This window comes from Saccharothrix mutabilis subsp. mutabilis (assembly GCF_039521145.1).
GTDB classification, from domain to species: domain Bacteria; phylum Actinomycetota; class Actinomycetes; order Mycobacteriales; family Pseudonocardiaceae; genus Actinosynnema; species Actinosynnema mutabilis.
In genome coordinates, this window is sequence record NZ_BAAABU010000002.1 from 328,389 (window position 1) to 384,267 (window position 55,879).

The window sequence follows — 55,879 nt, forward strand, 5'->3', positions numbered from 1 at the left end:
GAGGCTCAGCGGCGCAGGCTCAGCGGCGCAGGCTCAGCGGCGCAGGCTCAGCGGCGCAGGCTCAGCGGCGCAGGCTCAGCGGCGCAGGCTCAGCGGCGCAGGCTCAGCGGCGCGGGGTGGGCGGCGCGGGCTCAGCGGCGCAGGCTCGGCGGCGCGGGCTGGTCAGGCGGCCGTCGCCCGGAAGCACGTCGCGATGTGGTCGTCGACCATGCCCGTCGCCTGCATCAGCGCGTAGCACGTGGTCGGCCCCAGGAAGACGAACCCGCGCCGCTTCAGCTCCTTCGCCATGGCCTTCGACTCCGGGGTCACCGCCGGCACGTCGGCCATGGTCGCCGGCCGCACGTGGTCCTCCGGCGCGAAGGACCACAGCAGCTCGTCCAACCCGCCGTCCAGGTCCGACACCAACCGGGCGTTGTGGATCGCCGCGGTGATCTTCGCCCGGTTCCGGACGATGCCCGCGTCCGCCATCAGGCGATCGAAGTCCTCCTGGCCGTACTCCGCCACCACCGACGGCTCGAAGCCCGCGAAGGCCCGGCGGAAGTTCTCGCGCTTGCGCAGGATCGTGATCCACGCCAGCCCCGACTGGAAGGACTCCAGGCACATCCGCTCGAACAGGGCCACGTCCCCGTGCAGCTCGACGCCCCACTCGGTGTCGTGGTACTCGATGTAGTCCGGTGTGCTGACGCCCCACGGGCATCGGTTCATCTGCGGTACTCCCGGGCGAACGAAGCGAACCTGTGCAGTGACCAGCGCACGCCCGGCGCGAACGCCAGCGCCAGCGCCCACGGCACGTCCTCCGACCACACGAACTCGCTGCCCGCCCCGCGCTCGACCACCCGGAACTCGGCGGTCCCGCGGACCAGGCGGCCGGTGTGCTCGACGGCGCAGCGGTGGGGCGGCTCCCAGGCCGTGATGCGCATGGTGTCGGTGAAGCCGACCCCGCCCACGCCGGTGAACGCGGACAGCGACGACCCGGCGCTGCGCCCGTCACCGCCGACCACGCGGACCCGGGTGAGCAGCATCCACTCCCCCTGCCGCGCCCAGTCGGTCACGGCCGCCCACGTCGTCTCGGCGGGCGCGTCCACCCGGACGCTCAGCTCAAGCCGGGTCACGTTCGACCTCCCGGGCGGCCTCCAGCTCGGCCACGCGCGCGCGCAGGCGGTCGACCTCGGTGGCCAGCCGTTCGACGGCCCAGTCGACCTCGGTCATCTTGTAGCCCCGGAAGACCTGCTGGAACTGGAGACCCCGGACGTCGTCGGCCGTGACGTCCTCGGCGGGCAGCCGCGTGGGCGACGCGCCGGGCGGCAGCGGCGCCAACTCCTCGCCGCGGCCGAAGACGAGCGAGGCGAGCAGGAACACCACCGCCGCCACGAGGACCATGACGAGGAGGTAGATGAGCGCGCTGGTCACGCGACGATCGTGACACACACCCACGACAGTTCGCCGTGAACGCCGGAGAACCGCCGGCTCACGCCGCCAGCGCGAGGCACCGGCGGGCCATCGCGCCCAGCCGCACGCACATCGCCAGCGACACCAGCGACCCCGCCACCACCGGCGGGGAGAAGAGCAGGACACCCGGGCTCAGCACCGCCGTCCCCACCAGGATCGCCACGTACCCGGCCACCACGGCGACCACCCCGCCCGCCGCGCACAGCCCCGCCCACCTGGCCAGCCGCGACGACCCGACCCCGCGCAGCGTCAACCGCCGCCCCACCAGCAACGCGCCCAGCGCCGCCCCGGCGACGACCCACGCCGTCGAGTCGTTGACCGCGGCCAGCAGCACGTACCAGCCGGGCACCGGGGTGCCCTCGCCGAAGTACAGCCCGAACCACAGGGCCCGGTTCAGCTCCCACATCAGGTGGGCCAACGGGGGCAGCAGCAGGAGCGTCCGCAGGGTGCGCGCGCCGTGGGCCAGGGCGAGCAGGCTCTGGTAGTCGCGGGCGACCACCGGCAGCGGGCCGAAGTCCGCGACCGCTCGCGCGCGGGCCTCCCGGTCGGGCAACCCTGCGGCCGACAGCGCCTCGGCCGCGTCCTCCAGGCCGTCGCGCGCCTCGGTGAGCAGGTCCGCGACCGCCCGCCGCGGTCCGCGCAGCCGACGGCCGAGCGCGGTCACGTAGTCGTCGATCACGTCCACGTCAGGCCGCCGAGAAGACCAGGCACCGGCGGGCCAGCACGGCCAGCCGCGCCATGACCGCGTACATCGCCACGGTCGCGAGGGCCACCGGTGGGGAGAGCCCCAGCAGCCGCGACACGTCCACGCTCGCCGTGGCGGCGATGATGGTCAGGCTGCCCAGCAGCGGCGCGGCGACCGCGGCCACGGCGACCCCGCCCGCCAGCCGGGCCAGCGTCGTCGTGCCCACCCCGCGCCGGGCCAGCACCCGGCCCGCGACCAGGGCCAACAGGACCGCGCCCGCCACGACCCACGCCACCGTGTCGTTGGCCCGTGCCACGACCAGGTACCAGCCGGGCAGCGGGACGTCGCCGTCCGGCCACCCGCCCATCCAGAACCGCCGGTTCAGCTCCCACAGCACGTGCACCAGCGGCACCACCACGAGCACCGTCCGCAGGGTCCGCGCGCTGTGCGCCAACGCCAGCAGGCCCTGGTAGTCGCGGGCGATCACCGGCAGCGGGCCGAAGTCGGCCACCGCCCTGCGCTGCGCCGCCGCCGGGTCCAGGCCGCCGTCGGCGAGGGCCGCGGCGGCGTCGTCCAGGCTGTCGCGGGCCTCGGCGAGCAGGTCCGCCTTGAGCGGGCCGGGGCCGCGCAGCCGCCGGTCCAACGCCGTCACGTACTCGTCGATCACGCCTGCTCCGGCCACGGCCCGCCCCCCAGCACTCCCTCGATCGCGGCGGTGAACTCCCGCCACGCCGTCCGCTCGGCCGCCAGCGCCCGCTGACCGGCCTTGGTCAGCCGGTACGTGCGCCGCTGCCGTCCCCCCACGGTGCTCCACTCGCTGCTCACCAGGCCGGCCGTCTCCAGCCGGCGCAGCGCCGGGTAGACGGTGCCGGTGGGCAGGTCGAGCGCCCCGCCGCTGCGGAGCTGCAACGCCTCGATGATCGCGTAACCGTGCAGCTGCCTGCCGTCGAGCGTGGCCAGCAACAGCGCGTCGAGGTGGCCGCGCAGCGCGTCGGGCTTCATAGGTAGGCACTCTACGGGTCGTGGACCGGGGAGACATCGGGGACAACCCTGATTCACATGTTGTCTGCCTACATATACCGTCCCTACCCATGGACACACTCGGGCTGGCCCGGCTGCAGTTCGCCGTGACCACCTCCTTCCACTTCCTGTTCGTGCTCCTCACGCTCGGGCTGGTCACGCTGGTCGCCGTCATGCAGACGCGGGCGACGCTGTCCGCCAACCCCGTGCACGCGCGGATGACCCGGTTCTGGGGCCGGCTCTACGTCGTCAACTACGCGCTGGGCATCGCGACGGGCATCGTCATGGAGTTCCAGTTCGGCCTGAACTGGTCGGGCCTGTCGCACTACGCGGGCGACGTGTTCGGCGCGCCGCTGGCCGTCGAGACGCTGGTGGCGTTCTTCCTGGAGTCCACGTTCCTCGGCCTGTGGATCTTCGGCTGGGACCGGCTGAACAAGTGGGTGCACCTGGCCCTGATCTGGCTGGTCACCCTCACCGCCTACGCGTCCGCCCTGTGGATCATGACGGCGAACGCGTTCCTCCAGCACCCGGTCGGCCACGAGGAGCGCGACGGCGTCCTGCGCCTGGTCGACTTCTCCGCGCTGTTGAGCAACCCGCTGTTCGGCACGGCCGTCACGCACGTCGTGTTCGCCGCGCTGACCGCCGGCGGCGTGTTCGTGGTGGGCGTGAGCGCGTTCCACTTCATCCGGCGCACGACCGAGGTCGAGTTCTTCCGGCGGTCGCTGCGACTGGGCGTGGTCGTCACCGCCCTGGCGACGCCGGCGGTCGTCGGCGTGGGCTTCGCGCAGTTCCCGATCCTCGGGGAGCACCAGCCGGACAAGACCGAGGCGGCGGGCGCGGCGGGTGGCGCGGGGCTCGGGTTCATGATCCAGATCGGGTTCCTGCTGCTGCTCGCGAGCTGGATCACCGTGCCGCTGCTGTTCCGCGACTGGGTCGTGAAGCTGAGGTTCCCGCTGTACCTGATGGTCGTCGGCATCCCGCTGCCGTTCATCGCGGCCATCGGCGGCTGGCTGTACCGCGAGCTGGGCCGCCAGCCGTGGCTGGTCTACGGGCTGCTGCGCACCGAGGACGCGGTGTCGCACGCGACCCGGGACGGGATGTTGTTCTCCTTCATCGCTTTCACCGCCGTGTTCGCCGTGCTCGCGGTCGCGGACTGGGTGCTCATCGCCCGCCTGGCCAAGCGCGGCCCGGTCGAGGCGAGCGTCCCGGTCTCCCCGCTGGTCCCGGCTCTGTAGAGGGGGTTCTCGATCGTGGAGGGTGTGTGGGTGGCCCTGCTCGGGCTGCTGACGGCGGGTTACTTCGCGCTGGCCGGCTTCGACTACGGCGTCGGGCTGCTGTACCGGTTCGTCGGGCGCGACGAGCCGGAGCGGGCGCGGGCGCTGCGCGCGATGACGCCGTTCTTCCTGGGCAACGAGGTGTGGCTGGTCGCGGCGGTGGGCGTGCTGTTCGGCGCGTTCCCCCGGCTGGAGGGCGAACTGCTGTCCGGGCACCGGGTGCCGTTCGTGACCGTGCTGGTGGGTCTGGTGCTGTTCACGGCGGCCGTGCAGCTGCGGATCGGGCCGTTCTGGGACGTGTTCGTGGTGGTCGGCGCGCTGGTCGTCGCGGTCGGCTGGGGCGTGCTGCTGGGTGACGTCCTGGGCGGGCCGCCGGTGCTGTGGGCGTTCGGCCTGGTGTCGGTGTTCCTGTTGCACGGCGCGGTGTTCCTGGCCTGGCGGCTCGACGACCGGGCGCGGGTGCTCGTGGTGGCGCGGGTGTTGTTCGCGCCGGTGGCCTTGTTCGTGGTGGCGGCGGTGCTGTTGCGCGGTCCGGTGGCGGCTCCCGCGGTCGGCTTGGCCGGTGCGGTCGTGGTGCTGGCGGCCTTGGCCGGGGCGTGGTTCGCGTTGCGCGCGCGGGCTTTCCGGATGGCGTTCGCGGGCACGGCGGTGGTGTGCGCGGCGCCGGCGCTCGCGGTGTTCGGCGCGCGGGGCGTGGTGACGCCCGGGGTGATGTCGCACACGCCGACGTTGCAGGCGTTGGGCTGGGTGGCGGCGGTCGTGCTGCCGCTGGTGCTGGTGTTCCAGTGGGCGACGTGGAGACTGTCCCGTGCGGCACGCTGACCGGCGGTACGTCGTCGCGCTGGCCCTGCTGGGGGTCGTGACGGCGGGCCTGGTGCTCGCGCAGGCCGAGGCGTTGGCCACCGTGCTCGCCGGTGGCGGCGGGCTGTCGGTGCTGGTCGCGGTCGTGGCCGCGCGGGGTGTCTTCGGGTGGCTCGGGCGCGTTGTGGCACAACGGGAAGCGGCCTCGGTGAAGGCGGCTCTGCGCAAGCGGGTGCTGCGCCACGGGACGGGTTCGACCGGGGCCGTCACCACGCTGGTGGTCAAGGGCCTGGACGCCATCGAGCCGTACCTGGCCGGGTACCTGCCGCAGCTCGTGGTGTCGGTGACGGTGCCGGTGGCGGTGCTGGTCCGGCTGTCGTTCGCCGACTGGACCGCCGCCCTGACGATCGCCGTGACGCTGCCGCTGGTGCCGGTGTTCGCCGCGCTGGTCGGCATGCACACGCGGGAGCGCACGCGGCGGCAGTGGGAGGGCCTGGCGGAGGTCGGCGGGCACTTCCTGGACGTCGTGCGCGGGCTGGGGACGCTGCGGCTGTTCGGCCGGGCCGCCGCGCAGGCCGGGACGGTGCGGGCGATGGCCGGCGCGCACGCCTCCGCCACCATGCGGACGTTGCGCGTGGCGTTCCTGTCGGCGCTGGTGCTGGAGTTGGTGGCGACGCTGTCGGTGGCGCTGGTGGCGGTGCCGGTCGGGCTGCGGCTGCTGCACGGCGGGGTGACCCTGCACGTGGCGCTGTTGGTGCTGCTCCTCGCGCCGGAGGCGTACCTGCCGCTGCGGGCGGCGGGCGCGCAGTTCCACGCGAGCGCCGAGGGGTTGGCCGTGCTGGAGCAGGCGTTCGCCGCCAGGCCGCGGGCGGAGGTCGTGGGGCGGCGTCCGCCGGACCTGCGGATCGCGACCATCGAGTGCGACCGGGTGTCGGTGCGCTACCCGGGCCGCGACGGGCTCGCCCTGGACGGGGTGTCGCTGACGCTGTCGCCCGGTGAACGGGTGGCGCTGGTCGGGCCGAGCGGGGTGGGCAAGAGCAGCCTGCTGGCGGTGCTGCTGGGCGAGGTCGAGCCGTGCGCGGGCCGGGTGCTGGTGGACGGCGTGGACCTGCGGGACCTGGACCGGGCCGCGTGGCTGCGGCAACTGGCCTGGGTGCCGCAACGGCCGACGCTGTTCCCCGGCACGGTCGGGGAGAACATCGCGCTGGGCGCCGAGGGGGCCGACGTGGTGACGGCCGCGCGGGCGGTCGGGCTGGGGGATCTCGTGGCGGCACGGCACCCGCTCTCGGCCGGCGAGCGGCAACGGGTGGCGCTGGCGCGGGCGCTGGTGCGGGACTCGGCGCGCGTGCTGCTGCTGGACGAGCCGACCTCGCGGCTGGACGGCCGGACCGAGGACACCGTGCTGCGGGTGGCGCGGGACTTCTCGCGCGGGCGCACGACCCTGGTCGTCGCCCACCGCCCGGCCCTGCTCGACGAGGTGGACCGGGTGGTGGAACTGCGATGAGGCTGCTGGTGGCGGTCGTCGTCGGGGTGGCGGCGGAACTCGCCGGGATCGGACTCGTGACGACCGCCGTGTGGCTGGTCGTGCGGGCCGCCGAGCAACCGCCGATGTCCGCGCTGGCGGTGGCCATCGTCGCCGTGCGGACGCTGGCCGTGGCCCGCGGCGGCCTGCGCTACGCCGAGCGGTTGGCCGGGCACGAGGCCGTGCTGAAGGCCATGGTCGAGGTCCGGGGGCGGGTGTACGAGTCGCTGCTGCGCCGGCCGTTGCGCGGCGGGGACGCCCTGACCCGGCTGGTGTCCGATGTGGACGCTCTTCAGGACGCGGTGTTGCGGTGCCTGCTGCCGGCCTGCGTGGCCGCGCTCGTCGGCGTGGCGGCGGTCGCGGTGGTGCCCCGACTGGCTCTCGGCGTGGTCGTGGTCGGGCTGGTCCTCCCCCTGGCGGCCTTCGCCTTGGCGGACCGGCACTCGCGGGCGTTGGCTCCCCTGCGGGCCGAGCTGGCGGAGCGGACCGTGACGCTGCGGGAGGGCGCGGCCGAGCTGAGGGCGTTCGGGGCGCTGGACCGCGAACTCCGGCGGGCCGACGCGGTCGTGGACGACCTGGCCGGGCGCGAGCGCCGCGGGACGTTCCCGGCGGCGGCGCTGGCCGGAGTGGCGGTGGCGGCGCAGTTCGGGTTCGCGGTCCTGCTGCTGGTCCAGGGCTCGCCCGCGCACGTCGTGCTCGGGGCGGTCGCCGTGCTGGAGGTGATGGTGCCGCTGACCAACGCCGCCCAGAAGTGGGCGGAGGTCCGCGGTTCGGTGTCCCGGGTGCGGGAAGTGCTCGCCGCGCGGTCCGAGCACACACCGGCTGAGCCGATCATCGATGTCACGCCCTACCACCGCATCGGCGTCGTGGGGCCCAGTGGCGCGGGCAAGAGCACGCTCCTGCGGGCGATCGCCGAGAAGCACGGGGCGAAGGGCGTGCTGGACGACGCCCACGTGTTCGAGCGCACGGTCCGGGAGAACGTCCTGTTCGCCAAGCCGGACGCCACCCGGGCCGAACTGGACCGGGTGGCCCGCGTCGCCGACCTGGACGTCGACTGGGACGCCGCGGCGAAGCTGTCCGGCGGCCAGCGCCAACGCCTGTTCCTGGCCCGCGCCCTGCTGGCCGACCCGGACGTCCTGCTGCTGGACGAGCCCGTGGAAGGCCTGACCGTCGAGCACGGCGACCGGGTCCTGCGGCAAGTGCTCGACGCCGCCCGCGGCAAGGTCGTCCTCGTGACGCACCGACTGGCCCCGCTGCGGGACTTCGACCACATCGTCGTCATCGAGGACGGCCGGGTCACCCAACGCGGCACCCACGCCGAACTGGTCGCGACCGAGGGCTACTACCGCGACCGGTGGAGCACCGAGCGCATCGGCGGCCGGTCGGCCATCAGCACGTCCACCGGCTTGGACAGCCACTCGTCGGCGACCGGCACGAACGTGGTCAACGTGTTCGACGCGACCGGCACGCCCAGCCGGCGCAGCACGGTCCCCACCACCTGACTCGACATCGGCCCCAGCTCGTCCAGCGGCCGGTTGCGGTGCCGGCGGACACCCAGGTTGACCTGGGCGATCCCGTCGGCGCCGTACCGGTCGAAGGCGTCGAGCAGCAACCCGACCTCGACCCCGTACCCGGCGGCGAACGGCACGGACTCCAGGAACTCCCGCGTGCCCGCGTACTCACCGCCCAGCGGCTGCACGACCCCGGCCAACTCCGGCCGCAACGCGTTGAGCAACGGCCGCGCGGCCAGCTCGGTGACCCGCCCGCCGCCGGTGCCGCCCCGCCCCAGCGGACGCCGGTAGAAGCCCTTCACCAGGTGCACGTCCCGGGTCAGCAACGGCCCGAGCAGCGCCGGCACGTACCCCGGGTCGGGGTCCACCAGGTCGGAGTCGAGGAACACCACGAGGTCGCCGGAGGTCGCCGCGAGCGACCGCCACAGCACCTCGCCCTTGCCCGGCCACGGCGGCACGTCCGGCAGCACGTCGGTCCGCCGCACCACCCGCGCCCCGGCCGACGCCGCCACCTCGACCGTCCGGTCGACGGACCCGGAGTCCACGACGACCAGCTCGTCCACCAACCCACCGACCAACGGGCGCACAGCGGCGACGACCGCCCCCACGGTGGCTTCCTCGTCCAACGCGGGCAGCACGACGCTGACCGTGCGGGACCCCTTGCGCCGCAGCAGCTCCACTGCACTCCACTGTGGACGCTGCCAGGTGTTGTCGATCACGCCAACGCCCGCAGCACCCTCGCCGGCGGACGCGTCCCCGCGATGCCCGCCACCATCTCCACCACGTGCCGCGTCCGCTTCACCTGGTGCGCGCGGAACACCTTCGCCCCGAGCCACGCGGCCACGGAGGTCGCGGCCAACGTCCCGTCCACCCGGTCGGCGACGGAGGCGTCCAGCGTCTCGCCCACGAAGTCCTTGTTCGACAGGGCCATCAGCACCGGCCACCCGGTGCCGACCAGCTCGTCGAGCCGCCGCAGCAGCTCCAGCCCGTGCCAGGTGTTCTTGCCGAAGTCGTGGGTGGGGTCGATCAGCACCCCCTCGCGGGGCACCCCGACCGCCACCATCCGCTCGGCCCGCGCCACGAGTTCCCCGGCGACGGCGGCGACCACGTCCTCGTACCGGACGCGGTGGGGATCGGTGCGCGGCGGCAGCCCGCCGGTGTGCGAGCAGACGATGCCCGCGCCGAACTCGGCGGCGACCTCGGCCAGGAGCGGGTCGGCCCCGGCCCAGGTGTCGTTGATCAGGTCGGCCCCTTCCCGGCACACCGCGCGCCCCACCTCGTGTCGCCAGGTGTCGACGCTGATCACCAGGTCGGGGTGCCGCTCGCGGACGGCCGCGACGAACGGCACGACCCGGCGGACCTCCTCGTCGGTGTCGACGTGCTCGCCCTTGGACCCCGCCTTGACCCCGCCGATGTCGACGATGTCGGCCCCGTCGGCCACGGCCCGGTCGACGGCCCGCATGGCGGCGTCGTCGGAGAAGGTCGCCCCCTGGTCGTAGAAGGAATCGCGCGTCCGGTTGACGATCGCCATCACCAGCGCGCGGTCCTGGGGCACGTCACGCGATCCGAACCGGAGCATGCCGGCCATCGTGCCACCAGCTCGGACGACCAGCTTTCCGCAGGTCAACCGGGTGAACTGCGTCACACACCATTGCTACTGGTCAGTACCACCCCGTTTACTCGCCGGTAACACCCTGCGTGATCCAGGTCACGGTCAAGGAGGACCACGTGCGCCGGACACTCATCCTGCTGCTAGTCGCGATAACAGGTCTGGTCCTGGCGCCACCCGCCCAGGCCGCCCCGGGCTTCGCCGTGCGCTACGAGACCATCCCCGGCCAGGGCGGCACGCCGCTCAAGGCGTTCGTGGTCGAACCGACCGGGCGCGGCAGCGGGCCGTTCCCCCTGCTCGTCCTCCCCTCCAGCTGGGGGGTCAACAACATCGAGTACGTCGGCGCCGCCGCCAAGCTCGCCTACGAGTCCGGTTACACCGTGATCAGCTACACCAGCCGCGGGTTCTGGGACTCCGCCGGCGAGATCGACGTCGCCGGTCCCGACACGATCGCCGACGTCAGCCGGGTGATCGACTGGGGTGTGGCGAACGCCGGCGGTGACGCGGCCAAGGTCGGCGTCGGGGGCATCTCCTACGGCGCGGGGCAGTCGCTGCTGGCCGCCGCCGCGGACCCCCGGATCAAGGCCGTCGCCGCGTTGAGCACGTGGACCGACCTGGCCCGGTCGCTCTACCCGAACGAGACGGTGAGCAAGCAGGCCGTCGAACTGCTGCTCGCGGCGGGCCACCTCACCGGGCGACCCGGTCCCGTCCTGCGCGAGGCGGAGGCCGCCTACCGGGAGGACCGGTTCGAGGACGTCCTGCCCATCTCGCCCCCGCGCTCGCCCGCGTCCAAGGTGTCCGCCATCAAGGCCGCCGTGCTGATCGGCAACGCCTGGAACGACGGCCTCTTCCCGCCCGGCCAGGTCACCGACTTCTTCGCGCAGCTCTCCGGTCCCAAGCGGCTGATGCTGTCCCCGGGCGACCACGCGACGGCCGAGCTGTTCGGCGCGGCCGGGTTGCCCAACGAGATCTGGGCGTCCGTGGGCCGCTGGTTCGACCACCACCTCAAGGGGCTCGACAACGGCATCAACCGCGAGGGCGCGGTCCAGGTCAAGCCGAACAACGGGGGCGCGTGGCGGTCCTACCCGTCGTGGGCGGCGGCCACCGCCAAGACGTCCACGATCGCCCTGTCCTCGGACTGGAACACCACCGGCTGGCCCACCATCGCCGAGTCCGGCACGGTCATCGTCAGCGGCGCGTTGCAGGGCTTCCTCAACATCCCGACCGGCGTCTCCATCCCGCTGGTCGACCGGATCGCGTCCGGCGTCTGGCACGGACCGGTCCACTGGGGCGGCACGACGGTCAGCGGCACGCCCCGCGCCCACCTCACCGTCACCACCAGCGCCGAGACGACGTCGCTGTTCGCCTACCTGTACGAGGTCAACGCCCTCGGCCTGGGCGCGCTGGTCACGCACAAGCCGGTGACGCTGCGCGGCGCGGGCACCCGCACGCTGGACCTCGACCTCGAACCGACGGTCTGGGACGTGGCCCCGGGCAACCGGCTGGTGCTGGTCGTGGACTCCGTGGACGCCCGCTACGGCAGCGAGAGCAGGCTCGGCGGGTCGGTCAGCTTCGGATCGGACTCCTGGCTGAAGGTCCCGCAATCCTGACAGCAGGTGGCAGGTACTCCTGCCAGCATGGTCCGCATGGAATCGAAGTTCACCATCACCCGCTGGGACGAGACGACCGTCGACGAGACCGCGCCGAAGATCGGCCGGGTCGCCGTGGACAAGCGCTACAGCGGACCGATGGAGGGCACCAGCACCGCCGAGCTGACCACGTGCCAACCCGCTGAGGACCGGGCCGGGTACGTGGGCACCGAGAGGTTCACCGGCGTGCTGGAAGGGCGGACGGGGTCGTTCGTCTTCCAGCACGGCGGGGTCGTCGGGGCCGCCGGCGCCGACCGCTTCGGGCACGTCGTGCCCGGGTCCGGCACCGGCGAGCTGGCGGGCATCACCGGCACCGTGCGGATGGCGCACGAGCTGATCGAACTGGACTACCGCTTTGAGTGACCGGGCGCGGGTCCTCGCCTACCGGGTCGCGGCCCATCAGTTCGACCGCGGCACGACCGACCCGGCCGCGTTGCGGGTCTTCGACCTGGGCGTCCAGGACTCGGAGCGGTCGGCGCTGCCCGCGCTCGCGGCCCGGCTGCCCGAGGTGCCGGACCTGAGCGCGTTCACCCTGACGTGGTCGGTCCGGGGCGCGCCGCACTGGCACCGGCCGAAGGCCCTGCCCGCGCTGGCCGCCGCGCTGTGGCCGTTGAGCGACGCCGACGCCCTGGCCCGGATGAACCGGCCGAAGGTGGCAGCGCCGCTGGACGTCTTCCGGTCGGTGGTGGAGGCGTTGAAGTCGGTGGTGGACGGGCCGATGACCAAAGGCGAGGCCTCCACCCGCCTGACACCGCTGGTCCCGCCCGGGGTGACCGGGTGGTGCCGGGGCTGCGGGGCGACCCACGTGCACGACCCGGTCTTCCGCGTCGCCGTGCTGCCCGCCGGGCTCCGGTTCGACCCCACCGCGAAGACCGTGACGTTCGTGCCGATCAAGGGCCGGCGCATCCCGCAGCGCACCAACGGTTTCGAGGTGCTGGCGCACGACTACCTCGCCCTGCACGGCCCCGCCGGACCGTCCGAGGTCGCCGCCTACTTCGGCGCGCCGGTGAAGGACGTGAAGGCGGTGTGGCCGGAGGACCTGGTCGAGGTGGCGCGCGGGAGGTTCCTGCCGGCGGACCGGGTGAGCGCGTTCGAGAACCCGCCCGAACCCGATGTCGCCCGCCTCCTGCCGCCGCTCGACCCGTACCTGGGCGCGCGCGACCGGGACCTGCTCGTGCCGGACAAGGCGCACCAGAAGGAGGTCTGGCGCATCCTCGGCCGGCCGGGCGCGATCATGGTGGACGGCGAGATCCTCGGCACCTGGCGCGCGAAGACGTCCGGCAAGCGGCTGGACGTGACGCTGTCGCCGTTCGCGCCGCTCGACCTCGGACGGTTCGAGGAGGAGGCTCGGCGGCTGGCTCTCGCCAGGGGCTTGGACAGCGCCCGGCTCAAGTAGCGCTGGGCCGCGTCGCGGCGATCAGGCGCCGCAGGCGTCGAGGGCGGCCGTCACGTCGTCGGTCACCACCAGCGAGTCCAGCGCGAAGCGGGACACGAAACCGCGCGAGTGCAGGTCCGCCAGCCACTCCAGCAGGCCCCGGTAGTGGCCGTCCACGTCCAGCAGCACCACGGGTTTGCCGTGCATGGCGAGCACCCGCGAGGTCCACACCTCGAACAGCTCCTCGCACGTGCCGATCCCACCGGGCAGCGCCAGGAACGCGTCCCCGTGCGCCTCCATCAGCGCCTTGCGGTCGCGCATGGTGTCCACCAGGAGCAGGTCGTCGGCCTCGCGGTCCGCCCACTCCCGGTCCACCAGCGCCCGCGGGATCACGCCGGTCGTGCGGGCGCCGCCGGCGCGGGCGGCGTCGGCCAGCGCGCCCATCATGGACGTCCGGCCGCCGCCCCAGGTCAGCGACCAGCCGCGCGCGGCGATCTGCCTGCCCACCTCCGCCGCGAGGTCCAGGTAGCTCCGCGGAACCGTCCGCAACGACCCGCAGTAGACGGTGACAGCGGTCAATGCGCCTCGCCCCACGCCTTGTGCGCATCCTGGACCACGCGGACGGCGTCGTCGATGTCGTCGGTGACGTGCAGCAGCGCGAGGTCCTTCTCGCCGATCTTCCCGCCGCCCAGCACCGAGCGCTCCACCCAGTCGTACAGGCCCTGCCAGTAGTCGCTGCCGAACAGCACCACCGGGAACTTGGTGACCTTCTTGGTCTGCACCAGGGTCAGCGCCTCGAACAGCTCGTCCAGCGTGCCGAACCCGCCGGGCAGGCAGATGAACGCCTGGGAGTACTTGATGAACATGGTCTTGCGGACGAAGAAGTAGCGGAAGTTCACCCCCAGGTCCACCCACGGGTTCAGGCCCTGCTCGAACGGCAGCTCGATGCCCAGCCCGATGGAGAACCCGCCCGCCTCCGAGCAGCCCCGGTTGACCGCCTCCATCGCGCCCGGACCGCCGCCGGTGATCACGGCGAACCCGGCGTCGGCGAGCGCGCCGCCCAGCTTGCGGCCGGTCTCGTACTCCGGGTGGTCGCGGCCGGTGCGGGCGGAGCCGAACACGGTGACCGCGCTGGGCACCTCGGCCAGCGCGCCGAAGCCCTCGACGAACTCGGCCTGGATGCGCAGCACGCGCCACGGGTCGGTGTGCACCCAGTCGCTCGGGCCGCGCGAGTCCAGCAACCGCTGGTCGGTGGTGGTCAGCTCCTCACGACGCCCGCGGCGCAGGACGACCGGTCCGCGCTGCTTCTCCTTGGGGTGCTCGTCGACGCCGTTGTGCTCACTCATTGGCGCGAGTGTAGTGCGGGTCTCACCCCCGGCTCAGGAACCGCCACAACACTTCGCGGCACCGCCGGACGTCGTTCACCGGCACGTGTTCCTGCTGGGTGTGGGCGAGCAGCGGGTCGCCGGGGCCGAAGTTGACCGCCGGGACGCCGAGCGCGGCGAAGCGCGCCACGTCGGTCCAGCCGAGCTTGGCCACCGGGGTGCCGCCGGCGGCCCGCACCAGCTCCTGCGCGGCCTCGGTGTGCAGGCCGGGCAGCGCGCCGGCGGAGAAGTCGGTGACCACGACCTCGTAGCCGGCGAACACCTCGCGCAGGTGCTGCTCGGCCTGCTCGGGCGAGCGGTCCGGGGCGAACCGGTGGTTGACGGTGAGCACGGCGGCGTCCGGCACGACGTTGCCCGCGACCCCGCCCTCGACCTTGACGGCCTGGAGGCCTTCGCGGTAGACGCAGCCGTCGATGTCGACGTGGCGCGGCTCGTAGGTCTCCAGCCGGCGCAGGGCGTCCCCGATCGCGTGAATGGCGTTGACGCCCATCCAGCCGCGCGCGGTGTGGGCCCGGACGCCCTTGGCGCGCACCTCGATGCGCATGGTGCCCTGGCAGCCGGCCTCGATGATCGCGTTCGACGGCTCGCACACGATGGCGAGGTCCGCCTTGAGCCACTCGGGCAGCTCGCGCTCGATGCGGTTGAGGCCGTTGCGCACCGCCTCGACCTCTTCGCAGTCGTAGAACACGAAGGTCAGGTCGTGGACGGGGTCCTCGATCGTGGCGGCCAGGCTGAGCATGACCGCGTCGCCGCCCTTCATGTCGCACGTGCCGAGGCCGTGCAGGAGGTCGCCGTCCAGCCGCGAGGGCAGGTTGTCGTTCACGGGGACGGTGTCCAGGTGGCCGGCCAGCACGACCCGCTTCGGCCGGCCCAGGTTCGTGCGGGCCAGGACGCAGTTGCCCAGGCGGACGACCTCCAGCGCGGTCTGCGCGCGCAGGGACCGTTCGACCAGGTCGGCCAGCTCCGCTTCGTCCCCGGACACGCTGGGCACGTCCACCAGCGCGGCGGTCAGCTCGACGGGATCGGCAGCGAGGTTCAAGGTGTCGGCCACGCTTCGGCACGTTACCGCGTGCCGGTTGCCCACTTCGGGTGGCGTTGCCCGGACCGATTACCGTTGACGCCCGTGAGCACCGAGAACCCGACCGGCGCGTACGGCGTCGGACTCGCCACCGTCACCCCTTCCGGCGCCGTGCTGGACACGTGGTTCCCGTCGCCGTCGCTGGGCGCGCCCGACGTCGCGGGCACGCACCGCCTGTCGGCCGCCGAGGTCGCCGAAGCGCTGGGCGAGGCCGCCGCGAAGCAGCTCGGCGTGGACGCCGAACGCGATGTCGAGGTCGTCGGCGTGCGGGTGGGGATCGGCTCGCTGGCCGACGCGCCGGCCGACACCTACGACGTCTACCTGCGCCTGCACCTGCTGTCCACGCGCCTGGTCCAGCCGCACGGCGCGAACCTCGACGGCGTGTTCGGCCTGCTCAACAACGTCGTGTGGACCAACCACGGCCCGTGCGCGGTGGACGGGTTCGAGGAGACCCGCCTGCGGCTGCGCACGCGCGGCCCGGTCACCGTCTACGGCGTCGACAAGTTCCCCCGGATGGTGGACTACGTCGTGCCGACCGGCGTGCGGATCGCCGACGCCGACCGCGTCCGCCTGGGCGCGCACCTCGCGGCGGGCACGACCGTCATGCACGAGGGCTTCGTGAACTTCAACGCGGGCACGCTGGGCGCGTCGATGGTCGAGGGCCGGATCTCCGCGGGCGTCGTCGTGGGCGACGGCTCGGACGTCGGCGGCGGCGCGTCGGTGATGGGCACGCTGTCCGGCGGCGGCAAGGAGGTCATCTCCATCGGCGAGCGGTGCCTGATCGGCGCGAACGGCGGCGTCGGCATCTCGCTGGGCGACGACTGCGTGGTGGAGGCGGGCCTGTACGTCACGGCCGGCACGAAGATCACCGGCCCGGACGGCACGGTCGTGAAGGGCGCGGCCCTGTCCGGCACGCCGAACCTGCTGTTCATCCGCGACTCGACGACCGGCGTGGTCAAGGTCCTGCCGCGCAAGGGCACCGGCATCGAGCTGAACGCGGCCCTGCACTCCAACGACTGACCCCCCGGGGGGCCGCGGCGCCTTCGCCCGCGGCCCCCGGCCGGTCTTTTTCGCCGGCCGTGGTGCCGGTGCTCAGCTTCCGCCGCCGGCCGCGGCCTCCTCGATCCCGGCCGCGTGCCGCTGCGCCAACGCCTGGTAGATGGCCGCGTTGTGGTCCACCCACATCTTCGGCGCGCCCTCCAGCGGCACCTGCCGCTTGGCCGGCACGCCCATCGCCACCACCTCGGGCGGCACGACGCTGCCGGGCCCGACCATCGCCCCGGCGGCGATCAACGCCCGCTCCCCGATGACCGCGCCGTCCTGCACGGTGGCCCCGTTGCCGATCAACGCGCCCGCGCCGACCGTGCAGTCGTGCACGACGCACAGGTGCCCGATGGTCGCGCCCTTGCCGACCTCGACGCCCCGCTGGACGTGGATGACGGTGTTGTCCTGCACGTTCGCGCCCTCGCGGATGACCACCGGGCCGAAGTCGGCGCGGATGACGACGCCGTACCAGACGGACGCGCCCGCCTCGACGGTCACGTCCCCGATCAGGGTGGCGGTCGGCGCGATCCACGCGCTCGGGTGCACGACGGGCGTCTTGCCTTCAAACGAGTAGATCGGCATACCCAACAGTAATCTCCGCCGGGCACGCCGACCTCAGCCCGCCAGGCGCTCGGCCGCCCGCGCGACCCGCTCGTCGGTCGCCGTCAGGGCGATCCGCACGTGCCGGTCGCCGGTCGGGCCGTAGAACGTGCCCGGTGCGGCCAGGATGCCGCGTTCGGCGAGCCAGCCCACGGTGTCCCACGCGTCCTCGTCGCGCGTGGACCACAGGTACAGCCCAGCCTCCGAGTGGTCGACGGAGAAGCCCGCCGACTTCAACGCGGGCAGCAGGACCTCGCGGCGGGCGCGGTAGCGCTCCCGCTGCGCGGCCACGTGCGCGTCGTCGTCCAGCGCCGCCGTCATGGCCGCCTGCACCGGCCGGGGCACGATCATCCCCGCGTGCTTGCGGACCTCCAGCAGCGCCGCGACCAGGGCCGGGTCGCCGGTGACGAACCCCGCCCGGTAACCCGCGAGGCTCGACGTCTTGGACAGCGAGTGCACCGCGAGCAGCCCGTCCAGCGCGCCGCCGTTGACCTCGGGCCGCAGCACGGAGACCGGTTCGGCCTCCCACGGCAGCGCCAGGTAGCACTCGTCCGACGCGACCACGGCGCCGACGTCCCGGGCGTCCCGGACCGCTTGGGCGAGCGTGGCGGCGTCCTGGACGCGGCCGGTCGGGTTGGACGGCGAGTTCAGCCACACCAGGCGGGTGCCCTCGGGCGGCGGTTCGCCGTCGGCCAGGCGGACCGGGGTCGCGCCCGCGAGCTTCGCGCCCACCTCGTAGGTCGGGTACGCCAGGGCCGGGATGGCCACGACGTCACCCGGCCCGAGGCCGAGCAGCGTCGGCAGCCAGGCCACCAGCTCCTTCGACCCGATGGTGGGCAGCACGTCCTCCGGGTCCAGCCCGGTCACGCCGTGCCGGCGCGCGAGCGCGCCGACGACCGACCCGCGCAGCTCCGGCGTGCCGTGCGTGGTCGGGTAACCGGGCTGGTCGGCGACGCTCGCCAGGGCCCGCTGGATCAGGTCCGGGACCTCGTCCACGGGGGTCCCGATGGACAGGTCGACCACGCCGCCGGGGTGCGCGCGCGCCTTGGCGGCGTGGTCGGCCAGGGAGTCCCAGGGGAAGTCCGGGAGCCGCTTGGTCACTCGTGCGACGCCTGCGGCGGGAGAGCCTTCACGAACGCGGGGTCGGCGCTGACCTTGCCCACCTTCGAGGCGCCGCCCGGGGAGCCGAGCTCGTCGAAGAAGTCCACGTTCGCCTTGGTGTACTCCTTCCACTCGTCCGGGACGTCGTCCTCGTAGTAGATGGCCTCAACCGGGCACACCGGCTCGCAAGCACCACAGTCGACGCACTCATCCGGGTGGATGTAGAGCATCCGGTCGCCTTCGTAGATGCAGTCGACGGGGCACTCTTCGATGCACGCCTTGTCGAGCACGTCCACGCACGGCTGGGCGATCACATAGGTCACTGCGCTCTCCTGCTCTTGTTCTGGTCCACACCGCGCAAGCCGGAGAGTACGCGGCGGATCCGATTGTCCAACGGTCAGGCTTGCCTTATCGACACCGTGCTTCAGCTCACAGAACACCGTTTACCAGCAGAAGGGACGATGCGTGCATGGATTCGGTCACCGAGTTGGAGCAGCGGTGCGCGGACGCGTGGCCGGCGCTCGTCGACGAACCCCTGGGCCAGTGGCGCCTGCGCGCGGCCGACGGCTTCACCGGGCGGGCCAACAGCGCCCTGACCACAGGCGACCCGGGCGTTCCGGTGCCCGCGGCGCTGGAGCGGGTGATCACCTTCGCGGCGGCGCACGCGATCAAGCCGGCGGCCCACGTGGTGGTGGGTTCGGCTTCGGAGTCGGCCGTGGCGGGGGCGGGCTGGCGGGTCGACCATGATCACCCGGGTGGCGCATCGTCGTACGTGCTGACGGGTGCGCTGAGCGAGTTCGCCTGTCCGAAGTCCGAAGGAGTGGCCGTTCTCCCCTTGCCTTCTCCCGAATGGTGGAACCTGACGGCCCAGGACAACCCGACGGCGGCCCAGCGGCATGTACTGGGTAGCGGGCACGTGGTCGGGTTCGGCGAGGTTCGGCGGGAGGGGGTGGTGGTCGCGGCGGTGCGCGGGGCGGTGGTGGGCGACCTGCTGCACATCGCGCGGCTGGCGGTGGTGGAGTCGGCCCGGCGGACGGGTGCGGCGCGGGCGTTGATGGGCGCGCTGGCGGCTTGGGGGCTGGAGCGCGGGGCGACGCGGTGTGCGTTGCAGGTGGCGGAGCACAACGAGCCGGCGTTGCGGCTGTACGCGTCGCTGGGCTGCGTCGAGCACCACCAGTACCGGTACTGGGTGCCGGCGTAGAGCAGCGCTACCCAGCGCTGCCCGCCCGGCGTTGCTACCCACCGCGCGCCTCGCCGCCTGCCGCTGCCGAGGCCGCCCGCGGCTGCCCGCCAGCCCGCGCCCGCCAGCCGCACGACAACCCGCTGCCCGCCCGCTGCCCGCCGGCCCGCTAGCCGCCCGCCGTGGCGAACCACTCGTAGGCGGCCCGCTGCACCCGCTTCAAGGCCGACCGCTCGCCGAAGTAGTCGCCCACCACCCCGACCACCGGCAGCATCCCCAGCGCCTGGTGGTAGAACCGCCCCTGCGGTCGCTTGTCCAGCTCGTCCTCCAAGGCCCACAGCACCTTGGCGAGCTTCCACACCGTCCGCCCGATCCCCCGCAACCCGGACCGCTGCCCCAGCTCCGACGTCAGCTCCGCCGTCTCCCGGTCCTCCGCCGAGGCGTCCACCACCCGCCCGTCGACCGTCCGCTGGAACAACACGAACGCCAGCAGCCGCACCCGGTTCTCGACCGACCCGAACCCGTGCTCACCCGCCAGCGCCGACAGCACCAACCCCTGCCCCGCCGCGCCCAACGCCGACTGGATCGGCAACCGGTCCGCCAGCGCGCCGCCCACCCCGGGCAGCGCCGCCAGCAGCGACACCAGCCGCCCCACCCGGTTCAGCCACCACGCGTCCCGCTCGGCGACCCCCATCGCCGTCCACGCCGCCGTCCCGGGCGCCTTCACCTTCGCGAGCTGGTCCCACAACCGGTCCACCGCCCGGCGGTCCGCGTCGCGTTCCAACGACCGGTCGCGCAGGGCCGACAGCTGGGCCGTGCGCAGCGTGTCCAGCAGCGGCCCGGTCGCGCGGACGAACGGGCGCAGGGCCCGCACCACGTCCCGGTCACTGATCGCCGGCACGGGCCTGCCTCCCCATGAACGCCCCCACCGCCACCGCGCTGGGCAGCATCCCGCCCGCGAACAGCAGCAGCGTCCGCCAGTCGTTCACCAGCATCGCGTCCCCGCCCGGCCCGAACACGCCGAGCACCAGCAACGTCACCAGCCACACCAGCAGCGGCGCGGCGGCGGCCAGCGGGCGGCGCGCGTAGGACGCCGCCCCCATCACCAGCAGCGGGGTCGTGATGATCGCGACGAGGACCGCGACGGGGAACGGGTAGTCGGCGACCTTGGGCAGCAACGTCCCGTCCAGGCGCAGCGGCAGGAAGAACAGCTCCAGCACCGCCAGCACGAACGCCTGGACGACGAACGCCGCGATCGCCAACCGGTCCCTCAATCCAGGCCTCCGAACAGGTCCGCCTCCGCACCGGAAGCGGAGCCGCGCGCCAGCACGTAGTACTCGGCCTGCACCACGGGCTGCGCGATGCCGTTGGACAGCGCGTACGCCGACCCGTCGGACAGCACGCTGACCTGCGTGGAGTGTGCGCGCAACGCCCGCATCTTCGCCACCAGGTGGTCCGAGACGTCGACCACCGTCGTGATGGCCGCGTCGTCCACCACCGGCAGCTCGCCGTCCGACGGCAGCCGCCACGGCAGGTCCGGCAGCTCCGCGAGCGCCCGCACGCCCGCCGCGGTCGCGTCGCGCGAGGTCACCGCGTAGAACACGCGTTCGACCTCGGAGGACTCGCTCGTCGCGGCCAGGGTGATGTCGTGCGCGCGAATGTGGTCGGGGTGGCCGTAGCCGCCGTTCTCGTCGTAGGTCACGACGACCTGCGGCTTGACCGAGGCGATGATCGCGGCCAGTTCGGCGGCCTGCTCGTCCACCGACCCCCGGATGAACGCACGGGGGTGGTCGTTGGCGGCGACGCCCGCCATGCCGGAGTCGCGCCAGCGGCCGATGCCGCCCAGGAACCGGTGGTCGGTCACGCCGAGCGCGGCGCACGCGGATCTCAGTTCGGCCACCCGGTAGCCGCCGAGCTGGTCGGCCGCGTCGGCGGCCAGTTCGCGCAGTGCGGGCGGGATGATCTCGCCCTCCTCGCCGAGGGTGCAGGTGACCACGGTGACGTGCACGCCGTTCGCCGCGTAGCGGGCGATGGTGCCGCCCGTCCACAGGCTCTCGTCGTCGGGGTGTGCGTGTACCAGCAGCAACCGTGGTGGAGCAGTCAGCGTCACCGGATCAGCGTAGAGACAGCGTCGGGGCCGCCGGAAACCGGCGGCCCCGACGAATCGGTCAGACCGAGAGGACGGGCTTGACCTCGGCGAAGTGGCAGGCCGAGAGGGTGCCCTCGGGTCCGCCGCGCCGCTCCAGCTTCGGCTCCTCCGTGGCGCAGATGTCCTGCGCCTTCCAGCACCGGGTGCGGAACCGGCAGCCCGACGGCGGGTTCACCGGCGACGGCACGTCACCGGTGAGCACGATCCGCTGCCGCCGGCGCTCCAGCTTCGGGTCCGGCACCGGCACCGCGGACAGCAGGGCCTGCGTGTACGGGTGCATCGGCCGGGCGTAGATCTCCTCGCGGTCACCGAGTTCGATGATCTTGCCGAGGTACATCACGGCGACCCGGTCGGAGATGTGCCGGACGACCGACAGGTCGTGCGCCACGAACAGGTACGCGAGGCCCAGCCGCTCCTGGAGCTCCTCCAGCAGGTTCACCACGCCGGCCTGGACGGACACGTCCAGCGCCGACACCGGCTCGTCCAGCACGATGAGCTTCGGGTTCAGCGCCAGCGCGCGGGCGATGCCGATGCGCTGCCGCTGGCCGCCGGAGAACTCGTGGGCGTACCGGTTGCGGTGCTCCGGGTTGAGGCCGACCAGCTCCATCAGCTCGTTGACCCGGCGCTGGATGTTCCCGCCGCCCTCGATGCCGTGGATCTTGAACGGCTCGGAGATCAGCTCGTTGATCTGCCAGCGCGGGTTGAGCGAGGCGTACGGGTCCTGGAACACGATCTGCATGTCCCGGCGGACGCCGCGCAGCGCCTTGCCGCCGAGCTTAGTCAGCTCGCGGCCCTCGAACTTCACCGAGCCGGACGTCGGCTTGTGCAGCTGGAGGATGGCGCGGCCGGTCGTGGACTTGCCGCAGCCCGACTCGCCGACCAGGCCGAGCGTCTCGCCCGGGTACAGGTCGAAGGTCACGCCGGACACGGCCTGCACCTGCCCGACCGTGCGCGGGATGATGCCGCCGCCGCGCACCGGGAAGGACTTGACCAGGTCCTTGACCTCCAGCAGCGGGGCCTGGCCGGACCCGCCGCCCGACCGGGCGCCGCCGGCCTGGGGGTTCACGTCAGTCGAAGTGGTCATGACGTGGGCTTCTCCTCTTCCTGCAACCGCGCCTCCACGTCGCCGAGGTCCTCGGCGACGGGGATGTCCGGGTTGGCCATCGTGAGCGCGGCGGGGTTCTCGACCACGCCGATCTCCTCGTGCGCGAACAGCCGCTGCGGGTTGTCGATGGTGGCCAGGTGCGCGGAGCGGTGGCACCGCGCGAAGTGGCCGGTCCGGTCGGTCTCCAGCAGCTGCGGTTCGGTCTCGCGGCACTCGTCGATGGCCAGCGGGCACCGCGGGGAGAACGAGCAGCCCTGCGGCAGGTTCATCAGCGAGGGCGGCGCGCCCTTGATCGGGGTGAGCCGCTTGCCCAGCAGCTGCGGGTTCGGGATGGACCCGAGCAGACCGACCGTGTAGGGCATGCGCTGGGCCTCGAACACCTCGTCCACGGTGCCCTGCTCGACGACCGTGCCGCCGTACATGACCTGGACGCGGTCGACCATGCCGGCCACGACGCCCAGGTCGTGGGTGATGATCATGATGCCCGCGCTCGTCTCGTCCCGGATGCGCAGCAGCGTGTCCAGGATCTGCGCCTGCACGGTCACGTCCAGCGCCGTGGTCGGCTCGTCCGCGATGATCACGTCCGGGTCGTTGATGATCGACATGGCGATCATCGCGCGCTGCCGCATGCCGCCGGAGAACTCGTGCGGGTACTGCGACGCGCGCCGGTCCGGCTGCGGGATGCCGACCAGTTCCAGCGCCTCGACGGCCTTGGCCCACGCGGCCTTCTTCGACACGTCGTGGTGCGCCAGGTACGCCTCGGCCAGCTGCCACCCCACGGTGTAGACGGGGTTCAGCGACGTCATCGGGTCCTGGAAGATCATCGCGACGCCGTTGCCGCGCACGGGCTGCATCTGCTTGTAGTTCAGCCCGACGAGTTCCTTGCCCTTGAACTTGATGGAGCCGCCGATGTGCGCGGTCTTGGGCAGCAGGCCCATGATCGCCATCGAGGACACCGACTTGCCGGAGCCGGACTCGCCGACGATGCCCAGCACCTCGCCCGCGCCGAGCGAGAAGGACACGTCGCGCACCGCGTGCACGGTGCCGTCGTCGGTCGGGAAGTCCACCGACAGGTTCTCGACCTTGAGCAGCTTGTCGCCGCCCGCGCCCTGGGTCACGGACTCGGGTTCGTTCATCACGTCCAACTCACTCATGCCTTCACCCTCTTCTGGCGCGGGTCGAAGGCGTCCCGGAGACCGTCACCGATGAAGTTGACCGCCAGGGAGATCAGCACGATGAACACGAACGGCGTGAAGAACAGCCACGGGTGCAGCGTCAGCTCGTTCTTGTTCAGGCTGATCATCAGGCCCAGCGACGTGTCCGGCGTCTGCACGCCCAGGCCGATGAACGACAGCGCGGCCTCCAGCAGCACCGCCTGCGCGATGGCCAGCGTCGCGTTGACGATGATCACGTCGATCGTGTTGGGCAGGATGTGCCGGAACACGATCCGGAAGGTGGACGCGCCCAGCGCGCGGGCCGCCTCCACGAATTCCTTCTCGCGCAGCGACAGCACCATGCCGCGGATGACGCGGGCGATCGACAGCCACATGATCAGGCCCAGGTACAGGGCCACGATCAGCCAGTTGCTGCCGCCACCGCCGGCCACCGACACCACGAAGCTGTTGCGCACCAGCACGGCCGCGATGACCAGGCTGGGGATCACCAGGATCAGGTCGATGAACCGGCTGATCACCGCGTCCACCCAGCCGCGCATGTAGCCGGCGAGGGCGCCGAGGACGACGCCGATGATGGTGGACAGCACCGCGACGAAGATCGCGATCTGGAGCGAGAACTGCGTGCCTCGGATGATCAGCGCGACCATGTCGCCGCCGAGGCGGTCGGTGCCGAACGGGTGGTCGGCGCTGGGCGGCAGGTACCGGCGGAAGCTCAGGTCCGTGTAGGAGTACTTCCAGATCGCGCCGCCGAGGAACGCGAACAGCACCAGGATCGTGAACATGATGAGGCCGAACAGGGCCGCCTTGTGCCGGGCGAAGCGCCGCAGGATGACCTGCCACTGCTTCTTGGCGGCGGTGCTGTCGAACTGGCTCGCCTCGCCGGAGGTCGGCGCGGCAGGCGTCGCCACGGGGGAACCGATCTCAGTCAAGGCGAATCCTCGGGTCCAGGACCGCGTACAGCACGTCCGCGATCAGGTTGAACACGATGATGAACACGGCCGTCACCATCATGAAGCCGAGCACCTGGTACGGCTCCAGGTTCTCGATCGCCTCGATCAGGAACTTGCCCATGCCGGACCAGCCGAACACCGTTTCGGTGATCACCGCGCCACCGAAGTTGGCGCCGATGTTGAGCGACGAGACGGTGATGATGGGGATGAGGGCGTTGCGGAACGCGTGCTTGAAGATCGCCCGTCCCTGCGAAATGCCCTTCGCCTGCGCCGTGCGCACGTAGTCCGCGTTCAACGTCTCCAGCATCGACGCGCGCTGGAACCGGCTGTAGAGGGCGAACTGGATTACCACCAGGCAGATGGTGGGCAGGACGTAAGCGCCGGTGTACTGGAAGACCTGTGTGCCGAAACTGCCGCTGAAACCCTCGCCCGGCGGGCCCGCGGTGATGATCCACCGGTCCGCGCCGAGGGATTCCAACCAGTTGTTGAGCTGGATGCCGCCCGCCTTGAGCACGAGCGCCACGCAGAACAACGGCATCGAGAACATGGCGAACGATATTCCGGTCGCTATGTAATCGAAGATCGAGTACTGTCTCACCGCACCGATGACGCCCACCGCGATGCCCAGCACGAGCGCGATGATCTCGGCGCCGAGGATCAGGCGGAGGGTGACGCCGAAGGCGTCCAGGACGTCTTCCTTGACGTCCTTGCCGGCGTTGCCGGGGACGACCGACTCGCCCCAGTCGCCGGTGACGAAGTTGCCCGCCCAGTCGACGTAGCGCTCGAAGAACGGCTTGTTGTAACCCGTCCGCTCGTAGGCGGCGGTGATTTCCGCCTCGGTCCGGGGCTTCGCCAGCTTCCACTCACCCAGGGGATCGCCCATGGCGTTCACGAGTCCGAAGCAGAGGAACGAAGCGACGATCAACAGCGGAATTGAGATCAACAACCGCCGGATTATGTAACGGAACATGACAAGTCTCTAGTCTCCCTAGGCGCCCCCCGCCGCAAGCGGGCCAGCCTACCGGACGCGGACGCCGTCCGGGGGGCCGGTGCTTGTGGCACCGGCCCCCCGGTCGGATGAATCAGTTAGCGCGACCCGGGCTTTTCACGGCCCGGTTCTCCACTACTTCTTGATCTGCCAGGCGTAGAGGTTCCAGGTGACGCCACCACCGACACCGATGTAGGAGATCGGGCCGATGTCCGCCGACGAGGCGGCGAAGTCGGACAGCTGGAACAGCGGCACGCTGTGCAGGTCGTCACGCATCTGCTTGTCGATGTCGTTCATCAGCTGAATGCGCTTCTGGTAGTCCAGCTCCTTGTTGGCAGCCGTCCACTTCTCGGTCACCGCGGCCGAGTCGTAGTTGTTGTAGTTGCCGGAGCCGCCCTTGGCCTTCTGGGCGTAGTTGCCGTACGCGCCGGCCTTCAGCGGCTGGCCGACCCACGCGAACAGCGCCGCGTCGAACTCGGACGCCGGGAGGCGCTTGTCGTTGAAGTCGGCGGCCTGGTCGTCCACGACCTCGATGCCGGCCTGGCGGCACTTGTCCTGCAGGATGCGGACGGTGTCGGCACGGCGCTGGACGATCTTGTGGCCCAGCTTGAAGGAGGCGCGGAACTCGCCCTTGGTGTAGATGCCGTCGCCGCCCTGCTTCCAGCCGGCGTCCTCAAGGGTCTTCTTGGCCGCGGCCACGTCACCCTTGCCGACATCGCCGTAGTGGTCCTCGTAGCCGACCTCGTTCGGCATGAACGTCAGCGAGCCCAGCGGCTTGGCGTTGGGGTCGACGTCCTTGACCAGCTTCTCGACCAGGTCCTCGCGGTCGAAGCACTGGGCGATCGCCAGGCGGAGCTCCTTGTTCTGCTTGAACAGGGGGCGCTCCATGTTGAAGTCGACGTGCTCGAAGGTCTGGCCACCGGCCGCGAAGACCTTGAACGCGCTGTCGCCACGCAGCTGCTGCGCCACCGCGGCGTCGGCCTGCGGCGCGATCACCACGACTTCCTTGTTCTGCAGCTGCTGGGCGGCCGACTGGGCGTCGGTGTTCGTCTTCAGGATGACCTTGGACGCCGCCGGCTTCTCGCCCCACCACTTCGGGTTGCGCTCCAGGACCGTCTGGTCCTTGAGGTCCGAGGAGGTGATCATGTACGGGCCACCCGACAGGGCGACGGCGGGGTCGAAGCCCAGCCAGCCCTTGGTGTAGAACTCGGCGACCTTCTTGACGGTGTCGTCGTTCTGGTCCGGCGTCACCTTGGTGATGTCGGCCACACCGGTCTTCTGCTCCAGCACGTGGGCCGGGAGCAGGCTGTCGCTACCCGGCTGCGAGAACAGGCCGCGGTAGTCGGCGAACGGCGCCGAGAACGTCGTCTTGATCGTCTTGTCGCTGTCCGAGCACTCCAGCTTGGAGATGTCCTTGTAGCCGGTGTCGGACGAGTCGAAGATCGAGGCTTCCTTGCCGTCCTCGCCCTTGACCTTCGCCTTGCTGGTGGCCGCGAGCCACTTCAGGTGGAAGTCGTCGCAGTCGATCGGCTGGCCGTCGGACCAGACCGCCGCCTTGTTGACCTTCCACTCGATGACCTGCGGGTCGCTCGACGTGACCTTGATGGACTCCATCAGGTCGCCGTCGATCTTGATCACGACCTTGCCATCGGCGGACAGGTCGGTGATGTACGGCGAGGGCTGCACGTTGGACAGCGCGATGGTGCTGGAGAAGTTGTTCGTCGCGCCGATGTTGTTGTTGTAGTTGTGGAAGCCCTCTTCCACGGCGACCGCGATCTCGCCGATGTCGTCCACCTTGGGACGCTTGAACAGCTCGTCCTGACCGCCGATCTTGCCCGGGTCGGCGTTCTGCTGGCCACCACCGTCGCCTTCACCGGCACCGCCGCCGCCACACGCACTCAGCACGAGTGCGGCGCCGGTCAACAGCGCAAGCGCCGAGACAGCCTTTGATCTCCTCATCGACACGTGCCCTCCTAGCACTGGGTTGGAGCGACCGTTTGAGCCGAACTCCACCCATAACCGTGATGTGCCAAACGCGCCCCGAACCGACACACCGTTGCAGCACGATAAGAAGCCGCCGCAAGCACGGTCACGACCCCAAGGCCGATCGTGACCAAAGGGTGACACGCTGGTAGCAGCACGCTACTCCGTCGTTACCGGGCGGGAGCGTTCGTTAACCGGACGACGGGAATACTGTCAATATCGACCGCCGCCCGCATCTTGAGCTTAGGTCAGCCTTCTGCCAATGAGAAGAGTTAACGGTCAACGACCTTCGCGCCGCCAGGTCGGAGCACCGCTCAGGGGCCCGGCGAAGGGCGCCCCCGCGGTGACGTTCTGAGCCTCCGGCAAGACCACCAACAGGTCCGCTACCTGGAACAACGGCATCGAGACGGCCTGCTGCCAGAGCACCGGCTCGACCTTGGCGAGGGTGTCGGACAGCAGCGCCCGCCCGGTCAGCGCCTCGTCGATCGCGCCCTGCACCGCCTGGTCGCAGAAACCCGACAGATTCCCCGGAATGGGTGTACCGCCTTCGCCTGAAGAGGTGCGGCAGCCGAATGCGGAAGCGAGTGCGGCGGACGAATCACCGGTGTCCACGCGGGGCACGACGGCAATGTCCACGACCTCCGCGCCGGAAGTGGCGGTGCCCGACAGATCACGGCCGAACAACTGATTCGGCGGCGTTGTCAGGACGCGTCCGGCGATTCCGGACAATGACAGTTGACGCTGAACGCGGCTCGCGATGGTCACATACGGCTCGATACCCGCAGGTGCGGCGATGGTGAGCGTCAGTTGTTTGCCGTCACGCACCCACTGGCCGTTCTGGTTGGCGTAGCCCGCCTCGGTCAGCAGCTGCGCGGGCGGTGTGGCCACCGACTGGACGGTCGGTTGGTAGCCGGGCTTGCTCGGCGGCAGCACCTGGGCGTCGGCGCGCAGCTTCGCGCTCGGGCCGTTGCGGCTGCCGAGGGCGATCAGCTCGTCCCGGTTCAGCAGGCCGAACACCGCCTGCCGGACGCGGACGTCGGCCATCTGCGGCGCGGCCGGGCGGGCCAGCACCTCCACCACCTCCGGGCGCGGCACCACGGCGGTGGTCAGCGGCTTGCCGGCGGCGAGGTCCTCGACGTCCTTGACGGCGATCGCGTCGGCGCGGATGAGCGCGGCCTGGTCGTCGCCGGTCTTGAGGGCCTCCACGATGTCGTGGTGGGCGGCGCGTCGCAGGACGACCCGGTCGAGGGCGGTCGGCTGCTCCCAGTACCGGTCGTTGCGCTCCAGGATGATCTCGCCGCGCGGCTGGTCCAGCGTGCGCACGGCGAACGGGCCGGCGGTGGCCGGGAAGCTGTCGCTCAGCGCCGCCTGCCAGCCGCCGGGGGCGTCCTTGAGCAGGTGGGCGGGCAGCAGGTTGGCGAACAGGCTGCGCCACCCCGGGTAGGGCTGCTCGAACACCACCTCCACGACCTTGCCGCCCTCGCGGGAGGCGATGTCGGAGATGAGCCGGTAGCCCGCGGGGTTGACCACGCCGGGCTCCTCCCGCATCCGCTGCCACAGGAACACGAAGTCCTCGGCGGCGATCGGCGCGCTGTCCGACCAGGAGGCGTCGCGGCGGATCGTGTAGGTCACCGTGTACGGCTCGGCCTTCGTGACCTCGGCTGACAACAACAGCGAGCGGTCCAGGCGGGGTGTGCCGTCGGCGTCGGTGCGGAAGGTGCTGGGCAGCAGCAGCGAGGCCAGCGCGGTGGTGACCGTGGACTGGCCGGCGAGGGTGTGCGGGTTGTAGCCGCCCCTGACGTCGTCCACGCCGACGACGACCTCGTTGACCTTCTCCTTGGGGACCACGGTCATGCCGGGCGTGGACGGGACGAGCGGCGGCGGAGGCGTCACGGTGCACGCGGACAGCACGAACAACGCGACCACGGCGACGGCCGCGCGCACGCGGGTCCCCCCAGACCTACTCATGGGTTCGAGGGTACTGGGGCGGCTTGGGCACACGTTCGAGGTCCGGCGGTTACACCTTATTAATAGGGTGCGCTGCGCAGGTGAGCGGTCACGGAACGCGAGACGCCCCCGGAGCGGGGCTCCGAGGGCGTCCGTCAACTGGGGTTCCTACCCGCGCAGCTTCAGGCGGTTGCGCTCGCGGCCACGCAGGTTCGCGTCCAGGATGATCTTGCGGACGCGGACGACCTCCGGCGCGACCTCCACGCACTCGTCGGCGGCGCAGAACTCCAGCGCCTCCTCCAGGCTGAGCTTGCGCGGCCGGGCCAGGGTCTCCATCACGTCGGCCGTCGAGGACCGCATGTTGGTCAGCTTCTTCTCGCGGCACACGTTCACGTCGAGGTCCTCGGCGCGCGGGTTCTCGCCCACGACCATGCCCTCGTACGCGTCCGCGCCCGGCTCCACGAAGAACGTGCCGCGGTCGGCGAGCTGGATCATCGCGTACGCGGTGATCGCGCCCGAGCGGTCGGCGACCAGGGAGCCGTTGTGGCGGGTCCGGATCTCGCCGGCCCACGGGCCGTAGCCCTCGGACACGGCGTTGGCGATGCCGGTGCCGCGGGTCTCGGTGAGGAACTCGGTGCGGAAGCCGATCAGGCCGCGCGAGGGCACGACGTAGTCCAGCTTGATGCGGCCGGTGCCGTGGCCGGCCATGTTCTCCATCCGGCCCTTGCGGTTGGCCAGCAGCTGGGTGACCGCGCCGAGGTGCTCCTCGGGGGCGTCGATGGTCAGCCGCTCGTAGGGCTCGTGCACCTTGCCGTCGACGGTCTTGGTGACCACCTGCGGCTTGCCGACGGTCAGCTCGAAGCCCTCGCGGCGCATCTGCTCGACCAGGATGGCCAGCGCCAGCTCGCCGCGGCCCTGCACCTCCCAGGTGTCGGGGCGCTCGGTCGGCAGGACGCGGACCGACACGTTGCCGACCAGCTCCTGGTCCAGGCGGGCCTTGAGCAGGCGGGCGGTGAGCTTGGTGCCGCCGTTGCGGCCGGCCAGCGGCGAGGTGTTGACGCCGATGGTCATCGAGATGGCGGGCTCGTCCACGGTGATCCGGGGCAGCGGCTCCGGGTTCTCCGCGTCGGCCAGGGTGTCGCCGATGGTGATCTCCGGGATGCCCGCGATGGCGACCAGGTCACCCGCGCGCGCCTCCTCGGCCGGGACGCGCTCCAGCGCCTCGGTGATCAGCAGCTCGGTGATCTTCACCTTCTGCACCGAGCCGTCCTCGCGGCACCACGCGACCGTCTCGCCCTTGCGGATGCGGCCGGCGGCGATGCGGCACAGCGCGATGCGACCGAGGAAGGTGGACGCGTCGAGGTTGGTGACCAGCGCGCGCAGCGGGGCGTCGGCGTCGCCGGTGGGCGCGGGGATGTGGTTGAGCAGCACCTCGAACAGCGAGTCGAGGTTCTCCTCGTCGGGCAGGCCGCCGTCGGCGGGCTGGGTCAGCGAGGCGCGGCCGGCGCGGGCGGAGGCGTAGACGACCGGCAGGTCCAGCACGGAGTCGTCCGCGCCGACCTCGGTGGCCAGGTCCAGCAGCAGGTCGTGGGCCTCTTCGACGACCTCGGAGATCCGGGCGTCGGGGCGGTCCACCTTGTTGACCACGAGGATCACCGGCAGGCCGGCGGCCAGCGTCTTGCGCAGCACGAACCGGGTCTGCGGCAGCGGGCCCTCGGAGGCGTCCACCAGCAGCACCACGCCGTCGACCATGGACAGGCCGCGCTCGACCTCGCCGCCGAAGTCGGCGTGGCCGGGGGTGTCCACGACGTTGATGGTGACCACGCCGTCGGGCGTGTGCCGGCGCACCGCCGTGTTCTTGGCGAGGATCGTGATGCCCTTCTCGCGCTCCAGCTCGCCGGAGTCCATGACCCGGTCGACGAGTTCGGCTCGTTCGGAGAAGGCGCCGGACTGGCGGAGCATGGCGTCGACCAGGGTGGTCTTGCCGTGGTCAACGTGCGCGACGATCGCGACGTTGCGCAGGTCGTTGCGGACCAGCGTTTCCTTGATCGACGCGGTGGCCGTGGGCACGCGGAACTCCTAGAGCTGTCTCATCGAGGATGGGCAGGCGCCATGACATGGGATACGCGCGCAGCCTCCGGACAGCCTACCGGGCGATCGCCATTACCACACACGCGCGCAGGGTGAAGTGAGCCTCACCTACTCTGGGGACACCCCGATGAGTGCGAGGCAACGCGTGGGCAAGACCAAGGTGAAGAAGAAGTGCTGCCGGTCCACCCCGCGCTGCAAGAGGTGCCCCGTCACGGTGATGCTCAAGGAGCGCAAGAAGGCTGTCAAGAAGGCGGAGAAGAAGACCGCCAAGGCCGCGAAGGCCGCCAAGAAGGCCGCGAAGAAGGCCGCGTGAGGTCCGGCCGCCCGGCGCGCCCGGGTGGCACGGGGTGGTGCGCCGTCAGCTCAGGACGGCTTCGTTGAGCCCGGCCAGCTCCGGAGCGGTCCGGGTGGCCTGGAACTCGATCACCTGGTAGCGGGCCAGCTTCTGCACCGCGAACGGGTCCGTCGCGAGCAGCGCGTCCAGCTTGCCGCGCGGCATCGGGCGGGTGATGATCACGCCGCCCGTGCGGGGCACCTGGCGGCCGGAGGCCAGGAACAGACCGGCGTCGTACTGCTTCTTGAGCCAGTCCACGTGCTCCGGCAAGGCGTAGTCGACTTCGTCCAGCGGCTTGATGTACTCCAGCACCACGATGTACATGCCAAAAAATGTAGACCCACATGTGGTGCCGCACACGCGCTAAGATCCGGCTATGCGCACTCTTTACACGTTCTGGTGGCCCGCCACACGGCGGCCCTAGCACTGTGCGTTGACCCACAGGCCGCCCGTCGAGGGCGGCCTTCGCTGTGTCCGGGGCCACTCGCCCCTCGGCGGGCTCTCCGTTCGAGAGGAACCCCGCGATGATCAGGCTGTCCGGCATCACCCCGTCCGGTCCCGTCCAGTTGGGCAACTACCTGGGCGCGATCCGGCGGTGGGCCGCCGAGGGCACCGAGCGCGACGTGTACTTCATCGGCGACCTGCACGCGATGACCACGTCCCACAACCCGTCCCGGCTGCGGGCCCTGACCAGGGAGCAGGTCGCGGTCCTCATCGCGGCCGGCGTGGACCCGAGGTCGGTGGCGGTGCAGTCGGACCTGGTGCGCGAGCTGGGCGCGTTGACCTGGTTGCTGGAGTGCACCTGCACGTACGGGGAGGCGGCGCGGATGATCCAGTTCAAGGAGAAGTCCGCGGGGCGGGCGTCGGTGCGGCTGAGCCTGCTGACCTACCCGGTGCTGATGGCGGCGGACATCCTGTTGCAGGGCGCGCGGGAGGTCCCGGTCGGCGATGACCAGGCACAACACGTGGAACTGGCGCGGGTGCTGGCGAGGCGGTTCAACGGCACGTACGGCGAGGTCTTCGTCATGCCGCACGGTGTCGTGCCCACGGCGGCGGCACGCGTGCGCGACCTGGCCGACCCGTCCCGCAAGATGGCCAAGTCGTCCCCGGACTCGGCCGGCACCGTGTTCGTCCTGGACCCGCCGGACCTGGTCCGCCGCAAGATCCGCCGCGCGGTGACCGACGAGCTGGGCGCCGTGCGGTACGCGCCCGACACCCAGCCGGGCGTGACGAACCTGCTGGAGATCCTGGGCGCGTGCACCGCGAAGGACCCGCGGGACCTGGCGGATTCGCTGTCGGGCTACGCCGAGCTGAAGGAGGCGACGGCGGACGCGGTGGTGGAGGAGCTGCGCGGGGTGCGTGAACGCACGCAGGCGTTGCTGGACGACCCGGCCGAGCTGGACCGCGTCCGGGCGCACGGGGCGCAACGCTCCCGGGAACGCTCCACCCACCGGTTGGAAGCGGCCCTGCGCGTGTCCGGCCTGGGCTGAAGAACCGCCTCAGGCGAGCAGGTCGTGCAGGGCCGGGACCAGGACGCGGTCCGCGGGCAGCCAGTCCAGCGCGTCCAGCTCGGCCGGCCCCACCCACCGCACGTCCCGGTGGTCGTGCGCGGCCGGTTCGCCGGTCACCAGGTCGGCCCGGTAGATCCGCAGCAGCAGGTCCCGCCGCAGCGGCACGTCCGGGCCGACCTGGTCGCCCGCCACCACGGTCACGCCCAGCTCCTCGGCGCACTCACGCACCACGGCGTCCCGGTCGGACTCCCCGGCCTCGACCCGCCCACCCGGCAGCTCCCACTTCCCGGCCGCCTCCGCCGGGTAGGACCGTTGCTGCGCCAACAACAACCCGTCCCGCACGATCGCCGCACCCACGACCACCCGCGCGTTGAGCAACTCACGGCTGCGCGACGCCACGGCCGCCGCCCGCGCCTCCAGCACCCGCAGCGCCAACCCGCGCCCCACGATCACGTCGGCGAAGCGCCCCAGCGGCCCACCCGGGCTGGTCCACTCGACCGAGTCGACCACCATGGTCCCGCCGCCGGTGTGCAGCAGGTCGGTGAGCAGCACGAACCGCGGCAGCGGCCCGCCGACCAGCTCCGCCGACACGCCGGTCGTGTCCGCCCGCGTCACCAGCAACGTCCCGTCCACCGGACCGACCGACCCGGACAGCTCCAGGCCCACGTGCAGCACCGGCCCGCCGCTGATCCGCCCGCCCAGCCCGCGGATCGACCGGGCGAGCAGCCGCGCGTCCAGCAGCGCCGCCGCCACGGTCCGCAGCGGGGCGTCCACCAGCGTCGTCGCGCGCAGCTCGGGCACACCCCGATCCTGCCATCACCGGTACTCCGGCCAGCGCACCTCCAGCCGCGCACCGCCCTCGGGCGACTCGCCGGCCCGGACCGTCCCGCGCCGCCGCGTCACCAGGTGCGCCACCAGCGCGAGGCCCAGCCCGAACCCGCCGGTCGCCCGGCCGCGGTCCGACTCGACCCGGTAGAACCGGTCGAACACCTTCTCCCGGTGCTCGGGCGGGATGCCGTGGCCGTCGTCGTCCACCAGCAGCCGCACCTCGCGCGCCGCCGGCAGCACCGAGATCCGGATGAACGACCGCGCGTACCGGGTCGCGTTGCGCAGCAGGTTGTCCAGCACGAGTTCGACCTCGGTGCGCGCGGCGGAGATCAGGCACGCGCTCATCGGGGCGTGGATGGACACCAGCAGCTCGTCCTCGGGCCGCCGCTCCACCGCGTACTGGGCCTGGAGGACCAGGTCCACCGGTTCGGCGCGGGGCAGCTCGCCGGTGTCGGCGCGGGCCAGCAGCAGGAGCGCGTCGACCAGGTTGGACAGCCGTTCGGACTCCTCCACCACCGACTCCAGCACCTCGATGGAGAAGTCCGGGTCGGGGTGCGCGACCGCCACCTCCGCCTGGGCGCGCACCGACGTCACCGGCGAGCGCAGCTCGTGCGCGGCGTCGCCGGTGAACCGGCGCAGCCGCTCGGTCGCCTCGTCGCGCCGGGCCAGCAGGGCGTTCAACGCCTCCGCCAACGCCTGCAGCTCGTCGCGCGCCGCCGGCACCGGCAGCCGCTGGCCGCGCGGCAGCTGCCCCGCCGCCACCCGCATCCGCTCGACCGGCCGCAACGACGACCGCACGGCCAGCCAGGTCGCTATCCCGACCAGCCCGGCGACCAGCACGGCGGCGGCGGCCAGCCACTTCGTGCCCAGCTCGTTGGCCTCGCGGTAGCCGACCAGGGTGTCCCCGGCGACGTGCAGCTGGGGTGTGCCGTCGGCGGCGAACACGACCCGCCCGATCCAGCGGTGCGCGGTGTCGCCCTCGATGCGCAGCACCTTCTCCCCCGACCGGAGCTGCCGGATGTCCCGCGGCGTCAGGTCGGGCTTGGCCAGGCCGTCCAGCGGGTTGCCGGCGGTGTCCAGCACGCGCGTGGCGGACGACCGCTCCAACTGGTTGTCCACGGCGCTGACCTGCACCATGCCGATCAGGCTCGGCGCGAGCAGGGTCAGCGCGAGCAGCCCGAGCAGCGCCACACCGGTGGCCACGACGGTGATGCGGAAGCGCAGCGTCCGCCGCAGCCACCAGCGGCGCGGGCTCACCTGCGCCGGGCGGCGGCCGAGTCCAGCGCCGCGTCCAGGTCGGGGGTGGAGGCCAGGTACCCGTGCCCGCGCACGGTCCGCACGACCTCGCCGGCGCCCATGGCGTCGAGCTTGCGCCGCAGGTACCCGACGTAGACCTCGACCGCGTTGCGGGTGGCCGCCTGCTCGTCGCCCCACACGGTGCGCAGGAGTTCGTCCTTGGTCACGACGGACCCGGCGCGGCTGGCCAGCACGTCCAGCACGGCGTACTCCCGAGGCGACAGGTTGACCGGCTCCCCGGCCCAGCTCACCTCGCGCACCGCCCGGTCCACGACGAGTTCGCCGAGCTTGAGCTTGCGCCGGGCGAGGTCGGCCCGGTTGCGCCGCAGCAGCGCCCGCACCTGGGCGACCAGCACGACGAAGCTGAACGGTTTGACGAGGTACCCGTCGGCGCCGAGGTCTAGCCCGTCGGCCTGGTCGACCTCGCCGTCCTTGGCCGACACCATGAGCACGGGCGTCCGCACCCCTTCGGCGCGCATGCGCTGGAGCACCCGGTAACCGCTGAGGCCGGGCAGCATGATGTCCAGCAGCACCACGTCGAAGGCGCCTGTCAGCGCGACGCGCAGGGCGTTGGGCCCGTCGGCGGCGGTGACCACCTCCATGCCCTCAGCGGACAGCCCGCGCTCCAACGCGCGCCGAACCCCGACTTCGTCGTCAACAACCAGCACCCGTGGCCTCACGCCCACAGGATGCCTCTTGCGGCCCTGGAACGCCCCGACTTCCTCAGTCCACTCTCAGCCACGGCGCTCTCCCGCTCCCGCGCGGCTCCAACTCCAGCCCCTGCCCGCGGCCCCGCCCGCGACTCCCGGCCCGCAGCTCCCAGCCCCGCCGCACCCGGCCCGCAGTTCCAGCTCGTGGCTCGTGACGTGGCCGGATTCGTCCCCGGAGGAGGACAATCGCGGTCGGGCCGCCCAGCGGCTCGCTGAGTGCGTTCTCAGGGTTCCGGTGGCTCTCAGCGCCATCTCAGGCCGACCCGAGGAGGGTCTGGGGTGTCGGCCGGCAACCGGTTGGCCGACGCCCTTGGAGGAGGGGACACATGAACCGGAGAAGGGTGACCGTGGTCGCCGCGGCGGTCGGCGTGGTCGCCGGGGTCGCGGGCCTGGGGGTGCTCGCCATGCCCGCCGGTGCGGGGCCGGCGCCGGAGCTGCCCGCGGTGGAGGCCGAGGCGTTGGTGGAGTCGGTGCTGTCCGCCAAGCCCGCCGCGTTCGGCGGTGCCGTGTCGGTGAGCAACGACCTCGGCGTTCCCGGCATCAGCGGCCTGCCGCAGCTGTCCGACGGGGACTCCGAGCTGCGGGTCTGGACCGATGGCGCGGGGCGCGTCCGGGTCCAGCTGCCGGCGGCGGACAGCGAGCGCACGTTCGTCGACGACGGGCAGACCGGCTGGCTGTGGGACTCCGCCGACCAGCAGGTGACCAAGCTGGCCCACGGCGAGCTGGAGGAGCCCCGGCTCCAGCTCGACCCGAACGCGCCGCAGGTGCCCGCCGACCCGGTGGCCGTGGCGCGCGAGGCCGTGGCCAAGATCAAGGAGTTCAGCGACGTGAGCGTGGACGGCACGGCGCGCGTCGCCGACCGGCCCGCCTACGAGCTGGTGCTCACACCGAAGCCGACCGAGCGGACCGTGCTGCGCGAGGTGCGCGTGGCGGTCGACTCCGAGCTGCGCATCCCGCTGCGGTTCGAGGTGCTGACCAACGGCACCGCCGCGCCGGCCGTCCAGATCGGGTTCTCCGAGCTGAACGTCGGCCCGCAGGACGCCGCGCTGTTCAGCTTCACACCGCCGCCGGGCGCGAAGGTGTCCGAGCCGGAGCTGCGCGGGCCGACCGCCGAGGAGAAGGCGCTCGCCGAGGGCGCGTTCGCCGAGGCGAACCCGCAGATCGTCGGCGAGGGCTGGGACCAGGTCCTGGTCGCGCGCATGCCGGCCGACGCGCTGAAGAACCTGGCGCAGAAGCAGGGCGAGGGCCGGGAGTGGGAGCACGAGGGCCGGCCCGGTCAGGACGTGGACGTCGAGGGCCTGCTCAAGCAGCTCGGCAAGCAGGTCAGCGGTCCGTGGGGGTCGGGCACGCTGATCACCACCCGGGTCGGCGCGGCGCTGATCGCCGACGACGGCCGCGTGGCCGCGGGTGCGGTGCCGGAGCAGGTGCTGGTCGAGGCGATCGGCCAGGTGAAGTGAGCACCTCGACCAGCGCACGGGTGGAGTCGGCCCAGGCCGGCTCCACCCCGGTCCTCGCCGCCCGCACGCGGGGACTGCGCAAGGTGTACGGGCACACCGTCGCGGTGGACCGGGTGGACCTCGACGTGCCGGAGGGGGCGGTGCTCGGGATGCTCGGCCCGAACGGGTCGGGCAAGACCACCACGATCCGCATGCTGCTCGGGCTCGTGCGGCCGACCGAGGGGGAGGTCGAGCTGCTGGGGAAGGCGCTGCCCGACGGCGCGGCGCTGGCGTTGCCGCACGTGGGTGCGCTGGTCGAGGGTCCCGGGTTCCACCCGTTCCTGTCGGGGCGGGAGAACCTGCGGCGGGTGGCGGCCTTCGAGCCGCTGCTCGCCACCGGCTCCACCAAGCAGGCGGTGGAGGACGCGCTGGAACGGGTCGGCCTGGCCGCCGCCGCGCACCGCCGCTACCGGGGGTACTCGCTGGGCATGAAGCAGCGGCTCGGCCTCGCGGCGGCGCTGCTGGTGGAGCGCCGGATGATCGTGCTGGACGAGCCGACCAACGGCCTGGACCCGGCGGGCACGCGCGAGGTCCGCAACGTCATCGCCGACCTGCACATGGCCGGCACGACGGTCGTGGTGTCGTCGCACCTGCTCAGCGAGATCGAGGCCACCTGCACGCACGTCGCCGTGCTGCACCGGGGCACGGTCGTCGCCCAGGGCGGGCTCGGCGACCTGCTCCAGGCGGAGAACAGCTCGCTGCTGGTCGTCACACCGGAGTTCAACCAGGCGCTCAACGTGCTGCGCGACGCCCGGATCTCCGCCCGGCCCACCACGGAGGGCGTGCGGGTCGAGCTGATCGGCACCACCCCGCCCGCGGTGATCGAGGCGCTGGTCGCGGCCGGCATCCCGATCTACGAGGCCCGCCGGCAGCGCACCGGCCTGGAGGAGCTGTTCGCGCGGCTCACCGAGGCCCAGGAGTCCGACGAGGGTCTGTCGGCGGTAGACACCATCGAGGAGGGGGCGGCATGAGCGCGCCACTGGTCGCGGCCCGCGCCCCGCTGGGCCGGCAACTGCGCTCGGAACTGCGCTGGATCATCCGCCGGCCGCGCACGGTCATCGGCCTGTTCGGGCTGTGCCTGGTGCCGGTCCTGGCCGGCATCGGCCTGTGGTTCGCGGTGGACGACGGCGACGCCTCCGGCGGTCCCGGCCTGGCCGCGATCATCGGCGGCAACGGCCTGGTGCTGCCGGTGTTCACGCTGTTCCTGGCACTGCCGCTGCTGCTGCCGCTGGTCGGGGCGATCTGGGCGGCCGACGGCCTGGCGGGCGAGGCGCAGCACGGCACGCTGCGCGGCCTGCTGATCGCGCCGGTCGGCCGGATGCGGCTGCTGGCCGTGAAGTCCTTCGGCGTGGCCACCATGACCCTGTTCGCGATCACCCTGATGTCGTTCGTCGCGGTGATCACCGGGGCGGTCCTGTTCGGCGGCACGGGGATGCTCACGCTGTCCGGCACCACCCTCCCGTTCGGCGAGGCGCTGGTCCGCATCGCGCTGACGATCCTGCTGGTCACCGTGCAGGTGTGGGGCGTGGCGGCGATCGCGATGGCGATCTCGGCGTGCACCGAGCACCCGCTGGTCGTGATGGCGGCGACGATGGCGGGCGTGATCGTCTCCGCGGTGCTGGGCCTGTTCGAGGCGCTGGACTGGCTGCACCCGTACCTGATCACGACCAACTGGAACAGCCTGATCGACGTCATGCGCGACCCCCTGCCCACCGAGGCCCTGTGGCGCAGCACAGCCCTGGCCGGCTGCTACGTCCTGATCGGCCTCTCCCTGGCCGCCATGCGCCTAGCCACCAAGGACAACTAACCCCGACCACTCGCCACGCAACCACCGACCACGCCACCACCGGCCACGCAACCACACGCAACCACCGACCACCGGCCACACAGCCACCGGCAGCCACCGGCCACGCGACCACCGGCTGCCGCCGGCCACGCGACCACCGGCCACCGGCAGCCACCGGCCACGCAGCCACCGACCCGACCACGCAACGCGCACCCCGCCGACTCGCGCCCCACGCGGTCCGGCGGGTCACGCAGGTCGGCGGGTGGCGCGGGCCGCGCTGTCTGGCAGGGCGCGCGGTCCGGCGAGTCGGCGGGGCGCGGGGTTCGGCGGGGCGCGCGGTCCGGCGGGGCGCGCGGTCCGGCGGGGCGCGGGGTTCGGCGGGGCGCGGGGTTCGGCAGGGCGGCGGCGGGTCGCTTGGTCCGGCAGGTCGCCCGGGCCGGCGCTGCGCGCGAAAATCCGTTGGCCCCGATCAGCGCCTCGGGCAGGGTGGCGCGCATGTTCCTGGAGACCGACCGCGTCCGGCTGCGGAACTTCCGCGAGTCCGATGTGGACGCCCTCGCCGACCTGCACGCCGACCCGGCCGTGATGCGCTACCTGGAAGGCGGTCGGCCGCTCGACCGGGCCGCGGCGGCAGAGCTGCTCGACCGGCTCATGGCCGCCGACGGCTGGTGGGCGGGCGAGGAGAAGGCGAGTGGTCGGTTGCTCGGGTTGTTCGAGTTCCGCGAGACCGAGCCGGGCGTCCGCGAGCTGGGCTACCGCCTCCACCCGTCGGCCTGGGGCCGGGGCCTCGCCACCGAGGTCTCCACGGCGTTGCTGGACAAGGGTTTCCGCGAACTGGGCGTGCACCGCGTCTTCGCCACGACCATGACCGTCAACACGGGCTCCCGCCGCGTCATGGAACGGGTCGGCCTGCGCTTCGTCCGCACCTTCTTCCAGGACTGGCCCGACCCGATCCCCGGCTCGGAACACGGCGAGGTCGAGTACGCCCTGACCCGCGAAGACTGGACCGGGGGCCGGCCCGCTAGCCGATGACGGCGATCCCGTCCGGGTCCACGGCCAACCGCACCCGCTCGCCCACCTCGGGAGCAGCGGCGACGGGGGCCACCGCCTCGAACTCGTCCCCGTCCACGCTCACCAGCAGCCGGACGTGGTCGCGCCGGTGGACGCGTTCGAGCACGTCCCCCGCCAACGCCCCACCCGGGTCCACCCGCAACGCGGACGCCCGCAACCCCACCCGCGACGCCACACCCACCAGCCGCGCGGCCCGCTCCGCCGCCAGGACCTTGCCGCACCCCAGGAACCGGGCCGTCTCGACGTCCGCCGGCGACCGCCACACCTCCGCCGGCGGCCCGACCTGCACGATCCGGCCCGCCCGCATGACCGCCACCCGGTCGGCCAACGTGAACGCCTCGTCGTGGTCGTGCGTGACCACCAGCGCCGTCGCCCCGGCCTCCCGCAGCAGCCGCGCCAGGTCCACCGCCAACTGCTCCCGCAACGCCCGGTCCAGCGCCGACAGCGGCTCGTCCAGCAGCACCAGCCGCGGCCGAGGGGCCAGCGCCCGCGCCAGCGCCACCCGTTGCTGCTCGCCGCCGGACAGCTCGGTCACCCGCCGCCGCTGGTAACCGGCCAGCCCGACCAGCTCCAGCAGCTCGTCCACGCGCTTGCGCCGCGCCTCCCGGTCCACCCGCTGCATCCGCAGCCCGAACGCGACGTTCCCGGCGACGTCCCGGTGCGGGAACAGCTGCCCGTCCTGGAACACCAGCCCGAACCCGCGCCGGTGCACCGGCACGCCCGCCAGGTCCGCGCCGTCCCACGTCACGCCGCCGGACGAGGCCGGCACCAGCCCCGCGACGGTCCGCAGCAGCGTCGACTTCCCGCAGCCCGACGGCCCGAGCAGCGCCACGACCTCGCCGTCACCGACCGACAGGTCAACACCGGACACCGCGACCAGCGGCCCGTACCGGACGGTGATCCCCTGCAACGCCAACATCTAGAACTCCCCGCCGGCCGGCACCCGCAGCCGCTCGATCAGCAGCACGGCCGCCGCGGTCACCACCATCAGCAGCGCGCACGCCGCGTACGCCATCTGGCTGTTCAGCTCACCCGGCCGCGCCATCAGCCGGGCGATCACCACGGGCAGCGTCGGCGCGTCCGGCCGGGCCAGGAAGCTGGTCGCCCCGAACTCACCCAGCGCCACCACGAACCCGAACCCCGCCGCCGCGACCAGCGACCGCGACGCCAGCGGCAGGTCCACCTCCCGCCACACCCGCCACGGCGACGCGCCCAGCGTCGCCGCCGCCTGCCGCAGCCGCTCGTCCACCGCCCGCAGCACGGGCAGCACGATCCGCACCACCAACGGCGTCACGACCAGCGCCTGCGCCAGCGGCACCAGCAGCGGCGACGTGCGGAAGTCACCCGGCAGGGCGTCCATGGTGACCAGGTACCCGAACCCGACGGTCACCGCGGACACGCCCAGCGGCAGCATCAGCGCCGTGTCGAGGGTCTCGGCCAGCCACGCCCCGTGCCGCCGCAACCCGACCAGCACCACCGCCGACACCACGCCCACGACCAGCGCCACCAGGGTCGCGTCCGTCGCCACCCGCACCGAGTTCAGCGCCGCGTCGACCCCGGTCACCGCCAGCGTCCCGCGGTCACCGGTCCCCGCCAGCGCCCGGTACCCGGCGAGGCTCCAGCCGTCCGAAGTGGACAGCGACCGCACCACCAGCCCCACCACCGGGGTCAGCAGCAGCCCGACGACCAGCCACGCGACCGCCACGACGCCCCACTCGCCGCCGACCGGCCGCCGCACGGCCTCGGCCCGCAACGACAGCGCCCGCTCGCGACGCCGCCGCAGCACCCCGCCGACCACCAGCACCGCCACCACCGCGACGAACTGCACCAGCGACAACGCCGCCGCCCCGGACAGGTCGAACAGCTCGACCGTCCGCAGGTAGATCTCCGTCTCCACGGTCCGGTACCGAGCGCCGCCCAGCACCAGCACCACGCCGAAACTGGTGGCGCAGAACAGGAACACCACCGACGCCGCCGAACCCAGGGCCGGCGCCAGCGCGGGCAGCACCACCGAGGTGAACGCCCGCGACCGCGACGCCCCCAGCGACCGCGCCGCGTCCTCCGCCCGCCGGTCCAGCGACGCCCACACCCCGCCGACGGTCCGCGCGACCACGGCGACGTTGAAGAACGCGTTGGCCAGCACGATCGGCAGCACCCCGCCGTCGGGCCACAGCGCCCGGAACGCCAGCCCCACCACGACCGTCGGCAGCACGAACGGCACCATCACCGCCGCCCGCACCACGCCGGTCCCCCACACCCGGCACCGGGCCAGCAGGAACGCCACCGGCAGGCCCGTGACCAGCGCCAACACCGTCGCGCCGAGCGCTTGACCGAGCGTGAACCCGACCAGCTCCCAGGTCTCGGGAGCGCCGATCACGGGCAGCACCCCGCCCTCGCCCAGCCCCAGGCCGACGATCGCGACCACCGGCCAGGCGAAGAACACGCCCAGGAACCCCAGGGGCAGGAGCGCGGCGAACGACCAGCCCAGCCCCGCGCGGGCGAACGTCCCGGTCAGCCCTGCACGAGTGCGCGCCATTGCTGCACCCACCGCTCGCGGTTGGCGTCGACCTGGCTCGCGGGCAGGGTGCGGGCCTTCTCCGGCAGCGGAGCGGCCTTGGTCCACGCCTCGGGCAGCGCCACGCCCTCGCGCGACGGGTACACGTACATCTGGCCCGGCACGTCGGCCTGGAACTTCTCCCCGAGCAGGAAGTCCACGACCTTGCGCGCGTCCTCGGCGTTCTTCGCGCCCTCCAGCACGCCCGCGTACTCGACCTGGCGGTAGCAGGTGTCCAGCAGCGCCTTGGTGCGCGGCGTGCCGTCGTCGCCGACCTCCGCCGACGGCGAGGACGCGTAGGAGACGACGATCGGGCGCGGGCCCTTGCCGCTGGAGCCGGAGAAGTCCTGCGTGTAGGCCTCCTCCCAGCCGGAGACGACCTTGACGCCGTTGGCCTTGAGCTGGCCCCAGTAGTTGGTCCAGTTGCTCTCGCCGAACGTGGCGATGGTGCCGAGCAGGAACGCCAGGCCGGGCGAGGACGTGGCCGGGTCCTGCACGACCAGCATGTCGCGGTACCTGGGGTCGGCGAGGTCGGCGAGCTGCTTGGGCTCGCCGACGTCCTTCAGCGCGGCCACGTCGATGTTCAGGCACACGTCGCCGACGTCCACCGCGTGCAGGCGGTTGGGCGGGTCGAGCTGGTAGCGCTGCGCGCCCTTGCCGGCCTCGGCGGAGGCGTACTCGGCGAACACGCCCTCCTTGAGGGCGCGCGAGGCGAACGTGGAGTCCACGCCGAACGCCACGTCCCCGATCGGGTTGCCCTTGGTCAGGACCAGCTTGTTCGTCATCGCGCCGGCGTCACCGCTGGCCAGCGTCTTGATGGTGATCCCGGTCTCGGCCTTGAAGGCGTCGAGCAGCTCGGGCTTCACCGCGAACGAGTCGTGCGTCACCAGGGTGACGACGCGTTCGCCCTGCGGGGCCTGGCCCGTGGTCGCGGAGCACGCGGCCAGCGAGGCCGCCGCGACGGCGACGGTCAGCACTCGTCGGAACATCGTTTCTCTCCCTACGCCGGCATGATCCGGATCAGGTGGACGGTCGAGGGCTTGCGAGCCCTCCTCTCAGCCCGGCGCATCACCGGACTCCCGTGGCGAACGGGCAGTTTACGCCACGCGGTGGGACCATCGGGGCATGGCCGAGCTGCTGACCGACGACCAGGTGACCGCCGCGCTGTCGACGCTGCCCGACTGGAGCGCCCGCGACGGCGCGCTCGTCCGCAGCGCGGAGCTGCCCAGCTTCGCGCAGGCGATCCAGGTGGTGAACCGGGTCGCGGAGATCGCCGAGAACGACGACCACCACCCGGACATCGACATCCGCTGGCGCACGCTGACCTTCCGGTGCAGGACCCACTCCAGCGGCGGGATCACCGCGCTGGACGTGTCACTGGCGGAGGAGATCGACGGCGTCCTCGACGCGCTCGCGTGACCTCTCCCGCAGCACCACGCCGATCGCGACCAGGGTGAGCAGGCCCACCGCCGGGTAGACCCAGCCGAGCAGGGACAGGTACCAGGGGCGGGGGATGATCCAGATCGACGGCTGGGCGTTGAGCAGGAACGAGATCAGGTAGCTGCCGATCGCGAGCACCCACGCCCACGCCGTCACGGCCGCGAGCCGGTGCCGCACGCCGTAGACCAGCCACATCAGCGCGGGCACCGCCCACACCCAGTGGTGGCTCCACGAGATCGGCGACACCAGCAGGCCCAGGAACTGGACGGCGACGATCATCGCGAGCGTGTCGGCGGCCTTGACCGCCCACCACAGCGCCCACGCGGCGCACGCGACCGCGACCGCCACGCCGACCAGGTAGATCGGCCCGGTCTCGACGTCGTAGCCGACGGTCCGGGACAGCGCCGCGCGCAGCGACTGGTTGATCGCCGACCCGACCGGTCCGACGCGCGTGGCGTCGCCGAGCAGGTGGAACCAGAACTGGTTCGACTGGCCCGCGGAGATCGCGAACCCGAGCAGGACCGTGCCGGCGAACGCGACGAACGACCACACCGCGGCCTTGTACCTGCGGGCGACCAGGAAGTAGAGCCCGGAGATCGCCGGGGTGAGCTTGACGCCGGCCGCGACGCCGACGCCCAGTCCCGCGAGCCACGGCCGCGCGCTGACCAGCGTGCCGATCAGCAGCGCCGCCAGCACCAGGTTGATCTGCCCGTAGTTCAGGGTGGTGCGGACCGGCTCGACCCACACGAACAACGCCGTCCACAGCATCGCGCGGCGGGGGTCGGCGCTGCCGACCAGGGTGAGCGCCTTGCGGGTCAGGTAGTACAGGCACGCCAGGCTGAGCAGCTGCCAGAACCAGCGCGCCACGCCCCACGGCACCCACGACAGGGGCACGAACACGAACGCCGAGAACGGCGGGTAGGTGAACGGCAGCGCGAACTGCTCGGAGAACTCCTTGAGCCGCCACTGGTACAGCTCGCCGGTGAACAGCTCGGGCGAGGCGTTGCGGTAGACCATCAGGTCCACCATGGTCATCTTCGCCTGGAGCGCGACCATCGCGAGGTGGCCGACCAGGGACAGCCCCAGCAGCCACGGCGCGAACCTCAGCACGCGCGCCTCGACCTTGATCACGCTACCTCCACCACGATCGTGTGAATTGCACGACTGCCGGCCAACGAAACCGGGTACCCGTACGTCTGGACGAGTGGGAGATCTACGCAAGGGGATTCGTATGACCGCCGACATCGTCGTGTTCACCGTCGCCGCGCTGGGCATGCTGGCCACAGCAGGTGGCGTGTTCGCACTCGCCCGCCACAGCCGCAACCAAGTGCGGTGACCGGAGTCGGGTTCGGACACTACCCGAACGCCCGATCAGGGCCCGCCCCGTCCGGGGTCGGGCCCTGATCCGTTCTCAGGGCACGAGCGCCGCTCGGCGCCGGCGGACGAGCCGGTCACACGTTGAAGCGGAACTCCACCACGTCGCCGTCGGCCATCACGTAGTCCTTGCCCTCCATGCGGACCTTGCCGGCGGCCTTCGCGGCGGCCATCGAGCCCGCCTCCACCAGGTCGTCGAAGGAGACCACCTCGGCCTTGATGAAGCCGCGTTCGAAGTCCGTGTGGATGACGCCCGCCGCCTGGGGCGCGGTCGCGCCCTTCGAGATGGTCCACGCCCGGGACTCCTTCGGGCCGGCCGTCAGGTAGGTCTGGAGGCCCAGGGTGTGGAAGCCGGCGCGGGCCAGGGCGTGCAGGCCCGGCTCGTGCTGGCCGATGGACTCCAGCAGCTCGCGCGCGGACTCCTCGTCCAGCTCCAGCAGCTCCGCCTCGACCTTCGCGTCCAGGAAGACCGCGTCGGCGGGCGCGACCAGCTCGCGCAGCTCCTTCAGCTTCGCCTCGTCGGTCAGCACGCCCTCGTCCGCGTTGAACACGTACAGGAACGGCTTGGTCGTCAGCAGGCTCAGCTCGCGCAGCAGGTCGCCGTCGACCTCGGACCGCGCCGCGAACAGCGTCCGACCGGAGTCGAGGACCGCGCGCGCCTTCAGGGCGGCGTCGAGGGCGGGCCGGCGGTCCTTGGCCGTCCGCGCCTCCTTCTCCAGCCTCGGCACGGCCTTCTCCAGCGTCTGGAGGTCCGCGAGGATCAGCTCGGTGTTGATCGTCTCGATGTCGGCCGCCGGGTCCACGCGGCCGTCGACGTGCACCACGTCGTCGTCGGCGAACACCCGGATGACCTGGCAGATCGCGTTCGCCTCGCGGATGTTCGCGAGGAACTTGTTGCCCAGGCCGGCGCCTTCGGACGCGCCCTTGACGATGCCCGCGATGTCGACGAACGACACCACGGCGGGCACCTCGCGCTCCGAGCCGAAGATCTCCGCCAGCTTGCCGAGGCGGGCGTCCGGCAACGGCACCACGCCGACGTTGGGCTCGATGGTCGCGAACGGGTAGTTCGCCGCGAGCACGTCGTTGCGCGTGAGGGCGTTGAACAGGGTGGACTTGCCGACGTTGGGCAGGCCGACGATACCGAGGGTCAAACTCACGGGGGGTGAGTCTACGCGGTGGGACGCCGTGTCCGATTCCCGCGAGACCCCAGGTGCCGGCGGTGGCACAGTGAAGCCCATGTTGGTCGACGCCGAACGCGCCTACCGGGCGGTCGCGGCCCGGGACGCCCGGTTCGACGGGTGCTTCATCCTGGCGGTCCGGACCACCCGGATCTACTGCCGCCCGTCGTGCCCGGCGGTCACGCCCAAGCAGCGCAACGCCGAGTTCTACCCGACCGCCGCCGCCGCGCAGTCGGCCGGTTACCGCGCGTGCCGGCGCTGCCTGCCCGACGCCGTGCCCGGCTCCCCGGAGTGGAACCTGCGGGCCGACCTGGCCGCCCGCGCCATGCGGCTCATCGCGGACGGCGTGGTCGAGCGCGACGGCGTCCCGGGCCTGGCCGCGCGCCTCGGGTACTCCGAGCGGCACCTGACCCGCGTGCTGACCGCCGAGCTGGGGGCCGGTCCGCTGGCCCTGGCGCGGGCGCACCGGGCGCACTCCGCCCGGCTGCTGATCGAGACCACGGACCTGTCGTTCACCGACATCGCGTTCGCGGCCGGGTTCGCGAGCGTGCGGCAGTTCAACGACACGATCCGGGCCGTGTTCGCCGCCACGCCGTCGGAGATGCGGTCCAAGCGCAGGGTCGTCGGCACGGCGGGGCGGATCACGCTGCGCCTGCCGTACCGGCCGCCGTTCGACGCGGCGGGGCTGCTGGCGTCCTTCCGGGAGTCCGCGATCCCTGGTGTGGAGCACGTCACGGACACCTCCTACGCGCGGTCGCTGCGGCTGCCGCACGGGCAGGCGACGGTGCTGCTGGAGCCCGCCGACGGGTACGTGTCGTGCTCGCTGCGGCTGGGCGACCTGCGGGACCTGGGCAGCGCGGTGAGCCGGGTGCGCCGCCTGCTGGACCTCGACGCCGACCCGCAGGCGGTGGACGAGTTCCTCGGCGGCGACCCGCTGCTGCGCCCGCTCGTGCAGGCGCGTCCCGGGGTGCGGCTGCCGGGCAGCGTGGACGGGGCCGAGACCCTGCTGCGCGCACTGGGGCACGTGTCCCCCGGCGAACCGCTGGACATCCCGGACGGGCCGGTGACCCACCTCTACCCGGCGCCCGCCGACATCCACTCGCCCGTCGCGGCGGCGTTGGCCTCCGGCGCGCTGGTGGTGGACGTGGGGCGCGACGCCGACGAGCTGACGGCCGAGCTGTCCGCGTTCCCCGGTGTGGGCCCGGAGATCGCCCGGTACGTCGTGATGCGCGTTCTCGGCGCGCCCGACATCCCTTTGACCACGGACAACACGGCGTGGCGGCCCTGGCGGTCCTACGCCGAGATGCACCTCAGGAGGACCGCGTGAGCACCGCCTTCTCGTCCACTGTGGACACCCCGTTCGGCCCGTTCACCGCCGTGGTGGCGGGCGACGGCGCCGTGCTGGCGAGCGGGTGGACCGCGTCCCTGGACGACCTGCTGCCCCAGGTGTCGCCGTCGCTTCGCCCGGCGAGCCTCAGCGACCGCAACGACCTGGGCGCGGTGACCAGGGCCGTGCGCGACTACCACGCGGGTGACCTGGCGGCGATCGACGACGTCCCGGTGCGGCAGCGGTCCGGGGAGTTCATGGAGCAGGCGTGGACCGCGCTGCGGACCGTGCCGGCGGGCAAGCCGGTGAGCTACGCGGACTACGCCCTGCTGGCCGGGCGTCCGTCGGCGGTGCGGGCGGCGGCTTCGGCTTGCGCGCGCAACGCGGCGACGTTGTTCGTGCCCTGCCACCGCGTGGTCCGCACGGGCGGCGCGATCGGCAACTTCCGCTGGGGCGTCGAGGTGAAGCGCCGCCTCCTCGCCCACGAGGCATCCGCCGCCTGACCCCATCCTGCCGGCCGGGTCCGACATTTCCCCCGACGCCGACCGCTGACCTGCGGCTATCAGCGAAACAGGTGGCACGGCACCCCGGAACAGGCGTTACCTGGACACCATGACCTCCGTGCTGATCGGGGTGGAGAACATCTCCACGCCCAAGTGGGCGAAGGTGGGGCGCAAGGCCGCTACGGTCAGCCTCGGCAAGGCGTTGCGCAGCCTGCCGGAAGCGATCCGCGTGGTCGTCCGGCTGGCCTGGCGGACTTCGCCGAAGCTGACCGTCGCCGCCGCCGTGGTGCACGTGGTGAGCGGGTGCGTGACGGCGTTCGGGCTGCTCGCCACGGCGGACGTCTTCACCGCCCTCCTGCGCGACGGGCCCACGCCGCAGCGCGTCGCCGAGTCGTTGCCCGCGCTGGCCGTGGTGGTCGGCTCGTACGCCGCGCGGGCGTTGCTCGACACCGCCGTGGCGGCCGTGGAGAGCTCGTTGCGGCCCAGGGTGTCGCGGGCCGCCAACGACGAGGTCACGGCCGTGCTGGTGCGGGCGGAACTGCTGGCGTTCGAGGACGCCGACTTCCGCGAACTGGCCCGCCAGGGCGGCAAGCACGGCGTGCGCAGCCTGGAGAGCAGCCTGCGGTACCTGGCCGACCTGGTGTCGTCGTGCATCACGATGGTCGCCGCGATCGTCACGGTCGGCCTGCTCGACCCGTGGCTCGCGCCCGCGCTGCTGCTGGCGGCCGTGGCGAACGCGTGGGCCTCGGCCCGGGTGTCGAAGCTGCGGTACGAGCACTTCCTGGACTCGGTCACCCGCAACATCCGCAAGGGCGTGGTCGAGGAGGTCGCCACCGACCGCGACTTCGCCCTCGAACGGCACGCCCTGACCCTCCAGGAACGCCTCCTCGCGGAGCACCGGCGCATCGCGGACTCGCTGATGGCCGACGAGATCCGCATGGCGCACAAGACGAACCTGGTCCGCCTCACCGGTCGCGCGCTCGCGGGGCTGGGGACGGGTTTCGCCTACGCGGTGCTGGGCGTGCTGCTGTACTCGGGCCGCATGGACCTGGCCCTGGCCGGCACGGCGCTGCTGGCGATGCGCACCGGGTTCTCCTCGCTGTCCACCACGACCCGCGCGGTGAACGCGATCTACGAGGACTCGTTCTACATCGACTTCTACCGGGAGTTGCTGGCCGAGGGCGCGGAGCGGGCGCAGCGGCCGTCACCCACGAAGGCCCCGGCGGACCCCGAGCTGATCACCCTGGAGAACGTCACCTTCCGCTACCCCGGCAAGGAGACGCCGGCGCTGGACGACGTGAGCCTGACCGTGCGGCGCGGCGAGGTCGTCGCGCTGGTCGGCGAGAACGGTTCCGGCAAGACCACGCTGGGCAAGGTCCTGACCGGCCTGTACCCGGTGGACGAGGGCGAGGTCCGCTGGGACGGCGTGGACCTGGCGGAGGCGGACAAGACGTCGGTGCACTCGTCCATCGCGGTCATCGCCCAGGACCCGGCGCAGTGGCCCATGACCGCCCGCAAGAACGTCGTCGTGGGCCGTCTCGACCGGGAGGACGACGCGGCGTGGGAGGACGCGGTCCAGCGGTCGGGGGCGGACGAGGTGCTGGCCACGCTTCCGTCGGGGCCCGACACCGTCCTGTCCCGCCAGTTCAACGACGGTCAGGACCTGTCGGGTGGGCAGTGGCAGCGGATGGGCATCGCGCGGGGTATGTACCGGGACGCGGCTGTGCTGGTGGCCGATGAGCCCACGGCGGCTTTGGATGCCAAGGCCGAGGCGAGGGTGTTCGAAGGGCTGCGGGAGGCCGCGGCTCGGCGGACGACCATCCTGGTGACGCACCGGCTGGCGAACATCCGCAATGCGGACCGGATCGTGTTGCTGGACAAGGGGAAGATCGTGGAGCAGGGGACGCATGAGGAGTTGATGGCGCTGCGGGGGCACTACTTCGAGTTGTTCGAGCTTCAGGCCGCCGCTTATCGGGGGGACCTGCTGGCCCCTACGGCGGATGAAGCCGCCTGACTCTGAAGATCAACGGCGAAAAGATTAGAAGAGATCAAAAGCGGCGCTCGCCGCGCGGCAGGCCCCCGGGGGTGGAAGGGCGTCGGTTCGTTCCCCGCACGGCCTGCCGGAGGCAACCACCCTTCGCTCCTCTTCGCAACCGGAAGAGCTGGTTGCGAAGAGGAGCGAAGCGCGGTTGGGCTTCGCCCAGGCCGTACGGGGAACGAACCGAGGCCCTTCCTGTGGCTGATAGCCCCTTCAAAAGCGCGTGCGTGAGTTGTTACGGGAGGGGCGGGAGGGCGGGCTCGTCGGTCGGGGTCGGGTCGAAGTCGACGGACGAGTACTCGCGCAGCTTGGTCAGGCGGTGGAAGCCGTCGATCATGCGGACCGTGCCCGACTTCGAGCGCATCACGATCGACTGCGTCGTGCAGCCGCCCGCCCGGTAGTGCACGCCGCGCACCAGGTCGCCGTCCGTCACGCCGGTGGCGCAGAAGAAGACGTTGTCGCCGCGCACCAGGTCGTTCGTGGTCAGCACCCGGTCCAGGTCGTGGCCCGCGTCGATGGCCTTCTGGCGCTCCTCGTCGTCCTTCGGCCACAGCCGGCCCTGGATGGCGCCGCCCATGCACTTCAGGGCCGCCGCCGCGATGATGCCCTCCGGGGTGCCGCCGATGCCCACCAGCAGGTCGATGCCGGTGTTCGGCCGCGCCGCCGAGATGGCGCCGGCCACGTCGCCGTCGGAGATGAAGTGGATGCGGGCACCCGCCGCGCGGACCTCGTGGACCAGGGACTCGTGGCGCGGGCGGTCCAGGATGCAGACCGTCACGTCGTGGACGTCGCTGTGCTTGGCCTTCGCCACCCGGCGGATGTTCTCGGCGATCGGCACCGTGATGTCGATGACGTCCGCGGCCTCCGGGCCGACCGCGAGCTTCTCCATGTAGAAGACCGCCGACGGGTCGAACATCGCGCCGCGCTCGGCCACCGCCAGCACGGCCAGCGCGTTGGGCATGCCCTTGGACATCAGGGTGGTGCCGTCGATCGGGTCCACCGCGACGTCGCAGTCCGGGCCGTCGCCGTTGCCGACCTCCTCGCCGTTGAACAGCATGGGCGCCTCGTCCTTCTCGCCCTCGCCGATCACGACCACGCCGCGCATCGAGACCGTGCCGATGAGCTTGCGCATGGCGTCGACCGCCGCGCCGTCGCCGCCGTTCTTGTCGCCGCGCCCCACCCAGCGGCCGGCGGCCATCGCCGCCGCCTCGGTCACCCGCACGAGTTCGAGCGCGAGGTTCCGGTCGGGGGCTTCGCGACGACGCTCGGACGGGCTGCTGCTGGACACCATGACGCTCCTCCTGCGGATACCGGCCGGTAGGCCAATCCTTGCATGGGTGAGGCCGCGTCGGTCCGTCGTCCCTCCAGCGGCCTCGCCCGCGACGCCGGAGGCGGCGCAATCCAACACGGTGTCAGGCGTCGGCCACGTCCTCCTCGGTCACAGCGAGTGCTTGATCGATCCGTTCGCGGGCGCCCGCGAGCTGTCGTTCACAGGTCTTCGCGAGGGCCTCGCCGCGCTCCCACAGCGCCAGCGACTCCTCCAGCGACAGACCGCCCTGCTCCAGCCGCTTCACGACTTCGACCAGCTCATCGCGGGCCTGCTCGTAGCCAATCTCGTCGGTCAAGACGACAACTTCCCCAATCGGTTCTGGACGTGCACCACGACGGTGGCCACCGCCTGGTCGTAGCCGACGAACGCCTCGGCGAACTCCGCTCCGTCACCTTCGCGCACGGCGTCGTCGATGCGGTGCTCGGCCTCCACGACCCGCCGGCGGTGCACCGAGCCGTGCGACAGCCACCAGCGCACGCCCGCGTAGGACGAGGTCGCCTCGGACAGGTCGTGCAGGCGGCTGATCAGCGTCTGCCCGCCCGACGTGCAGCCCGCGACCAGCGACAGCCAGCAGTCGGCCGCCGCGCGGTCCGCGGCCTCGGCGCGGTCGCGCACGGTGCGCGCGCCCTCGTCGTCCGCGTCGCCGGCGGCGGACATCGTCAAGGGCAGGAACGTGGGCTCACGTGCCGGGTTGGGCACCACCGCCTCCTTCCTCCGTGACGACCGCGTGCACGGCCCCGTCTGCGACCCGGACCCTGAGGTGGGCACCCGCCGGGGCGTCCGCGACCGACCGGACCACACCGTCCACCCCGTCGGGCGTGACGAGCTGCACCACGGCGTACCCACGCGCCAGCGTGGCGGCAGGTCCGAGGGTCGTCAAGCGGGCGGTGGTGGCGATCAGGGCGGTTGTTTCTGAATCGAGTCGGTTCCGCACCGCGCGGCGGCCCCGCTCGCGCCACTGCTCCACGTCCTGCGCACGCCGGTCCAGAGGGCCGTGCGGGTCCGAAAGCGCAGGTCGGGTGCGTAGTGCGGCCAGCAGTTTGCGCTCGCGGTCCACCCACCCGTGCAGGGCGCGGCGGCTGCGGTCGCGCAGTTGCCGGACCCGCTCCGTTTCCTCCGCCACATCGGGCACGACGCGCTTGCCGGCGTCGGTCGGGGTGGAGCAGCGGACGTCGGCCACGTGGTCCACCAGCGGGGTGTCCGGCTCGTGCCCGATCGCCGACAGCACCGGCGTGCGCGCCTGGGACACCGCCCGGCACAGCGCCTCGTCGGAGAACGGCAGCAGGTCCTCCACGCTGCCGCCGCCGCGCGCCAGGACGATGACGTCCACCTCGGGGTCGCGGTCCAGCTTGGCCAGCGCGGTCAGGATCTCCGGCACCGCGGTCGCGCCCTGCACGGCCACGTTGACCACCCGGAACCGGGCGGCGGGCCAGCGGGCGCGGGCGTTGGTCAGCACGTCCCGCTCGGCGGCCGACGCCCGGCCGGTGATCAGGCCGATCTTGTTCGGCAGGAACGGCGGCCGGCGCTTGCGGCGCGGGTCGAACAGCCCCTCGGCGGCGAGCAGCTTCTTCAGCCGCTCGATGCGCGCCAGCAACTCGCCGATGCCGACCTGGCGGATCTCGTCGACGCGCAGGCTCAGCGTGCCGCGGTTGGGGAAGTAGTTGGGCTTGCCGTGCACGACGACCCGGCTGCCCTCGACCAGTTGCAGCTCGCGGACCATGCCGACGGGCGCGGTGAGCGTCATCGACATGTCGACCGACGGGTCGCGCAGGGTCAGGAACGCCGTCGCGGTGCCCGGACGGGCGGACAGCTGCGTGACCTGGCCCTCGACCCACACGTCACCCAGGCGGTTGATCCAGTCGAAGATCTTGCGCGCGACCGTGCGGACCGGCCAGGGGTTCTCCGGGGTGGACTTCTCGTCGGTCACTGCTGCGCTTCGGTGCTCTGCGCGTCGAGGTTGGCGATGCGGCGGGTGAGCATGCCGGTGAACTCGGGGCGGCCCGCGTGGGTGCGCTCGTGGTCGAGCAGTTGCCGCAGGTCCTCGACGGACAGCGTCTTCAGGCGGGCGCGCAGCTGCGGCAGCGTCAGCTCGTCGTAGTTGGGCAGCGCGGCGGGCGGTTCGGCGGCCAGCGCCCGCTCCTCGGCCTCCCACGGGTCGTGCGCGGGCTCGTCGGCCGGCTCGTCCTCCGGCTCGTCGGGCTCCTCGTCCTCGTCGAAGGTGGCCCACTCGGGCTCGTCCTCGACCGGCCGCAGCACGGCCAGCGCGTCGTCGCCCTTGATTGCGAGTTCCGTCACCGTCTGCTGGACCCGCATGGACAGCTGCAACGCCTCGCTGACCACGGTCACCGGCAGCCCCGCGAGCTGCTGCGGGAGCTTGCGGGCCTGCTCGACGGCGGTGACCGCCAGTCCCGCGGCGAGGCGGACCGGCAGCGGCAGTGGCTTCATGGCCTCTAGCCTGCCGCAGTCTCCCTGAGGATGCCTAGCTCCGACGCGCCCGTACCCTGGTGGCATGGACAAGCGAGTGCTCCTGGCCAAGCCGCGCGGCTACTGCGCAGGCGTGGACCGCGCGGTCGTCACCGTCGAGAAGGCGCTGGAGCAGTACGGCGCGCCGGTGTACGTGCGCAAGGAGATCGTCCACAACAAGCACGTCGTGGAGACCCTGTCGCAGCGGGGCGCGATCTTCGTCAACGAGACCGACGAGGTCCCCGAGGGCGCGCTCGTGGTGTTCTCCGCGCACGGCGTGTCGCCCGCGGTGCACTCCGAGGCGGCCGAGCGGGGCCTGCGCACGATCGACGCCACCTGCCCGCTGGTGACCAAGGTCCACAACGAGGCCAAGCGGTTCGCGCGGGAGGACTACGACATCCTGCTGATCGGCCACGAGGGCCACGAGGAGGTCGAGGGCACGTCCGGTGAGGCGCCCGACCACATCCAGCTCGTGGACACGGCCGAGGACGTCGACAAGGTCACCGTGCGCGACCCGTCCAAGGTGGTGTGGCTGTCGCAGACCACGCTGTCGGTGGACGAGACGATGGTGCGCGTTCGGCAGCTCAAGGAGCGCTTCCCCGACCTGCAGGAACCGCCGTCGGACGACATCTGCTACGCCACGTCCAACCGCCAGACCGCGGTGAAGACGATGGCCCCGCAGTGCGAGCTGGTGCTGGTCGTGGGCTCGAAGAACTCGTCCAACTCGGTGCGCCTGGTCGAGGTGGCGTTGCAGGCGGGCGCGAAGGCGTCCTACCTGGTCGACTACGCCTCCGAGGTGGACCCGGCGTGGCTGGAGGGCGTGACCACGGTCGGTGTGACCAGCGGCGCGTCCGTGCCGGACATCCTGGTGATGGAGCTGCTGGAGTTCCTGGCCGGCCACGGCTACGGCGAGGTCGAGGAGATCACGACGGCGAACGAGAAGATCGCCTTCGCCCTGCCCCGCGAACT

Annotated in this window: 57 protein-coding genes and 1 pseudogene (1 of these 58 running past the window's edge); 20 read left to right on the forward strand and 38 right to left on the reverse strand. The window is 72.2% G+C overall.

Going from position 1 to position 55,879, the window contains the following annotated elements; translation table 11 throughout:
• Nucleotides 1–162 precede the first annotated feature (162 nt).
• The 6 genes from ABD126_RS05340 to ABD126_RS05365 are packed head-to-tail and all read right to left on the reverse strand — an operon-like array spanning nt 163 to nt 3,136.
• A complete protein-coding gene (locus ABD126_RS05340; protein WP_343932493.1) occupies nt 163–705 on the reverse strand; it encodes a DNA-3-methyladenine glycosylase I in 543 nt (180 codons plus the stop codon).
• The gene (locus tag ABD126_RS05345; protein WP_343932494.1) at nt 702–1,112 is read right to left on the reverse strand and encodes an SRPBCC family protein; all 411 of its coding nucleotides are present in this window, start codon (nt 1,110–1,112) and stop codon (nt 702–704) included. The genes ABD126_RS05340 and ABD126_RS05345 overlap by 4 nt, the downstream gene beginning before the upstream one ends.
• The gene (locus ABD126_RS05350; protein WP_343932495.1) at nt 1,099–1,410 is read right to left on the reverse strand and encodes a DivIVA domain-containing protein; all 312 of its coding nucleotides are present in this window, start codon (nt 1,408–1,410) and stop codon (nt 1,099–1,101) included. The genes ABD126_RS05345 and ABD126_RS05350 overlap by 14 nt, the downstream gene beginning before the upstream one ends.
• Nucleotides 1,411–1,468: 58 nt before the next feature.
• Nucleotides 1,469–2,134: a permease prefix domain 1-containing protein gene (locus tag ABD126_RS05355; protein WP_343932496.1), complete on the reverse strand. Its 666-nt coding sequence runs from the start codon at nt 2,132–2,134 to the stop codon at nt 1,469–1,471.
• A gap of 1 nt (nt 2,135) precedes the next feature.
• Nucleotides 2,136–2,801 (reverse strand): permease prefix domain 1-containing protein, encoded by a 666-nt coding sequence (locus ABD126_RS05360; RefSeq protein ID WP_343932497.1) that lies wholly within the window; start codon nt 2,799–2,801, stop codon nt 2,136–2,138.
• A complete protein-coding gene (locus tag ABD126_RS05365) occupies nt 2,798–3,136 on the reverse strand; it encodes a PadR family transcriptional regulator (RefSeq protein WP_343932498.1) in 339 nt (112 codons plus the stop codon). The genes ABD126_RS05360 and ABD126_RS05365 overlap by 4 nt, the downstream gene beginning before the upstream one ends.
• Nucleotides 3,137–3,225: 89 nt before the next feature.
• Between ABD126_RS05365 and ABD126_RS05370 the strand changes: the two genes are divergently transcribed.
• From ABD126_RS05370 to ABD126_RS05385, 4 genes and pseudogenes are all read left to right on the forward strand, one after another.
• Nucleotides 3,226–4,389 (forward strand): cytochrome ubiquinol oxidase subunit I, encoded by a 1,164-nt coding sequence (locus ABD126_RS05370; protein WP_343932499.1) that lies wholly within the window; start codon nt 3,226–3,228, stop codon nt 4,387–4,389.
• Between the two features lie 15 nt (nt 4,390–4,404).
• Nucleotides 4,405–5,250 (forward strand): cytochrome d ubiquinol oxidase subunit II, encoded by an 846-nt coding sequence (locus ABD126_RS05375; RefSeq protein WP_343932500.1) that lies wholly within the window; start codon nt 4,405–4,407, stop codon nt 5,248–5,250.
• Nucleotides 5,237–6,733: a thiol reductant ABC exporter subunit CydD gene (cydD, locus tag ABD126_RS05380; RefSeq protein ID WP_343932501.1), complete on the forward strand. Its 1,497-nt coding sequence runs from the start codon at nt 5,237–5,239 to the stop codon at nt 6,731–6,733. Before ABD126_RS05375 ends, cydD begins: the two co-directional genes overlap by 14 nt.
• 740 nt (nt 6,734–7,473) lie before the next feature.
• Nucleotides 7,474–7,896, forward strand: a pseudogene (locus ABD126_RS05385) (ATP-binding cassette domain-containing protein); the annotation flags it as partial.
• 197 nt (nt 7,897–8,093) lie between these two features.
• Here the strand turns inward: ABD126_RS05385 and ABD126_RS05390 are convergent.
• Together ABD126_RS05390 and folP are read right to left on the reverse strand one after the other, a co-directional pair.
• A complete protein-coding gene (locus ABD126_RS05390) occupies nt 8,094–8,981 on the reverse strand; it encodes a glucosyl-3-phosphoglycerate synthase (protein ID WP_343932502.1) in 888 nt (295 codons plus the stop codon).
• A complete protein-coding gene (gene folP, locus ABD126_RS05395; RefSeq protein WP_425542741.1) occupies nt 8,978–9,841 on the reverse strand; it encodes a dihydropteroate synthase in 864 nt (287 codons plus the stop codon). Before folP ends, ABD126_RS05390 begins: the two co-directional genes overlap by 4 nt.
• A 149-nt stretch (nt 9,842–9,990) precedes the next feature.
• Here folP and ABD126_RS05400 point away from each other — a divergent pair, with 149 nt between their 5' ends.
• The 3 genes from ABD126_RS05400 to ABD126_RS05410 are packed head-to-tail and all read left to right on the forward strand — an operon-like array spanning nt 9,991 to nt 12,916.
• Nucleotides 9,991–11,481, forward strand: a complete 1,491-nt coding sequence (locus tag ABD126_RS05400) for a CocE/NonD family hydrolase (RefSeq protein WP_343932504.1) — start codon at nt 9,991–9,993, stop codon at nt 11,479–11,481.
• Between the two features lie 36 nt (nt 11,482–11,517).
• Entirely contained in the window at nt 11,518–11,883 is a 366-nt protein-coding gene (locus ABD126_RS05405; RefSeq protein ID WP_343932505.1) for a DUF3224 domain-containing protein, read from the forward strand.
• Nucleotides 11,876–12,916: a DNA glycosylase AlkZ-like family protein gene (locus ABD126_RS05410; protein WP_343932506.1), complete on the forward strand. Its 1,041-nt coding sequence runs from the start codon at nt 11,876–11,878 to the stop codon at nt 12,914–12,916. The genes ABD126_RS05405 and ABD126_RS05410 overlap by 8 nt, the downstream gene beginning before the upstream one ends.
• Nucleotides 12,917–12,937: 21 nt before the next feature.
• Here the strand turns inward: ABD126_RS05410 and ABD126_RS05415 are convergent, their stop codons facing one another.
• Genes ABD126_RS05415 through dapE form a run of 3 tightly spaced genes read right to left on the reverse strand, consistent with a single transcriptional unit; the run spans nt 12,938 to nt 15,331 of the window.
• Entirely contained in the window at nt 12,938–13,474 is a 537-nt protein-coding gene (locus tag ABD126_RS05415; RefSeq protein ID WP_343932507.1) for an LOG family protein, read from the reverse strand.
• Nucleotides 13,471–14,241 (reverse strand): LOG family protein, encoded by a 771-nt coding sequence (locus tag ABD126_RS05420; RefSeq protein ID WP_343932508.1) that lies wholly within the window; start codon nt 14,239–14,241, stop codon nt 13,471–13,473. The genes ABD126_RS05415 and ABD126_RS05420 overlap by 4 nt, the downstream gene beginning before the upstream one ends.
• Before the next feature lie 22 nt (nt 14,242–14,263).
• Nucleotides 14,264–15,331 carry a succinyl-diaminopimelate desuccinylase gene (dapE, locus tag ABD126_RS05425; RefSeq protein WP_343932509.1) on the reverse strand — a complete coding sequence of 356 codons (1,068 nt, stop codon included), beginning with the start codon at nt 15,329–15,331 and terminating at the stop codon, nt 14,264–14,266.
• A 72-nt stretch (nt 15,332–15,403) separates the two neighbouring features.
• Here dapE and dapD point away from each other — a divergent pair, with 72 nt between their 5' ends.
• A complete protein-coding gene (gene dapD / locus ABD126_RS05430; protein WP_343932510.1) occupies nt 15,404–16,378 on the forward strand; it encodes a 2,3,4,5-tetrahydropyridine-2,6-dicarboxylate N-succinyltransferase in 975 nt (324 codons plus the stop codon).
• Between the two features lie 72 nt (nt 16,379–16,450).
• On the opposite strand, the gene ABD126_RS05435 is transcribed toward dapD, so the two are convergent.
• The 3 genes from ABD126_RS05435 to fdxA are packed head-to-tail and all read right to left on the reverse strand — an operon-like array spanning nt 16,451 to nt 18,426.
• Nucleotides 16,451–16,984 (reverse strand): gamma carbonic anhydrase family protein, encoded by a 534-nt coding sequence (locus ABD126_RS05435; protein WP_343932511.1) that lies wholly within the window; start codon nt 16,982–16,984, stop codon nt 16,451–16,453.
• A 33-nt stretch (nt 16,985–17,017) separates the two neighbouring features.
• Nucleotides 17,018–18,103, reverse strand: a complete 1,086-nt coding sequence (dapC, locus tag ABD126_RS05440) for a succinyldiaminopimelate transaminase (protein ID WP_343932512.1) — start codon at nt 18,101–18,103, stop codon at nt 17,018–17,020.
• Nucleotides 18,100–18,426: a ferredoxin gene (gene fdxA, locus ABD126_RS05445; protein WP_033430540.1), complete on the reverse strand. Its 327-nt coding sequence runs from the start codon at nt 18,424–18,426 to the stop codon at nt 18,100–18,102. Before fdxA ends, dapC begins: the two co-directional genes overlap by 4 nt.
• Nucleotides 18,427–18,572: 146 nt before the next feature.
• Between fdxA and ABD126_RS05450 the strand changes: the two genes are divergently transcribed.
• Complete coding sequence (locus tag ABD126_RS05450) at nt 18,573–19,304, forward strand: GNAT family N-acetyltransferase (protein ID WP_343932513.1); 732 nt, start codon at nt 18,573–18,575, stop codon at nt 19,302–19,304.
• A 148-nt stretch (nt 19,305–19,452) separates the two neighbouring features.
• Here the strand turns inward: ABD126_RS05450 and ABD126_RS05455 are convergent, their stop codons facing one another.
• From ABD126_RS05455 to typA, 10 genes are all read right to left on the reverse strand, one after another.
• Nucleotides 19,453–20,184: a hypothetical protein gene (locus ABD126_RS05455; RefSeq protein WP_343932514.1), complete on the reverse strand. Its 732-nt coding sequence runs from the start codon at nt 20,182–20,184 to the stop codon at nt 19,453–19,455.
• Nucleotides 20,168–20,557, reverse strand: a complete 390-nt coding sequence (locus tag ABD126_RS05460) for a hypothetical protein (RefSeq protein ID WP_343932515.1) — start codon at nt 20,555–20,557, stop codon at nt 20,168–20,170. Before ABD126_RS05460 ends, ABD126_RS05455 begins: the two co-directional genes overlap by 17 nt.
• Nucleotides 20,554–21,393 (reverse strand): N-acetyl-1-D-myo-inositol-2-amino-2-deoxy-alpha-D-glucopyranoside deacetylase, encoded by an 840-nt coding sequence (gene mshB, locus ABD126_RS05465; RefSeq protein ID WP_343932516.1) that lies wholly within the window; start codon nt 21,391–21,393, stop codon nt 20,554–20,556. The genes ABD126_RS05460 and mshB overlap by 4 nt, the downstream gene beginning before the upstream one ends.
• 58 nt (nt 21,394–21,451) lie before the next feature.
• Nucleotides 21,452–22,516, reverse strand: a complete 1,065-nt coding sequence (locus ABD126_RS05470) for an ABC transporter ATP-binding protein (protein ID WP_343932517.1) — start codon at nt 22,514–22,516, stop codon at nt 21,452–21,454.
• Entirely contained in the window at nt 22,513–23,691 is a 1,179-nt protein-coding gene (locus ABD126_RS05475; protein WP_343932518.1) for an ABC transporter ATP-binding protein, read from the reverse strand. Before ABD126_RS05475 ends, ABD126_RS05470 begins: the two co-directional genes overlap by 4 nt.
• Nucleotides 23,688–24,641: an ABC transporter permease gene (locus ABD126_RS05480; RefSeq protein WP_343932519.1), complete on the reverse strand. Its 954-nt coding sequence runs from the start codon at nt 24,639–24,641 to the stop codon at nt 23,688–23,690. Before ABD126_RS05480 ends, ABD126_RS05475 begins: the two co-directional genes overlap by 4 nt.
• Complete coding sequence (locus ABD126_RS05485) at nt 24,634–25,632, reverse strand: ABC transporter permease (protein ID WP_343932520.1); 999 nt, start codon at nt 25,630–25,632, stop codon at nt 24,634–24,636. The genes ABD126_RS05480 and ABD126_RS05485 overlap by 8 nt, the downstream gene beginning before the upstream one ends.
• Before the next feature lie 153 nt (nt 25,633–25,785).
• Complete coding sequence (locus tag ABD126_RS05490; RefSeq protein ID WP_343932521.1) at nt 25,786–27,555, reverse strand: ABC transporter family substrate-binding protein; 1,770 nt, start codon at nt 27,553–27,555, stop codon at nt 25,786–25,788.
• A gap of 357 nt (nt 27,556–27,912) precedes the next feature.
• Entirely contained in the window at nt 27,913–29,601 is a 1,689-nt protein-coding gene (locus tag ABD126_RS05495) for an ABC transporter family substrate-binding protein (RefSeq protein WP_343932522.1), read from the reverse strand.
• Nucleotides 29,602–29,748: 147 nt separating this feature from the next.
• The gene (gene typA, locus ABD126_RS05500) at nt 29,749–31,650 is read right to left on the reverse strand and encodes a translational GTPase TypA (RefSeq protein WP_343932523.1); all 1,902 of its coding nucleotides are present in this window, start codon (nt 31,648–31,650) and stop codon (nt 29,749–29,751) included.
• A gap of 148 nt (nt 31,651–31,798) precedes the next feature.
• Between typA and ABD126_RS05505 the strand changes: the two genes are divergently transcribed.
• On the forward strand, nt 31,799–31,984 hold the full coding sequence (locus ABD126_RS05505; RefSeq protein WP_343932524.1) for a hypothetical protein: 186 nt from the start codon (nt 31,799–31,801) through the stop codon (nt 31,982–31,984).
• 45 nt (nt 31,985–32,029) lie between these two features.
• Here ABD126_RS05505 and ABD126_RS05510 read toward each other — a convergent pair whose 3' ends face one another.
• Nucleotides 32,030–32,329, reverse strand: coding sequence for a YciI family protein (locus ABD126_RS05510; RefSeq protein ID WP_343932525.1), 300 nt, complete (start codon nt 32,327–32,329; stop codon nt 32,030–32,032).
• A gap of 200 nt (nt 32,330–32,529) precedes the next feature.
• On the opposite strand from ABD126_RS05510, the gene trpS reads away from it, so the two are divergent.
• Nucleotides 32,530–33,495, forward strand: a complete 966-nt coding sequence (gene trpS, locus ABD126_RS05515) for a tryptophan--tRNA ligase (RefSeq protein ID WP_343932526.1) — start codon at nt 32,530–32,532, stop codon at nt 33,493–33,495.
• 9 nt (nt 33,496–33,504) lie between these two features.
• Here trpS and ABD126_RS05520 read toward each other — a convergent pair whose 3' ends face one another.
• From ABD126_RS05520 to ABD126_RS05530, 3 genes are read right to left on the reverse strand one after another with little or no spacing between them, the layout of a single operon-like run.
• Nucleotides 33,505–34,317 (reverse strand): NUDIX domain-containing protein, encoded by an 813-nt coding sequence (locus ABD126_RS05520; RefSeq protein WP_343932527.1) that lies wholly within the window; start codon nt 34,315–34,317, stop codon nt 33,505–33,507.
• A gap of 15 nt (nt 34,318–34,332) precedes the next feature.
• Complete coding sequence (locus ABD126_RS05525; RefSeq protein WP_343932528.1) at nt 34,333–35,601, reverse strand: sensor histidine kinase; 1,269 nt, start codon at nt 35,599–35,601, stop codon at nt 34,333–34,335.
• Complete coding sequence (locus tag ABD126_RS05530) at nt 35,598–36,320, reverse strand: response regulator transcription factor (protein WP_343932529.1); 723 nt, start codon at nt 36,318–36,320, stop codon at nt 35,598–35,600. Before ABD126_RS05530 ends, ABD126_RS05525 begins: the two co-directional genes overlap by 4 nt.
• Nucleotides 36,321–36,676: 356 nt before the next feature.
• Here ABD126_RS05530 and ABD126_RS05535 point away from each other — a divergent pair, with 356 nt between their 5' ends.
• The 4 genes from ABD126_RS05535 (at nt 36,677) to ABD126_RS05550 (ending at nt 40,664) form a co-directional block, all read left to right on the forward strand.
• Nucleotides 36,677–37,807 (forward strand): LolA family protein, encoded by a 1,131-nt coding sequence (locus ABD126_RS05535; protein WP_343932530.1) that lies wholly within the window; start codon nt 36,677–36,679, stop codon nt 37,805–37,807.
• Nucleotides 37,804–38,817, forward strand: coding sequence for an ABC transporter ATP-binding protein (locus ABD126_RS05540; protein WP_343932531.1), 1,014 nt, complete (start codon nt 37,804–37,806; stop codon nt 38,815–38,817). The genes ABD126_RS05535 and ABD126_RS05540 overlap by 4 nt, the downstream gene beginning before the upstream one ends.
• The gene (locus ABD126_RS05545) at nt 38,814–39,653 is read left to right on the forward strand and encodes an ABC transporter permease (RefSeq protein WP_343932532.1); all 840 of its coding nucleotides are present in this window, start codon (nt 38,814–38,816) and stop codon (nt 39,651–39,653) included. The genes ABD126_RS05540 and ABD126_RS05545 overlap by 4 nt, the downstream gene beginning before the upstream one ends.
• A 474-nt stretch (nt 39,654–40,127) precedes the next feature.
• Entirely contained in the window at nt 40,128–40,664 is a 537-nt protein-coding gene (locus tag ABD126_RS05550; RefSeq protein WP_343932533.1) for a GNAT family N-acetyltransferase, read from the forward strand.
• On the opposite strand, the gene ABD126_RS05555 is transcribed toward ABD126_RS05550, so the two are convergent.
• From ABD126_RS05555 to ABD126_RS05565, 3 genes are read right to left on the reverse strand one after another with little or no spacing between them, the layout of a single operon-like run.
• Nucleotides 40,654–41,622 (reverse strand): ABC transporter ATP-binding protein, encoded by a 969-nt coding sequence (locus ABD126_RS05555; protein WP_343932534.1) that lies wholly within the window; start codon nt 41,620–41,622, stop codon nt 40,654–40,656. The genes ABD126_RS05550 and ABD126_RS05555 overlap by 11 nt on opposite strands.
• Nucleotides 41,623–43,239 carry an ABC transporter permease gene (locus tag ABD126_RS05560; RefSeq protein ID WP_343932536.1) on the reverse strand — a complete coding sequence of 539 codons (1,617 nt, stop codon included), beginning with the start codon at nt 43,237–43,239 and terminating at the stop codon, nt 41,623–41,625.
• Nucleotides 43,215–44,246, reverse strand: a complete 1,032-nt coding sequence (locus tag ABD126_RS05565) for a thiamine ABC transporter substrate-binding protein (protein WP_343932537.1) — start codon at nt 44,244–44,246, stop codon at nt 43,215–43,217. The genes ABD126_RS05560 and ABD126_RS05565 overlap by 25 nt, the downstream gene beginning before the upstream one ends.
• Before the next feature lie 136 nt (nt 44,247–44,382).
• Between ABD126_RS05565 and ABD126_RS05570 the strand changes: the two genes are divergently transcribed.
• On the forward strand, nt 44,383–44,676 hold the full coding sequence (locus ABD126_RS05570) for a 4a-hydroxytetrahydrobiopterin dehydratase (RefSeq protein WP_343932538.1): 294 nt from the start codon (nt 44,383–44,385) through the stop codon (nt 44,674–44,676).
• Here the strand turns inward: ABD126_RS05570 and ABD126_RS05575 are convergent.
• Entirely contained in the window at nt 44,632–45,828 is a 1,197-nt protein-coding gene (locus tag ABD126_RS05575) for a mannosyltransferase (RefSeq protein ID WP_343932539.1), read from the reverse strand. The genes ABD126_RS05570 and ABD126_RS05575 overlap by 45 nt on opposite strands.
• Before the next feature lie 320 nt (nt 45,829–46,148).
• Nucleotides 46,149–47,228 carry a redox-regulated ATPase YchF gene (gene ychF / locus ABD126_RS05580; RefSeq protein WP_343932540.1) on the reverse strand — a complete coding sequence of 360 codons (1,080 nt, stop codon included), beginning with the start codon at nt 47,226–47,228 and terminating at the stop codon, nt 46,149–46,151.
• Nucleotides 47,229–47,307: 79 nt separating this feature from the next.
• On the opposite strand from ychF, the gene ABD126_RS05585 reads away from it, so the two are divergent.
• The 3 genes from ABD126_RS05585 to ABD126_RS05595 all read left to right on the forward strand — a co-directional run bounded on the left by ABD126_RS05585 (nt 47,308) and on the right by ABD126_RS05595 (nt 51,093).
• Nucleotides 47,308–48,576, forward strand: a complete 1,269-nt coding sequence (locus ABD126_RS05585) for a DNA-3-methyladenine glycosylase 2 family protein (protein ID WP_343932541.1) — start codon at nt 47,308–47,310, stop codon at nt 48,574–48,576.
• The gene (locus ABD126_RS05590) at nt 48,573–49,079 is read left to right on the forward strand and encodes a methylated-DNA--[protein]-cysteine S-methyltransferase (RefSeq protein ID WP_343932542.1); all 507 of its coding nucleotides are present in this window, start codon (nt 48,573–48,575) and stop codon (nt 49,077–49,079) included. Before ABD126_RS05585 ends, ABD126_RS05590 begins: the two co-directional genes overlap by 4 nt.
• Nucleotides 49,080–49,188: 109 nt before the next feature.
• Nucleotides 49,189–51,093: an ABC transporter ATP-binding protein gene (locus ABD126_RS05595; RefSeq protein ID WP_343932543.1), complete on the forward strand. Its 1,905-nt coding sequence runs from the start codon at nt 49,189–49,191 to the stop codon at nt 51,091–51,093.
• A 259-nt stretch (nt 51,094–51,352) separates the two neighbouring features.
• On the opposite strand, the gene glpX is transcribed toward ABD126_RS05595, so the two are convergent.
• The 5 genes from glpX to ABD126_RS05620 all read right to left on the reverse strand — a co-directional run bounded on the left by glpX (nt 51,353) and on the right by ABD126_RS05620 (nt 54,892).
• Nucleotides 51,353–52,408 carry a class II fructose-bisphosphatase gene (gene glpX, locus ABD126_RS05600; protein WP_343932544.1) on the reverse strand — a complete coding sequence of 352 codons (1,056 nt, stop codon included), beginning with the start codon at nt 52,406–52,408 and terminating at the stop codon, nt 51,353–51,355.
• 121 nt (nt 52,409–52,529) lie between these two features.
• A complete protein-coding gene (locus tag ABD126_RS05605) occupies nt 52,530–52,742 on the reverse strand; it encodes an exodeoxyribonuclease VII small subunit (RefSeq protein WP_121223068.1) in 213 nt (70 codons plus the stop codon).
• Nucleotides 52,739–53,146: a sugar ABC transporter substrate-binding protein gene (locus ABD126_RS05610; protein WP_343932545.1), complete on the reverse strand. Its 408-nt coding sequence runs from the start codon at nt 53,144–53,146 to the stop codon at nt 52,739–52,741. The genes ABD126_RS05605 and ABD126_RS05610 overlap by 4 nt, the downstream gene beginning before the upstream one ends.
• The gene (gene xseA / locus ABD126_RS05615) at nt 53,127–54,374 is read right to left on the reverse strand and encodes an exodeoxyribonuclease VII large subunit (RefSeq protein WP_343932546.1); all 1,248 of its coding nucleotides are present in this window, start codon (nt 54,372–54,374) and stop codon (nt 53,127–53,129) included. The genes ABD126_RS05610 and xseA overlap by 20 nt, the downstream gene beginning before the upstream one ends.
• Entirely contained in the window at nt 54,371–54,892 is a 522-nt protein-coding gene (locus ABD126_RS05620; protein ID WP_343932547.1) for a lipid droplet-associated protein, read from the reverse strand. Before ABD126_RS05620 ends, xseA begins: the two co-directional genes overlap by 4 nt.
• A 64-nt stretch (nt 54,893–54,956) precedes the next feature.
• On the opposite strand from ABD126_RS05620, the gene ABD126_RS05625 reads away from it, so the two are divergent.
• Nucleotides 54,957–55,879: the 5' portion of a 4-hydroxy-3-methylbut-2-enyl diphosphate reductase gene (locus tag ABD126_RS05625; protein ID WP_343932548.1), read on the forward strand. It continues 22 nt past the right edge of the window; 923 of the gene's 945 nt are visible here — the first part of the coding sequence; the start codon lies at nt 54,957–54,959; its stop codon lies off the right edge, out of view.

What these genes read in the sequence shown, in the direction of transcription:
- ABD126_RS05340 (WP_343932493.1), bottom strand. Translation starts at nt 705, where the DNA reads ATGAACCGATGCCCGTGGGGCGTCAGCACACCGGACTACATCGAGTAC.
- ABD126_RS05365 (WP_343932498.1), bottom strand. Translation starts at nt 3,136, where the DNA reads ATGAAGCCCGACGCGCTGCGCGGCCACCTCGACGCGCTGTTGCTGGCC.
- ABD126_RS05370 (WP_343932499.1), top strand. Translation starts at nt 3,226, where the DNA reads ATGGACACACTCGGGCTGGCCCGGCTGCAGTTCGCCGTGACCACCTCC.
- folP (WP_425542741.1), bottom strand. Translation starts at nt 9,841, where the DNA reads ATGCTCCGGTTCGGATCGCGTGACGTGCCCCAGGACCGCGCGCTGGTG.
- ABD126_RS05405 (WP_343932505.1), top strand. Translation starts at nt 11,518, where the DNA reads ATGGAATCGAAGTTCACCATCACCCGCTGGGACGAGACGACCGTCGAC.
- ABD126_RS05420 (WP_343932508.1), bottom strand. Translation starts at nt 14,241, where the DNA reads ATGAGTGAGCACAACGGCGTCGACGAGCACCCCAAGGAGAAGCAGCGC.
- ABD126_RS05435 (WP_343932511.1), bottom strand. Translation starts at nt 16,984, where the DNA reads ATGCCGATCTACTCGTTTGAAGGCAAGACGCCCGTCGTGCACCCGAGC.
- ABD126_RS05450 (WP_343932513.1), top strand. Translation starts at nt 18,573, where the DNA reads ATGGATTCGGTCACCGAGTTGGAGCAGCGGTGCGCGGACGCGTGGCCG.
- ABD126_RS05470 (WP_343932517.1), bottom strand. Translation starts at nt 22,516, where the DNA reads ATGACCACTTCGACTGACGTGAACCCCCAGGCCGGCGGCGCCCGGTCG.
- ABD126_RS05475 (WP_343932518.1), bottom strand. Translation starts at nt 23,691, where the DNA reads ATGAGTGAGTTGGACGTGATGAACGAACCCGAGTCCGTGACCCAGGGC.
- ABD126_RS05485 (WP_343932520.1), bottom strand. Translation starts at nt 25,632, where the DNA reads ATGTTCCGTTACATAATCCGGCGGTTGTTGATCTCAATTCCGCTGTTG.
- ABD126_RS05495 (WP_343932522.1), bottom strand. Translation starts at nt 29,601, where the DNA reads ATGAGTAGGTCTGGGGGGACCCGCGTGCGCGCGGCCGTCGCCGTGGTC.
- ABD126_RS05505 (WP_343932524.1), top strand. Translation starts at nt 31,799, where the DNA reads ATGAGTGCGAGGCAACGCGTGGGCAAGACCAAGGTGAAGAAGAAGTGC.
- ABD126_RS05510 (WP_343932525.1), bottom strand. Translation starts at nt 32,329, where the DNA reads ATGTACATCGTGGTGCTGGAGTACATCAAGCCGCTGGACGAAGTCGAC.
- trpS (WP_343932526.1), top strand. Translation starts at nt 32,530, where the DNA reads ATGATCAGGCTGTCCGGCATCACCCCGTCCGGTCCCGTCCAGTTGGGC.
- ABD126_RS05535 (WP_343932530.1), top strand. Translation starts at nt 36,677, where the DNA reads ATGAACCGGAGAAGGGTGACCGTGGTCGCCGCGGCGGTCGGCGTGGTC.
- ABD126_RS05545 (WP_343932532.1), top strand. Translation starts at nt 38,814, where the DNA reads ATGAGCGCGCCACTGGTCGCGGCCCGCGCCCCGCTGGGCCGGCAACTG.
- ABD126_RS05550 (WP_343932533.1), top strand. Translation starts at nt 40,128, where the DNA reads ATGTTCCTGGAGACCGACCGCGTCCGGCTGCGGAACTTCCGCGAGTCC.
- ABD126_RS05555 (WP_343932534.1), bottom strand. Translation starts at nt 41,622, where the DNA reads ATGTTGGCGTTGCAGGGGATCACCGTCCGGTACGGGCCGCTGGTCGCG.
- ABD126_RS05560 (WP_343932536.1), bottom strand. Translation starts at nt 43,239, where the DNA reads ATGGCGCGCACTCGTGCAGGGCTGACCGGGACGTTCGCCCGCGCGGGG.
- ABD126_RS05565 (WP_343932537.1), bottom strand. Translation starts at nt 44,246, where the DNA reads ATGTTCCGACGAGTGCTGACCGTCGCCGTCGCGGCGGCCTCGCTGGCC.
- ABD126_RS05570 (WP_343932538.1), top strand. Translation starts at nt 44,383, where the DNA reads ATGGCCGAGCTGCTGACCGACGACCAGGTGACCGCCGCGCTGTCGACG.
- ABD126_RS05585 (WP_343932541.1), top strand. Translation starts at nt 47,308, where the DNA reads ATGTTGGTCGACGCCGAACGCGCCTACCGGGCGGTCGCGGCCCGGGAC.
- ABD126_RS05595 (WP_343932543.1), top strand. Translation starts at nt 49,189, where the DNA reads ATGACCTCCGTGCTGATCGGGGTGGAGAACATCTCCACGCCCAAGTGG.
- glpX (WP_343932544.1), bottom strand. Translation starts at nt 52,408, where the DNA reads ATGGTGTCCAGCAGCAGCCCGTCCGAGCGTCGTCGCGAAGCCCCCGAC.
- ABD126_RS05620 (WP_343932547.1), bottom strand. Translation starts at nt 54,892, where the DNA reads ATGAAGCCACTGCCGCTGCCGGTCCGCCTCGCCGCGGGACTGGCGGTC.